Here is a 56,378-nt window from a genome sequence, read left to right as displayed (position 1 = left end):
GCAGGCATTCACCTCGGTTAGGCTTGGTAACCATGACATCCGGTAGCAGTGAGCGGTTCACCTGGCCTGCGGGCTGCCGCGGCTGCCTGCCGGTCCGGCGATGCCGCGCCACGATCCGGGCCCGCCGTCCTGCTGCAACCCGGCAGTTGCGGGGAGGAGAGTAGGCGATGGGCATTCCGCGGCCGACCGGCGAATACACCGGTCAGATGCTGGAGCCGGGCGGTTGGCCCGAGTCCGACGAGGACACGTTCTACGAGCGCGCCCAGCAGTACAACAGCGTCCTGCGCAACGTCACCGATGTGATCGACGCCACCCGGCAGCAGCGGCTCGAGGTGTTCGACGGCGGCGTCTGGTCGGGCGGTGCGGCCAACGCCGCCAATGGCGCGCTCGGTGCGAATATCGACGAAATGGGCACGCTGCAGGACTATCTCGTGACGGTCATTACCTGGCACCGTCATATCGCCAATCTGATCGAGCAAACCAAGTCGGAAATCGGCAACAATGTGGACAGCGCTCAGCGTGAAATCATTGTGCTGGAAAATGACACCGAGTTGGAACCCGAGCAGCGGCAGAACGCGATCAATGCGCTGGTTCGGGCGACTCACCAGGCCAACACCAGCCTGGTCGCCGAGACCGCCGAACAGGTGCTGGCGTCGAAGAACTGGAAGCCGCCGCACAACGCGCTGGAAGAACTGCTGCACCAGGTGACGCCCCCCGCCCCGGAGGTGCCGACGCTGGTCGCGCCGACGCCAGACGTGCCCGTACCGGTGGGGCCGGCCCCGACGCCGTTCGAGCCGACGCCGGCCAACCCCTATGAGCCCATCGGCCCCGGTGTCCCGGTCACCCCGATCACGCCGACGCCGTTCGAGCCGACCCCGGCCAACCCGTATGACCCGGTCGGGCCGGGCGTTCCGGTGACTCCGGTGACCCCCGCCGACCCGGTCACGCCGGTGACTCCGGTGCCGCCGGTGATCCCGGTCAATCCGAACCAGCCGGTCACCCCGGTCACGCCGGTCAAGCCGTATCCGGAGCAGCCGGTCACCCCGGTGACGCCGGTGGCACCCGCCAAACCGGTCCACCCGACTCCGGCGCCCGGCCCGGCGCCGACCCCGGTCAACCCGACCCCGGTCCACCCCGCGCCGAGCCCGTCGCCGACCCCGGTCGGCCCCACGCCGAACCAGCCGTCGCTGCCGGTCGACCCGAGCACGCCTGCCACGCCGACCACGCCCAGCACCGAACCGGCGCACGTGAAGCCCGCCGCCGCGACCGACGTGTCACCCGGACACACCGGCCAGCAGGCCGGACCGTCGCACCGCGGTGACGACGCGTCGCCGGCGATGACTCCCGCCGCGGCCGGCGGCATTCCGGCAGCCACGCGCGGCTCCGCAGCAGCAGCCGGTTCGTCGTCGTCCGCAGGCGCGGGCCAAACCGCCGGTGCGCCAGCCGCATCCGGTGCCGGATCGCGTGCCGCGGGCGGCCGCGCCCCGCTGGGCGGGGCGGGCAAGGCACCGGCCGGTGCGACCACCCGCGCTGCCGCCGCGCGACACGCAGCACCCACACGTCCGGCACCACCGGACCGCAAGGATGACGAGAAGGACCGCAAGGAACCGGCGGTTGACGTGACGGCACTGCCGTCGGTTCCGGTCTCGGCCGCGCGGGCCGCGCGCGACGCGATGGCCGCAGCATCCGGCGCGGGGGGTGCCAAGAAGGATCCGCTGCGACTGGCCCGGCGGGTCGCGGCGGCGCTCAACGCGCGGGACAGCGGCGGCGATGACGACTACGGCTTCTTCTGGGTCACCGCCGTCACCACCGACGGCGAGATCGTGGTGGCCAACAGCTACGGGCTGGCCTACCTCCCCGACGGCGTCCAGCTGCCCGCCAAGGTGCACATGGCCAGCGCCGACCGTAACGTTCCGATCGACGAAAAGGCCCGCACCGCAACGTATCCGGTGCTCGCGGTACAGGGTTGGGCGGCCTACCACGACCTGCAGCTGCGGGCGGTGATCGGAACCGCCGAACAGCTGGCCAACTCGGATGCGGGTGTCGCCAAGATCATCCTGGAGGACGACGACATTCCGGACAGCGGGAAGATGGTCGGCCGGCTCCGCCTCGAGGTGGTCGACCCGGCAGCGGCCGCTCAACTGCAGGAGACCGACGACCTGCACCTGCTGGACCTGCTGCCGCCCCCGCCGGCCGACGCGAACGCGCCCGACGACGAGCGGCACATGCTGTGGTTCGACCTGATGAAGCCGATGACCAGCACGGCGATCGGCCGCGAGGTCGCGCACCTGCGCCGGTTCCACACCTACGCCGCGCACTGTCAGGACATCGCGCTGCACGCCGCCTACCACGCAGCCGACCCGGAAACGCAACGCCCGGCCGTCGTCGACTTCCTGTACTGGCGGTATGTCAGCGGTCTGCTCGACAGCGCGCTGGCGCACGCCCAGGGCGGGCGCTAGTCCGATCCGCCGGCCCGCCGATGCCGGGACGGTCGGGAATTGCTGCAGAGAGGGCCCGGTGAAGGCCGGTAAAATTGTGAACGGTAAGACCCCACTCAGAGAAGGGATGCTGCGATGGCCGAACCGCTGACCGTGGATCCCGCTCGCTTGATCGCCGCCGCAAGCAAGCTCACCGAACTCGTCTTCCCGACGCCCCCGGCGCCGGTGACGGTGCCCGGATCGGATGCGGTGTCGGCAGCGATCAACCAGACCATGCCGGGAATCGAGTCGCTGGTCACCGACGGCCTGCCCGGTGTCACCGCGGCGCTGAAACGCACCGCGACCAGCATGGGTACCGCGGCTGATGTCTACACCAAGGCTGATCAGTCTCTGGGTCAGGCGTTGACGCAGTTCGGAGTCGGGGGCGAAGCGCCGGGTGCCAACGTGATGGGCGCCATGACCGGTCAGTCGGCGGGGCTGGGTGCGGCCATGCTGGGCGGGCCGGTGGCCGCTGCGCAGGAGGTGCTGGGGGGTGCGGCCGCAGGTGCTGCGGCGCAGGTCAGCGCGCAGGCGGCGGCGCTGTCGCCGCAAATCGCCGCAACGGTTCCGCAGCTGGTGCAACTGGCTCCGCTGGCGCAGCAGATGGCGCCGATGGGTCAACAGGTCGGCCAGAGCGTGCAGCAGGCCGCCTCGCAGGCGTCGCAGGGCGGCGGCGGGGCACAGCTTGCCAGTGACACCAAGCCGGATGAGGACAACAAGGACGACCAGGACCAGGCCGACGGTCAGCCGACCGACGGAGCCGCCGCGGGCCAGGCGACGTTGGTCAGCGCTCCGGTGGCCGCCTCCGGCGCATCCGGCCCGAAACCCGCTGAAGGCTCGGTCGTCGCGCCGATCTAGCGATCAGAACCGCAGGTTGCGGACCATGTCGTAGACGCCCGTCACCCACAGCAACAGCGGGATGACCGACGCCACCACCGCCCCGTCGACCAGTTCCGAAATCCGTTTGGCCACCGGCGAAATGCGCCGGACCGGGGCCATCGCGCCGATGATCACCAGCGAGATGAGGGCAACCGCGAGGTAGCCGGTCAGGATCAGCCACGCCCACTGCGGGTACCAGAGCACGAGTTTGACCGTCAGACCCGTCGGGATGCCGACCGACGCCGCGAGCAGGGCCCACGCGCACCAGCGATCCACGTAGAGCCGCGACCGGAACCCGCAGAGGACGGTCAGCAGCGACGCGATCACCAGTGTGTGGATGAAGAAGTGTCCGCGCGTCACCACCGCGACGGCGCCGGTGGCCAGGATCAGCGTGCCCGCCGTGACGTAGCCGATCAGCAGTTGCTTGGCCAGCTTGCTGCGTTCGGTCAGCCGAGCCGCCGACGCCGGCACCGAGGCGATGATCGCCTGCCAGGTGGGGGTCTCGTCGTTGGTGGCCTCGTCGGCCGTGACCGGGTCGAGCAGCTCCTCGTTGTCCACCGTTTCGCCGGGCACCGGGATCGGCGGCAGGGCGATGCGGGCGACGGCGACGGTCAGTTTGGCCGCGGTGGTCACCACGAACAGGCCGAATGCGATGGCGCCGGCCGGGACCCAGCGCTGATAGTCGTAGCCGTAGGCGATCGCCGCGCCGATCACCGCGATCATGGTGATGACGGCGAACGACGCCAGTTCATGTCGCCGGCGCGGCCCGCCGCGCGTCAGCAAGGTCAGGAACAGCACCGCAGTGGCGGCGGCGGCGAGCTGGGGTGCCCCCAGCGAGCTCACCCCGCGCGGCAACGGAACGGCGATGGCCGCAGCGGCCGCGATCAGCGGTACCGCCGCGATCAGCAGGCATTCGGAAAGCTGGGCCTTCTGGTAGAGGCGGTTCGCCACGAACGAGGCGGCCAGCACGGCGATCCCCACCAGGCCGATCGCCAGCGCCCAGTACCAGCTCCGCCCGGTCAGCCACCACGCCCGTAACGCGACCGCGGTGACCGGGACGGCCAGAATCGGGATTGCGACGGCCACGAAACGGTCGAGCGCCGTCCGGTCGAATTCGGGTGTCTCGTCCAACACCGCGATCGCGTCGATGACGTCTTCGACCAGCGGTCGATACCGCTCAGTCCGGCTCGCCGAGACCAGGGTCAGCAGCGACCCGTCGACGACGCCCGCCTCGTCGAGGGACTGATCGAGCTTCAACGGCGGCGAGCCGGGGCGGGCGAACGTCCACACGCCCTGCGCGGAGAAGTCGAACCCGCCCAGAATGTCGGCCGGGGTGTCCTCGAGGAGTTCGGCGAGCACCGCGACGGTCTCGTCGATGTAAGTGGACATCGGTGTCGCCGCCGGCAACACCAGGTCGGTCATCCGTCTGCCGGTCAGCACCGTGACGCGTGTGGTCGCGGGTCGGGCGGGGGCGGTGCCCGCCGCGGTCGAGCCGGCAGCAACAGCAGGTGCGCTCAACGACGTCCCGCCCTTTCAAAATCGTCGGACAATGCCGCGGCCAGCTCGAGCACCCGGCGCCGGTAGACCGGGCCGAGCTGATCGAGTCGTATCTCGGTCCCGGTGGCGATGTGCCTGTCCCATGGCAGCAGCACCACCCGGTCGGGTCGAACCAGCTGTTGAAACTGTCGCACCAATTGCTTCTCCGCGATGTTGGTTTCGCCGACCGCGACATGATTGATCACGACGACGGCGCGACCGAGCAGGTCCTGATAACCGTTGCGGTGCAGCCATTCCAGTGCGCTCTCGGCCTGGCGGGCGCTGTCCAGCGACACGTTGGTGACGATCACGATCGCCGACGCCGTCTCCAGCACACCCCGCGTCACCGGATCGAACAGGCCCGGCCCACAGTCGGCCAGCACCAGGTTGTAGAACTTCGACACCGTATCCACTGCCGCGCGCAGGTCGTCGCCGCTGAGTCCGCGTGCCGCGGTGGTGTACTCGGCGGTCGGCAGGATCTCCAGGTTGTCCGCGTTCACGCTGGTGTGCGCGCGGATGTCGTTGTAGTGCGACAGGTTCTTGTCGGCCACCAGGTCCACGATGGACGACGACGAGGTGCGGCCCGCCCGCTCGGCCAGATTGCCGCAGCCGGGGTCGGCGTCGAGGACCAGGATCCGGTCGCCGCGCACCTGCGCCAGCATGGTGCCCAACGTGACCGTCGTCGTCGTCTTGCCGACGCCGCCCTTGAGACCCAGCATCCCGATCTGATACGACCCGCGCGGCTTGCGCGCAACTCGGGTGCGCAGGTCCAATTCATACTGCTCGTCACGGGACAGGCCGAGATTGATCCGCGTCGACCTGTAGACCAGCCCCCGCCAGCCCCGTTGCGGAATCGGCTTAGCGGCGGCCGGTGACGGCGCTCGGGGCGGCGTTGAAGGTGGAGGTTGCTGCGGGGTAGCGGGTGGGGGCGCGGGTGCCCGCTGCGACGCTGCCGGTGGCGGGTCGGCCGGCGCGGGCGGCGGCTGCGCCGGCAACGGCCCTGATGGCGCTCGCCGCTTGCCGGGGCGGTCACCCGTCTGGCCGGGCTGTCCGGGTGACGCGGCCGGCCGAGCCTCGGGCATCGGAACCCGGAAGTAGGTGGCGCCCGCCGGGTCGGGCTCGCCGGACTCCGGGTCAGGCAGGTACCGGTGTCTGCGACGTGTCGGCGGCTGCTCGGGCGCCGGTGGGCTCGGTGGCTGCGGGGGGCGCTGGTGGGTGCCGAGCCGCACCCGAGGATTCGAACCTGCGTCGGGCCGGTCGGGCGGGACCCGTGCCGGGCCGGGCGGCGGGGGAGGGGGGCCGGCGACGCGAACCGGGGGCGGCGGTGGCTCCGGCTCCGGCTCCGGCTCGGGCTGCGGCGGTTCCGGCGCGCGCGGCGGCCCGCCGATCGGCATGGGCGGGTGAGGTGCCGGCGGCCGCTCGACCGGAGCGGCCTCTTGCGGTGGCGCGGCCGGCGGCGGTTCGGGTGCTGCGATGCGTTCGGGCACCACCGGGGGCGGTTTGGCCGAGTACGTCGGGAGCTCGGGGGGCGGTGGCGGCGGCGGTCCGCCGATCGGCATGGGCGGCAACGGTGACGTGGGCCGTGCGGCCGGTGCGGCCGACGCCGGTGGCGGCGCGGCCGGCATCGCGGGCGGTGGCGGTGGGGGTTCAGGTGGTTCTGGCGGAGGTGCCCCGATCGGCATGCGGGGCGGCGGTGCGCCGGGGGCCGGACCGGTGGGCTGCGACCAGTCGACGGGCGGGGTATTTCCGGCGTCGCCATTGCCGGTTGCTGAACGGCCGGGTGTGGACAACGAATTCGGATCGAAAAATGTTTGCCTGGTCTCGTCCGGGGGGGAATCGGATTCTGGCGCGGGCCGAAAGAGTTTGTCGTAGTCGGCCGGCATCAGAACCTCTCAGAAGTTCGTCACATGAAAGAAGCACGAGAAGGGGCGAGATCCCCCCGAAGGGGTCAGCTCGCCCGATCTCGTGCTTGCAGATTCTACGCGCAGAGCGCCCTTTGTCAGGCGAACATCCCGGTCACGTTGCCCTCGGTGGACTGCATGGCCTGACCGGCCTCGCTGATGGTCCGGGCCAGGTTCTGCAGCGAGTTGTTCAGCTCCTGCGCGGTGCTGTCCCACTTCTGCTGAACGCCCTGGTAGGCCTCCGAACCGCTGCCGCCCCAGGTCGCCGCGAGCTTGGTCAGCGACTGCTTTCCCTCGTCGAGCAGGGAGTGGATGCTGGAAACGTTTCCCTGGATGGTGCTGGCCGCGGCCTCGATGCCCGCGAAATTCCACTGCTGTTCTGTCATGTCGTTTGCTCCGTTTCTGGTGGTATGTGGGGGGATCGGCTCAGAAGCCCATTTGCGAGGACAGCGCCTGCTGCTGCTCTTCGTCGGCCCGGGAGTACTGGACGCCGGCCTGACGGATGTTCGTCGAAATCTCGTCGAGTTCGGCCTTCTGCTTGTTGGCGGCTTCCTGGAAGCGCACGACGGCGGCCTGGGCGGCCTGGCCGGCGGCACCCTGCCACTGACCCTGCAGCGACGCTGCGGTGGATTCGACCTGGTCGATCTGAGTCTTCAGATCACCGGAGATCCGTTCGAAGTTACCTGCCTCTTGCGCGAGGGCAGCGGCATCAGTCTTCATCTCTGCCATGCTGGACTACTTTCTCTCTTTCCAATCCTCGCCGTGGTTGGCAAGTCTTCCGGCCCGGTTGACCGGGAAGTTCCTGGTGGCTGTGGTGCGATCACCATTCGTCGTCGTCATCCCACAGCTGTTCTTCTGGTTCGTCGTGTTCGTCGCTCGCCGCGGCCGGGACCGCCAGCGCGGTCCTGGTGCCGCCGCCGGAGCCGGCACCCTGGCCCATCGCGCCGGCACCCACCGGCGCCGAACCTCCGGTCGCGGTTTCGCCGGCAGCGGCCGCCGGCATCATCGCCGGACCCACGGGCTTGTCGATCAACCCGGTCATCAGCGGCGTGCGGGTCAATGTCCCACCCGCGCCCGGGAGTGCTTCCCCGCGTAGCAATCCCGAGCCAACGCTGGCGCCCGAGCCGCCGGCGAGGGGGTGGTTCGACAGTGGGCTGGCACCGAGCAGACCCATCTGCGCTTCCTCGTCACCCAGACCCGTACCGGTGCCTGAGCTGCTGCCCAGTTGACTGAACATCGAGGTCATCTGCTGAGCGGGCTGGGCGAGTTGTTGCATCGGGCCGCTCAACTCCGCGACCTGGCCGGCCGTCGCGGACAACTGGCCCGGCGTCACGCTGCCGAGTTGGGCGGGCATCCCCAGCAGTGGGTTCGTCGCCATGGCACCTTGGCTCACCCCCGGGTCGAGGATGGCCGTCATCGGCTCGATCTTGTCGAACATGGTGTTGGCGAGCGTTTCGGCCTGGTAGATGTCCATCGCCACCGCCGCCTGGGTCCACATCCGGACGAAGTAGTCGATCTCGTTGAACGCGATCGGGACGGTGTTGATGCCGAAGAAGTTGGTCGCAGTCAGGACCGCGGTGGTGATGTGATTCATCGCGATCTCGGGCAGCGACGGTGTGGTCGCCATCGCCTGGGTGTAGGCCGCGGCCTGTGCTGTGGCCTGCATCCCGCGCGTCTTGGCCTGGGTCGAGGCGGTCTGCAACCAGGTCACCATCGGGAGGGCCGACGCGATCGCCTTGTCGCTGCTGCCGCCCGTCCAGGCCTCGCCGAGTGAGTTCAACCGGGCGGTCAATTCCGCGGCCTGGGCGTCCAGCGCGGCTGCCAGCGTCTCCCACCCGAGGGCCGCTGCCAACATCGGGGCGGGACCGGCGCCGGCCATCAGCCGAGCGGTATTCAACTCCGGTGGCATTGCGTGCCAGAACATGTGGTCAACTCCCCTCTGTTCCCGATTCGGCCAATTGCTGGAAATAATTTTCTATTTTGGTTGGACGGGCCCGCGAATATTTGCGTTCCGGACCCAAACTTCGTCGTCACCGCCGGAATTCCGTAGGCCCGATTTCTCGTTCTCCTCGGAGGCTTTCTTCGTGCGTTGCAATAATCCTAACCGGGGTCGAGGGGTGCTCCGCACACTTATTCTCAGAGCTCGTCGGGCGGTTCGATGTAGGGCGCCTGGATGACCTCCTTTCCGTCGGGCGACACGAGAAACGCCTGGCCAGGAGGCCGCCGCTTGACCTTGAACTCGCTGGACGGGAACTCCTGTTTCTCCCCGGAGAGGAACATGGTGGGCGCACCCGACCCGAACGCGGCGCCGACGAACTTGTCCATCGTGGCCTTGTATGCCTGACTCATCTGGCAGGTGACAATGATGTGCAACCCGATATCGGCCGCCGCCGGCAATAGTGGTGCCAGCGGAGCCATTGGTGGCATGCCGCTTGCGGCACCGACAATCATGTGCCAGTCGTCGACCAGTAATACGACGTCGAATCCGGTCCACCACGAACGCGAACGCAATTGCGCCGTCGTCAAATCGGTCGGCGGCAACCGCCGCTTGAGGTTCACCGCCAACGCCTGAACCGCCTCGTCCAGGCTCGCGCTGTTGCGGTTGATCGCACCGGCCTGCAGCAGGTGACTCTGCGGGACCGCGTCCAACAGGCCGGAGCGGTAGTCGGCCAGCATGAACCGCACCTGGTCGGGACTGTTGCGGGCGCAGATGGCGCGCGCGATCGCGTGGGCGATGGTCGTCTTGCCGGACTTGGCCGCACCGAAGATCAGCAGGTGTGGGTTGGTGTGCATGTGGCTGTAGGCCGGCGTGAGGTCCGCTTCACGCAGCCCGATGGGAATCTCCCAGCGGGTGCGGTAATCCGCAGCCGGCCCGGGCGGGTTCGGATCGAGCTCGTAGAGGTGGATGCGTTCGGGCAGCACCCGGACCGGGGGCGCCTTCTCGGTGGTCTGCGCGGCGATGCGTTCGACCCCGGCGGTGATCGCGTCGACGAGATTCTCCGGACTGTGCACCCCGTCGAAGCGGGGCACCCCGATCATCAGGTGGTGTTTCTCCATGGACACCGCGCGGCCCGGCCGGTTGGCCGGGATCTCCCGGGTGATGCGGTCGATCTGGGTCTCGTTGACGTCGCCGAGCCGGAACTCGATCTTGGTGCCCAGGTAGTCGCGGACACGTGACTTCAGTTCCGTCCACCGTGGCGTGGAGATGATGACGTGCACGCCGAACGCCAGGCCCTGCGCGGCCAGATCCTGCACCGGCGCTTCCAGCTCGTTGAACTCACTGACGAAGCCGGGCCACCCGTCGATGATCAGGAACACGTCGCCGTAGGGATCGGCCGCGACGGGCTGATTCGGGTCGGCGCGTAGCTGCCGGTACATCGCGATCGAGCCGACCCGGTGCTCTTTGAACATCTGCTCGCGTTGCCGCATCACGGCCTGCATCTCGGCGACCACGCGGTGGACCTTGTCGGGTTCGGAGCGGCTCGCTATGCCGCCCACGTGCGGCAGGTTCTCCAGATAGATCAGCCCGCCGCCACCGAGGTCGATGCAGTAGAACTGCACGTCGCGCGGGGAGTGGGTGGCGGCCGCCGACATCACCAACGTCTGGAGCAGGGTGGACTTTCCGGTCTGCGGTGCGCCGCCGATGCCGATGTTGCCGCCGGCACCGGACACGTCGACACCCCAGGTTTCCTGCAGGTGCCGGCGCGGCTCGTCCATGATCCCCAGGGCGAATCGCAACGGTTGTCGCCGGTCCCGGGCGATCAGTTCGTCCAGCGGCGTCGGATCGGTCAACGGCGGCAGCCACATCTTGTACGCCCGGGATTCGCCGGTGCCCAGTTGGTCGAGGATCACTTCGCGCAGGGCCCGCGTCTCGGTGTTCGTCATGACTTCACCACCTCTTCCTCGACAACCGGCGCCGCGGTGAACTGGCGGATCCGCATGGACTGCCTGCCGACCTGCGCGCCGGCACGCCCGCTGTCCCCGTTGGTGTCGGCGGCGGCCGGCGGGATGTACGGACTACCGATGTAGAAGGTGCTGAACTTCACCGGATCCTCCATGCCGACCCGCAGGAACCCGACGCCGCTTTCCTTATTGGTGATGTACTGCGCCTCGGGCGTACCGATCACCGACTTCGATTCGTGAGAACTGGTGGTGCGCAACGCTATTCGATAGGTCAGGTTCGGTTCGAGTTTGTCGATGCGGGCGCCGCCGGTCTGCAGCGACTGGGTGGCCAGCAGCAGGTGCACCCGCAGCGAGCGGCCCACCCGGCAGATGCGGTCGAACAGCGCGACGAAGTCGGGATGGCTCTGCAGCAGTTCGGCGAACTCGTCGACGACCACAAAGAGCGTTGGCAGCGGCGCCAGATCGGCACCCCGCTCGCGGTACTTCTCGTACTCGGCCACCCCGGACAGGGCGCCCGCCGCACCGACCTGGATGCCGGCCTGACGCAGGATGTTCTGCCGCCGGTCCAGCTCGCCGGTCAACACCTCACCCATCCGGCTGACCAGCTCGGCTTCTTCGGCCATGTTGGTGACGACAGCGGCGGTGTGCGGAAGTTTCTCCATACCAAGGAAAGTCGACCCGCCCTTGAAGTCGGTGAGCAGTAGGTTCACCTGATCGGGATGGGTCATCGCGACCAGCGACAGGATCAGCGTGCGCAGAAACTCCGATTTGCCCGAGCCGGTGGTGCCGATCAGCATCCCGTGCGGTCCGGCACCGAATTCGGCGCCCTCTTTGATGTCGAGGTACATCACATTGCCGGTCTTGAGTTCGTGGCCGAAGGGAATCCGCAACCGGTCCCGGTCGGTGTCGGTGTACATCCGCCAGCGGCTCGGAGTCACCTCCTCGACACTCTTGGCGCCCACCAGTTGGTGCCACTCGCTGGCCACCTTCTTCTGGACGCGTTGCGTCCGGTCGAGGATGGTTCCGGTGATCGACCAGCCGGCCAGTTTCCGGGCCACCCGGCTGGCCTCGGCCGGGGACATCCCGTCCGCGGCCGAGACCACCAGCCGAAACTGCTGGCCGGGTAGCCGGTCGTCGGCCTTGCCGTCGTCGTTGACCCGGATGCGGTAGGCCGACCCGCGGTGGTTGCCCAGCGTGATCACCGTGACTCCGGCCCGGCCGTCGGGCGGAAATCCCGCCTTGCCGCCGGTCAGGTCGACGACGACGACGTAGGGACCGGTCGGCAGCGTGTCGGGGGCGTGCGGTCCGCGCGCGGCGAGATCGGCCAGCCCGTCGGGACGGGTGTAGATCATCCGGACCGGGCCCGCCGCGTCGGTCTCGGTCTGATGCGCGACGTGCGGAAGCCATTTCAGCCAGGACCAGTCCGGGTCGTCGGGATCCTCGGTGAGCACCCGGATCTGCAACAGGTCCGGCGGGTGGAACACCGCGAGATGGCAGAGCATCGCGGTCAACAGCCGGTCGGCGCCGGGCCGGTGACCACCGATCGCGATCGTCGGAAATGTGCGGAGCTGCAGCAGCTTCGGGCAGTCGTGGATCAGACCGTGGGTGCGCAGGAACTTCACCACCCACATGTGGCTGACCGGCTCCAGGTACGGCTGGGGCGCCGCCGTGGATGCGGCCAGCTCGCCGCCGACCGCCGGCTTCAGCAACCGGTCCACCGCGGGCTGGTCACCGATCCCGATGCGGGTGGCCGCATAGAAGTCACTGTTGGCCGGCCGCGACCACTGCCGCTGGGACCCGACGATCGACAGCAGATCTTCGGGATGTGGTGCGTGGTAAGAGAAGAACGCCACCTGCGAACTGGCCGAGGAGGTGACCCGGCTGCGCAGCCCGGCCAGATAGCGCAGATACTCCTTGCGGTCGGCGTTGATTTCCGGCACTTTTTTGCCGCCACCGCCGGTGCCGCCGGCCATGCCGCCGACCATCATCATGATCATCATCAACGGCATCATCAGCATGTACGGCGACAACTGCTTGGTCCCGCCGGCCAGCATGATCGCGATCATGCCGACCATGCAGCCGCCCATCACATACGGAAGTGCCTTCTGCACACCCGACGGCGGAATCTCGATGCCGAGATCGTCGGGCGGGGTCAGGCTGATCTCACCGGGGGTCAGCCGCGGCCCGCGGGTGATGGTCGGGGTGAACTTCTTCGTCGTCATGAGGGCGCTCCAGGGGTGCCGCCGGGAACTTTTCGGGGAGTCGGATCAGCCGGCAACGTCTCGTGCTCGAGCATTGCGGCGTCCTTGGACAACACCGGCCCGTCGACCAGCAGCCGAATGATCTCCCACGGCGCGGTTTTCGGTGAGCTCAGACCGAGCGCCTTGGCCGAATCGGCGTTGGGCACCCCGTAACGCACCCCCTCGGGGTCGACGTAATACATCGATTCCCCGTAGCGCGGATCCGGGGACTGCAACCGGACGAACTTGCCGCCGTCGATGAAAATGGTTGCCGCCCCCTGGATCTGCTTGATACCGCTGTTCATCAGCGACGGTGCGATGGGCAGATGCCGCCCGGAGAGGACGGTCTGCTTGGGCGCCTGGTCCCCGGCGGCCCGTTCCCAGGTCCAGCACAGGGTGGGCTCGTCGGGGCGGGCCAGAATCTTGAGCTGCTGGTCGGGCAACGGTGAGGGGTACACCTGCTCGGGGATGCGGACCACGACGCTCGGCACCACCGCGGGAGGAGCGACCAGCCCGTGCGATTGGGTGGCGCGCAGCGCGGTCGCGGTGGTGGCGTTGACCATCGCGATGCCGTTCGGCAGCACCACGTAGTACTGCGGACCTTTTTCGGCGTGGATCTGGAACACCGACCCGATCACCAGTTCATCGGGCAGCCCGACGGTATTGGGTTCGCCCGCCCCGGGTATCGGTGGCAGCTGCCACGTGCCCTGACTGGGCAGTGCGTTGAACATGCCCTCCGAAATCGGCACAGCCTTGGCGGTGACGGGTATGCCCATCGCCGAAGTCAGGGCACGATCGTTGAGATCAATTGAGTGACGGCCCTTTTCGGTGACAATCCATTGCTGACCCTGATAGGTCGCCAGCAGCGCCTCGTTCGCATCGACCGGGTCCACCGTCGGATCGATCTTCAGCGGCATCGCGATCACCGAGGTCTGGATCAGCGGCGTGGCGGTGTCGGCGCGAGAGACCGTGTCGCACAACGTCCACACCGAGTTGTTGTCCCCGGACACCGGCGTTGCGTACGGCGCCCCGGGGATGCCCAGCGTCTGGCCCAGTGGCAATTTGGTGAGTTCGGAGGACTTCACGGTGGCCGGGTTGGCCGGATTGCCCAGCACCAGCCGCGCCGAGGTCAGGTTGTAGACCGGGTGCAACTGCCCCGAGACGATCACATAGAGCTCGTTGGTGGCGCGGTCGGTGAGAAGTGTGGTGCCGCCGAGCTTTCCCTGCGGTTTGAAGTACGCCAGCAGCCCCGCGCCCACCAGGATCACCACCGCGATGACGATGCCGAGCCACACCGAACGGCTGTAGAACTGCAGCGGGTCGTCGAACATGCGGGTGTCGCGTCGCACGATCGCGTGCTCGACGCGGCGGAGCAGGAAGCGCCACCCGCTGACCTGAACCTTGGTGGTCAGGCGAAGCCCCATGTGTCACTCTCTCATGTTGAGGTGGGCATGCACCGCGGCGATTGCCTCGGCCATGTCCGCGTTGTTGATCTCCTGCAGTCGGTCCACATCCAGAGCTTCGATGTCCAGGCCCTGCGCCAGGCGCATGTCCCGGCACTGTTCGGCAGCCTCGACCAGTTGCCGTGCGTAACGGCCGTTTCCGGCGATGTCCAGCGCCGGCCGGCCACGCAAAGTCCGATCGTGCAGCACCTTGGCCGCCGCCAGGAAGGCATCGGCCGCTTCCCCGCTGAGCGTCGAATCATTGGCGGCGGCAATGACCTTCGCAATCTCGAGGAGTTCGTCGGGGCTGTAGGTATCGAACTCGATGCGGGTGGCGAAGCGCGACCGCAGGCCCTCGTTGGTTTCCAGCAGCCGGTCGATGTCGTTGCTGTAGCCGGCGATGATCACCACCAGCCGGTCGCGGTCATTCTCCATTCGCGCCAGCAAGGTGTCCAGCGCCTCCTGCCCGAACGGGTCGGTGCGGCCATCCCGTTCCTGCACAAGGGCGTACGCCTCGTCGATGAACAGCACCCCGCCCAGGGCCTGATCGATGGTCTTGGTGGTCTTGACGGCCGACTGACCCTCGTACTCGGCGACGAAGTCCTTGCGTGAGGTCTCGACCAGCTTGGGTTCGGAGATCACCCCGAGCCCGGCAAGCATGTTCGCGACAACGCGCGCAATCGTCGTCTTGCCGGTGCCAGGCGGACCGGTGAAAATCATGTGCTTGCTGGGCTGGGCCACCTTCATGCCTTTGGCGGCGCGGACCCGCGCCATCAGGGTCGCCGCGCGGTAGCGCTCGATCTGCGTCTTGACCCGGGTCAGCCCGATCTGACGGTCCAACTCGGCCTGGGCGTCGGCAAGCAGCGCCTCGCGGCCGGAGTTGTCGGTCACCACACTGGCCGGGTCCCACGGATCCGATCGGGAGGAGATCTGCTCGGCTGTGGTGGTCTGCAACCGGTAGGACGGATCCTTCAGTGCCGCTGCGACTTTCGGATCCGGATGGGTGGTCTGCAGCCATTCCAGCAGCGCCACCGCGGCGTCCTCGTTGCCTTGGCTGCGCCGCGACAGGGCCAGGAACCACGCGATGGCCCGGGCGCACGCTTCACCGGCCGGTGAGTCGTTGGCTTCGGTCAGCCGGCGTTCAGCCTCGGTGAACAAACCCAGATTCGCCGCCGCCACACCGTGCGCCACCCCGGCGGCACCGGTCAGGAACTTGTCCGGCCACTTGCCGGCGCCCTTCACCTGGTCGATCACGTCCGTCCAGCGTTCGGCCGCGCCGTAGATCACCGCCTTGAGCCACGCGACCAGATGCTCGGACCCGCCCGCCGCCCCGGGGGCCATGGCGTCCAGAGCTTCCAGCGCGTCGGCGTAATTACCTTGCGCTGCTTCAGATGCCGCGAAGCCCATCGTCACCGCAAGTGGTGAGGTGACCGGATAGGTGATGTCGCCGTACAGACCCCCGATCGGGACCCTGGCGTTGAGCGTGCTCATCGAAATCTGCGCGGCCCCGGAAAGCCGGCCGAAATTGCGGCGCGAGTACCAGGCCCGGAACAGCGTCACGCGATCGGTGTCACCGCAGCGGATCCTGCCCACCCACGCGTCGCACGCCGACTCGTCGTCATTGGTGATCTCGGTGAACAGGTCCAGTGACCGTGCCTCCGACAACGGCAGCATGCCGACGGCACTGTCGAACAGACCGGCCAGGCGATCAGTCATTGATCACCGTTGTACCGGGCGGTGTAGTCCACGTCGTAGCGGGAGGCGAACACCTCTGCTTCCCGGGCGGCCGCCTCTTCCGGCGTCGGCAGATTCAGTGTCATGCCGACGAATTCGTGCAGCAGCGCGTTCTGTTGCGCGTCGCCGCCGGTCATCTCGCCCATGTTCTCGACCATGAAGGTGTGTTGGGCGGCCCGCGCCTTCTGCCGGGCCAGGTCGGCGATGACGAAAATTTCTTCGGCAAGCCCCGATTCGGACATGCTCGATGCCCGATCGGTCACGGTGATCTGCTGCACGCGGCCGTCCATCAACGCCGTCACCGACACCGAACCCTGCGGATTGGTGACGGTGAACAACGCCAGCTCGGGTTCCTCCTCCTGCTCGGTCAGCCCGCTCAGTGCATCGAGTTCGGTTCCGGAGCCGTCGGTTTCGGTCGGTGGGGCATAGTCACCGAGCACGTCGAGCGAGGACTCTTCGACGACGGCACCGCCGGAGAAATCCAGCGCCCCGAGGTCGTCGCTGTCGTAGTCGTTACCGGGCAGGTCCACTGTGGCGTCCCTTTCTGGACTGGTATCGGGAAAGTTCGCGGGCGTTACGCGGAGGCTTCGGCATGGTCCAACCAAGATCCGGCGGGCAGCAGCTCGAGCAGGCCGTCCAGCGCGCGTTGCAGATTCTGTTGGGTGCCGGCGAGAAAACTCCCGTACAGCTCGCCGCCCACCCGGCGGGGCAGCGAGACCAGACGCCCGTGCTCGGAGTCCAGAACGCCTGCGGCTGCGGGGGTGGTGGTGGTGGTCCCCCCGGGATGGCGCTGGCTGGCGACGATCTCGACCCAGCTGGTCGGGTTGCTGACGATCTCGCTATAGATGCGCGCCTGCGCCGGCGGAACGCCGTGCCGCGTCAGGTGTGCGGCCGTCGTGCACTCGGCGAGCTCGCTGGCGACCCCGGTCAGCGGCTCGACGGGCGCCGGCTCCGCTGAGCCCAGCACGGTCGTCACCATGCCGGCCAACCCGACCTGCGGCGCCACCAACTGCAACACCAGCATGTCGTCGTCGCGGGCCGCGACCACGTGGGTATCACCCTTGCGGCACACCACAAATCGGACCATCACGCCGGCGGCACCCGCGCCGGCTCTGTCGCGGCGCCACCAACGGCATTCCAGCGTGCGGTCGGCGCGACTGATGGTCTCAACCATCGACGCCACCCCCGGGTGCGGTTGCCCGTTGTGGTCCAGCACCCCCTGCGCGGTGAGGTCGCGCCGCACCTGGTCCCAGACCACGTCCCGCAGCTCCTCTTGGGGGATGTTGGGCCGAATGCCAAGTGCGACCGGGAAATCGACCAGGTGCAACCGATCGGCGATGACCAGCATCCCGTCGATGGTGACCTCCACGCCGACGACATCGTCAACGAGGCCCGCGCGGCCGGAAGCGAGCGGACCGGACATGATCAGCCGAAGATCTTGTCGATGACGCCGGCCAGCCCCTGGTCGGAATTGAGGTAGGCGGTCGCAGCCGAGATCAGGTTGGTGGCCAGCCCGGTGCTGACGCCCTGCACACCCTTACCGGTGTTGCTGCGGCTGGTTTCCAGGTCACGCAACGCGTTGTTGAATTTCGACGTGAACGAACCGTGGGTCATCGAGACGCGTCCGCTGATCCCGGTGACCGAATTGGTGGCGGTGCCGAATTGTCCGGCGATTTCGGTCTGCATGCCGGAGAGCACCTTCAGGAACGAAGGTACGACTTCGAGAACTGACATGGGGCAGAACCTTCCTCTACGTTTAACTTTTTTACTCGCTATGGCATTGGCTTGTTAGGGGTTTGGCCGAGTTGAGGCCGACTGCTTGGACTTACAGGACGGTGCCCGACTGGCTCTGGCCGCCGGTTCCCACATCGACGGGCGCACGCTCGCCGCCGGCAACCCCGGCCGCCGCGCCCGCACCCTGGTCGTCCCGGTCGTCCTGCTGGCCCCCTTGCTGGGCCTGCGAGGAGATCATCTGCGCCTGTTGACTGGCCATGTTGCCCATCTGACCCGGGCCGCCGCCGGCAGCCATGAGTTGCTGGAGCTGGCCCATGGTCGAGCTGATCTGCCCGACGCCCGGCAGTTGGGCGAAGCTGAGCAGGTTTCCGAAGCTCAGCACGGGCAGGCCGGCGAAGCCGCCCAAAAAGTCCGGCAGCGCGGCCAGTTCGGTCCAGGTGGGCAGTTTGCCCAAGTTGCCCACGCCCGGGAAGAGGTCGCCCAGCCCGGGCAGGCCGGGGAACACGTCGGGGATGCTGGGCAGGCCGGGCAGGTTGGGGAAGCCGGGGATGAGGCCGCCGAGGTCGGGGATGACGCCGCCGAAGTCGGGCAGGCCGGGGATGGACGGCCACTGGAATTCGGGCAGCCCCGGGATCGGCAGGTTGAAGTCCGGGACACCGACCTGCGGCGGCCAGGTGAACTCGGGCAGGCCCGGGATGTTGGGCAGGCCGGGGATCGGGAGGTCGGGCAGTTTCGGCGGCCAGATGGTGTCGATGATGCCGCCGATGATGTCGGGAATCAGCCCGGCCAGCTTGGGCAGGTTCGTCAAGATGTCGAGCAGCCGGCCGCCGAGTCCGATCATGTTGAACGCGTTCATGGCGGTCATGATCGTCAGGTAGAGCAGGGCGCCGCCGACAACCGTCATCGCCAGTGCGCAGGCCGGGATCGCCATCGCCACCGAAAGGGCGTCGCCGACGATCCAGAGGTTGTCTTCACACCATTTGCAGGCCTTGTACACGCCGTCGACCATGCTCTTCATCGCGCGTAGCACCTTGCGCGTGCTTTCGACGTGTTCGGCCTGATTCGAGATCAGGTTGCCGGTCAAATCGTCGATTTCACCCATCAGCTTGGCACGCAGTTGTTGCGCGGTGTTCTGGTTCAAATAGGCATCGGCGGCCTGGCCGATCCAGTTGGTGCCCGGAATGGCGAGGCCGATCTTGTCGGCCACGCCTTTGAACAGTGAGGAGCCGGCGTTGAAAACGTCGCCCGGGTCGGGAATGCCGTCGCCCAGCAGAAACAACTGCGTGTAAATGAAGTTGCTGGTGGTCTTGCAAATCGCGCTACCCGACATTTGCGTGGTTCCTTACGTTGGCTGTTGGCGTGCACGGACGATTTTCGTTATGCACTTTCGCATCGTGTGTCGAGCTTAACAGCGCTGCGACCGAGCTCAATGCACGAATTTTCTGGTGGGAGTGGATGTTTCGCGGGCACGGCAGGTACCCGCGCACCACGGAGTACCGGGGCAACAACGACGTTCCCCGTACCATCCCGCTCATTTCAATTGATCTGGCTGATAAGTGCTTCGATCGCAGCGGCGGCGTCCGGCGGCAACACTTCCTCCGCCTCGGCACGAACGATCGTTTCTTCGCTGACTCCGGCTGCGAGGGCCGTTTCATGGGCGGAAAGATTTGCACGCCGGCGCGCGGCATATAACCGCTGCGCGAGCGTGGCGCCGGGAGCCGTGGCACCCAAGGTCATCAATTCGTCGTGATAGCGACGCACGGCGCCCATGGCCTTGATGAGTTCCGGCGTTATCCGACTGATCCGCGTGGCCTGAACGGCGATTCCCTCGAGCTGGCGCAAATCGGCCAGAATGGGCGCTGCGCGCTCGGTGAATTCGGGATCCTCCGGCGCGGGCAATGCGGCGATCGCCAAACTGCAGGTGTCCACGGCGGCGGCCACCGCCTGGGCGATCAGCGATGCCGGGCCGTCGGCCGTCGGCGGGGGTGGTGGCGGCACCGGCGGGGCCGGCGCGGGTTGGGTGGCGACCGCCTCGCCGTCACGGATGCGCTCGATCGTCCCGGCCGGCCACTGCAGCACCTCTTCGAGCTTGGCGCGAGTCCGGTCGCGGGGCCAGCTACGGCCCTTCTCGAAGGCGATCAACGCACCCGCGTTGATGATGCCGTCGGCGGCGAGGCTGCGCTGACTGATGTCGAGCTCGCGCCGACGCGCCGCCGCGGCGGCGCCGGCCCGGGCCAGCCCGGGATCGACTTCGGGGGACTGGTCGACCGGCTCGTGTCCTGCCGGACGGTCCCGAGCGTGCTCTTCAGGCGAATTGGACGGCCTGACGGCTTCGAACGTCAACGCCTTGCCTCCAGTGAGTTGGCCGAACCGGATGTGGGACACGGTGCGCATATTGATCCTGGCGGGTCGCGCGGCGTCGAGCTTGAGCGCGGCCAGCGCAGCTGGACCGACGGTCGACTCGGTGTCAGGCATCTGCGGAGAGTCCTCGCTCGTGGATTCCAGAGCGGCCGGCCGCACGCACCCTCCGCTAGCCAACATCGTAACCGTTGCACCCTTTCATTGCTATACCTTCGCTACGCTCTTCTCAGCGGTCAGATGGTGCGGCGCATCCCGCTATAACCGGTCTACCGCTACGGTTAAGCCTAACGCCAAGCACACATGTCGGTGCGCACTTCTTTGGCGGTGGTCGCCGGGACCAGCCGTTCACGAGCAAACCCACAGCAAATTGGCAGGAAAAAACCCCTGGTGATACCAGGTTTCGTCGAGTAGGCGAGGGCTGCCTCCGCAAAACGTAGCGCCGTCCTCAGCATGGTCATAAACAAACTGTTGCACTGCGACGGTTATTGCTATACCGTTCTGCGGCAGAGGGGCACAACCTGCAACGCTTTATGGAGGAACGTAAAGACATGACCGCAACGACTCTCTCTTCGGTCCCGCAGCTGGGCGTGTGCACCCAAGACCCCGACCGTTGGACCACGACGCCCGACGCCGAGGCCAAGACCCTGTGCCGGGCGTGCCCGCGCCGGTGGCTGTGTGCCAAGGAAGCGGTGGAATTGCCTGGCGCGGAAGGCCTTTGGGCCGGCGTGGTGATCCCGGACTCCGGCCGGGCGCGGACGTTCGCGCTCAACCAACTGCGGTCGCTGGCCGAGCGCAACGGTTTCCCGGTCCGGGAGCGGATCGCCGCCCAGTCGGCGTGATGCGACGAATGCTGGTCAGCGGTCCTGCCGGCCCGGGGGGGTGCTGACGTTCGCCGGATCGGGCTGACGATTCGGGACCGGCTGGTCACGAAAGCGATCCGTCGGCGCGGCCGGGTTCCGCGATCCGAAATAGCCCGTGATCATCGCCGCGACCTGGAGAAACTTCAGGCGCGTCGCCGCCGCCAGCTGTTCGGTGACGTCGATGACGCCACCGGGTCGCAGGTGGGGATCGAAGGGAACCTCGACCACCGGCTGGCCGTGGTCGACGAACTCGCGAGCCAACAATGACCGGGTGCGTTTGTCGGCGTGGCCGTCGGAGTCGTTGAGCACGACCACGCTGCGTTGCAGCAGATCCCGAAGGTCATGGTCGGCCAACCACTCGACCGTCTTGGCCGCAGCGGCGGCGCCGTCCGCCCACGGCGAGGAAACTACGATCAGCGCGTCCAAGTCGCGCAACACTTCCCGCGTGACGGCAGCATCCATGGTGGAGCCGCAGTCGATGACCGAGATCGCGAAGTGGCGGTCCAGCCGTAGCGCAGCCTCGCGGTACACGGCCGGATCCAGCACCCGGCGGGGACCCGCCGCCGGCTCACCGCCCAGCACATAGAGGCCGGCGGCATTGCGGCCCACCCGCGACGTCACGTCGGCGAAGGTCTGCAGGTTCTTGTCGGCGGTAAACTCCCAGAACGAGCCGGTGGTACGCGGATCGATGCGGCTGCTCAGTCGGCCGAACGCGGTGTCGGCGTCGATCGCGACCACGCGGTCCTGCTGGCGTAGCTCGGCCAGGATCGAGCCCACGCTGGCGGCGACAGAGGTCTTCCCGACACCACCCTTGCCCAGGACGCCGACCTTGTGGTTGCCGTGCAGCGCGACTCGGATGGCCGCCTCGAATTGCGCGGCGCTGCGTTGCGCGGCCGATGGGCCGGGGTCAACGAGCCCGAAGGTGGCCACCTGCACCACGCGCCGCCAGCCGCGGTGTGCGGGCTGGGATCGGCGCGCCGGCGCCGCCCCGGTACCCGGCCAGGAGATCGGCGGAGGAACGTCACGGCGCTGCGGCGGCGCTGGGCTTCGGTGCGGGCTCGGCGTCGGATGCGGTGCCGGGGGCGGTCGGTGCTGCACCGGGCCGGGCGGCGCGGCGGGCATGGCTGGCGGGGGCGGGGGCGGGGGCGGCACGGCGCGCGGCGCGGGCTCGGGCACTGCAGCAGGTGGGGTGGCGTCTTCGGCCGGCGGCGGCGGGGCGAATGTCGCTCGTGGGGTCTCGGTCGCTGCCGGCGGGCTGGGGGCGGGGTGCGGCGGACGGGGCGGGACCGGCGGCCGGAAACCCGTGGTCGGCGCCGGACGCGGGGAGGCGGGCGGTGCCTCGGGCGGACGCGCAGGCACCGGCTGGTCGGGCCGCACGCGGTTGCGCAGGAATTCCTGGGGCTCGTTCATGGGCTCCTCGGGGTGCGACGGCGGCGGATCGGCACGCCGGTGCCTGGCCATTTCCGATTCCCGCGTGATGAACCCCACGGTCCGATCGGCCGGCGCCGGACGCTTCACCCCAGTATCGACCACCCGCAGCTCGGGCTGAACCGGGTGACTCCCACACCGGGACGCAACCCGGCCGCTCGTGGGCAACAACCAGATCTGCGCAAACTCGCCTACCCGACGGGTTGACCGCTCCCGCCCGGCGCGAACGCGGCCGATCTCGATTCGGCCGACTTGGCTGCCACGCCTTTTCGGCTACGGTGTTGCCGGTGTGACTGTTGGTCCGGCAGCCGACGACGACGGATCGGCAGCCCAACCCGCGCACTCAGCAAACCGGGACGGGCGACCGGGCCGGCCGCCGGAGCGGTCCACCATCGACACCGGACGTCGCACGGCTGTCAAATGCTGGTAACGGCGAATTTACGGCCCTGCGAGCAGGCAAGTTAGTATGGGTAAGTTGGCATGTCAGGCGGTTTTTGTCCTATCGTTTTAAGACTTGTCGAGACCAGGTACAGGACGACCGTTCAGCGCTGCACGGACGAAGTCCTGACCGGATTATCTCCGCTAGGCGGACAGCCTATCGACCAGAGCGCAGGGGCTTAGCCCGCAACCTCCGGGTGCGGCTCCTCGATCAGGAAAAGTCGATCCGCAAAGCGGCGGTGCAGAAAGTCTGCTGAAGGGTTAGGTGGGTATGACGCCCAGGCGCGTCGGGCTTTACAACCCCGCATACGAACACGATTCGTGCGGGGTCGCCATGGTCGTGGACATGCACGGCCGGCGCAGCCGCGACATCGTGGACAAGGCCATCACCGCGCTGCTCAACCTCGAACACCGCGGTGCCGCCGGCGCCGAACCGCGCAGCGGTGACGGCGCGGGGATCATGATCCAGGTGCCCGATGCGTTCCTGCGGGACATGGTGGACTTCGAACTGCCGGAGGCGGGCAGCTATGCCACCGGCATCGCGTTTTTGCCGCAGTCGGCCAAGGACGCCGCCACCGCCTGCGCGGCGGTCGAGAAGATCGCCGAATCCGAGGGTCTGCAGGTGCTCGGCTGGCGCAACGTGCCCACCGACGACTCGTCGCTGGGCGCGCTGTCACGCGATGCGATGCCCACCTTCCGCCAGGTTTTCATGGCCGGCGCCTCGGGCATGACGCTCGAACGTCGCGCCTACATCGTCCGCAAGCGGGCCGAACACGAACTCGGCACCAAGGGCCCCGGCCAGGACGGACCGGGCCGGGAGACGGTGTATTTCCCGAGCCTGTCCGGCCAGACGCTGGTCTACAAGGGCATGTTGACCACCCCGCAGCTCAAGGCCTTCTATCTCGACCTGCAGGACAACCGGGTGACCAGCGCACTGGGCATCGTGCACTCCCGGTTCTCCACCAACACGTTCCCGTCGTGGCCGTTGGCGCACCCATTCCGGCGGGTGGCGCACAACGGAGAGATCAACACCGTCACCGGCAACGAAAACTGGATGCGGGCCAGAGAGGCGCTGATCAAGACCGACGTCTTCGGTTCGGAAGACGACGTGGAGAAGCTGTTCCCGATCTGCACCCCCGGGGCGTCCGACACCGCGCGCTTCGACGAGGTGGTCGAGCTGTTGCACCTGGGCGGCCGGTCGCTGCCGCACGCCGTGTTGATGATGATTCCCGAGGCCTGGGAACGCAACGAGTCGATGGATCCCGCCCGGCGGGCGTTCTACGAGTACCACGCCTCGTTGATGGAGCCGTGGGACGGCCCGGCGTCGATCACGTTCACCGACGGCACCATCGTCGGCGCCGTGCTGGACCGAAACGGTCTGCGCCCGTCGCGAATCTGGGTCACCGACGACGGCCTGGTCGTGATGGCCTCAGAGGCCGGTGTGCTGGACGTCGACCCGTCCAAGGTGGTCAAGCGGATGCGGCTGCAGCCGGGCCGGATGTTCCTGGTGGACACCACCCAGGGCCGGATCGTGGCCGACGAGGAGATCAAGGCCCAGCTGGCCGCCGAGCACCCTTATCAGGAGTGGTTGGACAAAGGTCTGGTTCCGCTCGACAAGTTGCCGGCCAACAAATACGTGCGCATGCCGCATCACCGTCTCGTCATGCGGCAGCAGGCCTTCGGCTACACCTATGAGGAACTCAACCTGCTGGTGGCGCCGATGGCCCGCACCGGCGCCGAGCCCCTGGGCTCCATGGGTACCGATACGCCGATCGCGGTGCTGTCCAAGCGTCCGAAGATGCTCTACGACTATTTCCACCAACTATTCGCCCAGGTGACCAACCCGCCCCTGGACGCGATCCGGGAAGAGGTCGTCACCAGTCTGCAGGGCACCACCGGCGGAGAGCGCGACCTGCTCACGCCGGACGAGAACTCCTGTCGCCAGATCGCGCTGCCGCAGCCGATCCTGCGCAATTACGAGCTGGCCCGGCTGATCAATCTGAACCCGGAGGACGAAGTCAACGGGCGGCCACATGGCATGCGGTCCACAGTGATTCGCTGTCTGTACCCGGTCGCCGAAGGGGGCGCCGGGTTGGCCGCCGCGCTGGACGAGGTGCGGGCGCAGGCGTCGGCGGCCATCGCCGACGGGGCACGCGTGATCATCTTGTCCGACCGCAACTCCGACGAGGCGATGGCGCCGATTCCGTCGTTGCTCGCGGTGTCGGGCGTGCACCACCACCTGGTGCGGGACCGGACCCGTACGCATGTGGGTCTCGTCGTGGAATCCGGTGACGCCCGCGAGGTGCACCACATGGCGCTGCTGATCGGGTGCGGGGCTGCGGCGATCAACCCGTATCTGGTGTTCGAGTCGATCGAGGACATGATCGACCGCGGCGTCATCGAGGGCATCGAACGCAATAAGGCGCTGAACAACTACGTGAAGGCCGCCGGCAAGGGCGTGCTCAAAGTGATGTCCAAGATGGGCATTTCGACGCTGGCGTCCTACACGGGTGCGCAACTGTTCCAGGCGGTCGGCGTCTCCGAGGATGTGCTCGACGAGTACTTCACCGGTATGGCCTGTCCGACCGGCGGTGTCACGCTGGACGACATCGCCGCCGATGTCGCGACCCGGCACGCGCTGGCCTATCTGGACCGCCCCGACGAGCGTGCGCACCGCGAACTCGAGGTGGGCGGGGAGTACCAGTGGCGCCGCGAGGGCGAGTACCACCTGTTCAACCCGGAGACCGTCTTCAAGCTGCAGCACTCCACTCGCACCGGCCAGTATTCGATCTTCAAGGAGTACACCCGGCTGGTCGACAACCAGAGCGAGCGGATGGCATCGCTGCGCGGGCTGCTCAAATTCCGTGCGGGCGTGCGTCCTTCGATACCGATCGAGGAGGTGGAACCGGCCAGTGAGATCGTCAAGCGCTTCTCGACCGGGGCCATGAGCTATGGCTCGATCTCCGCCGAGGCGCACGAGACGCTGGCCATCGCGATGAACCGGTTGGGTGCCCGGTCCAACAGCGGCGAAGGCGGTGAGGACGTCAAGCGCTTTGACCCCGACGCCAACGGGGATTGGCGACGCAGCGCGATCAAGCAGGTCGCCTCCGGGCGGTTCGGCGTCACCTCGCACTACCTGACCAACTGCACCGACATCCAGATCAAGATGGCTCAGGGCGCCAAACCCGGTGAGGGCGGCCAACTTCCGGGGCACAAGGTGTATCCGTGGGTCGCGTCGGTAAGGCACTCCACACCCGGCGTCGGCTTGATCTCGCCGCCACCGCACCACGACATCTATTCGATCGAGGATCTCGCACAGTTGATCCACGACCTGAAGAACGCCAACCCGTCGGCGCGCGTGCACGTCAAGCTGGTGTCCGAGAACGGCGTCGGCACCGTTGCGGCCGGAGTCTCCAAGGCGCACGCCGATGTGGTGCTGATCTCGGGGCACGACGGCGGTACCGGCGCGACCCCGCTGACGTCGATGAAGCATGCGGGTGCCCCGTGGGAGTTGGGTCTGGCCGAAACTCAGCAGACCCTGCTGCTCAACGGTTTACGTGACCGCATCGTGGTCCAGGTGGACGGCCAGCTCAAGACCGGACGCGACGTGATGATCGCGACGCTCCTCGGCGCCGAGGAGTTCGGCTTCGCCACAGCGCCTTTGGTGGTGGCGGGCTGCATCATGATGCGTGTCTGCCATCTGGACACCTGCCCGGTGGGGGTGGCCACCCAGAACCCGCTGCTGCGGGAGCGGTTCGCCGGGAAGCCGGAATTCGTGGAGAACTTCTTCATGTTCATCGCCGAAGAAGTGCGGGAGTACATGGCTCAGTTGGGTTTCCGCACCATCAACGAGGCCGTCGGTCAGGCCGGGGCGTTGGACACCACCCTGGCGCGCGCGCTGTGGAAGGCGCACCGACTGGACCTGACCCCGGTGCTGCACGAGCCCGAGTCGGCGTTCATGAATCAGGATCTGTATTGCAGTTCGCGCCAGGACCACGGCCTGGACAAGGCGCTGGACCAGCAGTTGATCGTGATGAGCCGCGAGGCGCTGGATTCGCAGAAGCCGGTCCGGTTCTCCACCAACATCAGCAACGTGAACCGCACGGTGGGTACCATGCTCGGCCACGAGGTGACCAAAGCCTATGGCGGCCAAGGGTTACCGGACGGCACCATCGACATCACCTTCGAAGGGTCCGCCGGCAACAGCTTCGGCGCGTTCGTGCCCAGGGGCATCACGTTGCGCATCTACGGTGACGCCAACGACTACGTGGGCAAGGGACTTTCCGGCGGCCGGATCGTGGTGCGGCCGTCGGACAACGCGCCCGAGGGCTATGTGGCCGAGGACAACATCATCGGGGGCAACGTGATTCTGTTCGGTGCCACCAGCGGCGAGGTCTACCTGCGCGGTGTGGTCGGCGAGCGGTTCGCTGTCCGCAACTCCGGTGCGCACGCCGTGGTGGAGGGTGTGGGCGACCACGGCTGCGAATACATGACCGGTGGGCGGGTGGTCATCCTGGGCCGTACCGGCCGCAACTTCGCCGCCGGCATGTCCGGTGGTGTGGCCTATGTCTACGATCCCGACGAGGAATTGCCGAACAACTTGAACATCGAGATGGTGGACCCGGAAACACTGGACGACGAGGACGCCGAGTTCGTGAAGGGCATCATCGAGGCGCACGTCGATGCCACCGATTCCGCTGTGGGCCAACGCATTCTGGCTGACTGGCGGGGCCAGCAGCGCCACTTCGTGAAGGTGATGCCGCGGGACTACAAGAAGGTGCTGTCGGCGATCGCCGAAGCAGAACGCGACGGTGTGGACGTGGACAAGGCGATCATGGCGGCGGCTCATGGCTGACCCGACCGGCTTCCTGAAGTACACGCACCGCGAGCTGCCCAAGCGGCGGCCGGTCCCGTTGCGGTTGAAGGACTGGCACGAGGTGTACGAGGAGTTCGACGTCGACACCTTGCGGCATCAGGCGACTCGCTGCATGGACTGCGGAATTCCGTTCTGTCACCACGGTTGTCCGTTGGGCAACCTGATCCCGGAATGGAACGACCTGGTACGACGGGGCCACTTCCGCGATGCCATCGAGCGCCTGCACGCGACGAACAACTTCCCCGACTTCACCGGTCGGCTGTGCCCGGCGCCATGCGAACCGGCGTGCGTGCTCGGCATCAATCAGGAGCCGGTGACGATCAAGCAGATCGAGCTGGAGATCATCGACCGGGCCTTCGACGAGGGCTGGGTGAAACCGCTGCTGCCGCACTGCGATACCGGCAAAACCGTTGCGGTGGTGGGTTCGGGCCCCGCCGGTTTGGCGGCGGCTCAGCAGCTGACGCGGGCCGGGCATCATGTCACGGTGTTCGAGCGGGAGGACCGGATCGGCGGGTTGCTGCGTTACGGCATCCCCGAGTTCAAGATGGAAAAGCGTGTGCTGGACCGGCGGCTGGAGCAGATGGCGGCCGAGGGCACCGAGTTCAAGGCCGGCGTGAACGTCGGGGAGGACCTCACCGCCGAGCAGTTGCTGGCCGATTTCGATGCGGTCGTGCTGGCCGGGGGCGCCACCGCCTGGCGCGACCTGCCGGTGCCGGGCCGGGACCTGGACGGCATCCACCAGGCGATGGAGTATCTGCCGTGGGGCAATCGGGTCCAGGAGGGGGACGACGTACTAGGCCCCGACGGCGAGCCGCCGATCACCGCCAAGGGCAAGAAGGTGGTGATCATCGGCGGCGGCGACACCGGTGCCGACTGTCTGGGCACCGCCCACCGTCAGGGCGCGGCCAGCATCCACCAGTTCGAGATCATGCCGCGTCCGCCGGAGACCCGCGCCGAGTCGACGCCCTGGCCCACCTATCCGTTGATGTACCGGATCGCCTCAGCCCATGAAGAGGGCGGCGAACGGGTGTTCTCGGTCAACACCGAAGAGTTCATCGGCAAGGACGGGCACGTCACCGCGCTCAAGGTGCACGAGGTGACGATGCAGGACGGCAAGTTCGTCAAGGTCGAGGACTCCGACTTCGTGCTCGAAGCGGACCTGGTGTTGCTGGCGATGGGTTTCGTCGGCCCCGAGCAGCCGGGGTTGCTGACCGACCTCGGGGTCAAGCTCACCGAGCGTGGCAACGTTGCCCGCGGCGACGATTTCGACACTTCGGTGCCGGGTGTGTTCGTGGCCGGCGACATGGGCAGGGGTCAGTCCCTGATCGTCTGGGCGATCGCCGAGGGTCGTGCCGCAGCGGCCGGGGTGGACCGTTTCCTGATGGGATCCACCGCCCTGCCGGCGCCCATCAAGCCGACCGCTGCGCCACTGCGCTAACCACACCAGTCACATCTGAAACATTTGATAAATCGTCGGCGTGCCTTCCGGCGTTTGCCAGAGCCTCAGGTGTCTAATAACTGACTGTGGGCCGCATCACACAGTCCCAATACATAAGGCACATTTCGGGTCGCCTTGAGCCCCTATCGCGTTAACCCGATCGCAGGAGTAGTTATCGTGCACATGAACCCAGTTCCCAGGTCAAAGATGGGTCGAATCGCGTGGTCGCTGTTTCGCCACCCCGTCAAGAGCCGCGAGTTTCCGGCGCGCAGTGAGCGGCTGGTGACTACCGAGGACCTGCTGCGCTTCGCTGTCTAGCCGCCGAGTGTTTGCTCAGCTCAGCAGCCCGGACTCCCGGATAGCTTGGGCGAGCGGCTCGATCACGGCGGGGTCGTGCGGCGGAGCGATGTAGACGATGCCGAGATCCAACCCCTCGGCACCCAGCGCGGCCGCCGTCTCGATCACCTGGTGGTAGTCGCGGTCGGACCCCAATCCCAGGTGCGCCGAGAGCGTGATTTCTGTCGGGTCCCGTCCGATGTCGGCACAGCGCGCATGCAGCACGTCGCGTTTGCGGGCGAACTCCTCGGCGGTGCCGCCGGCGAAGTTCCAGTGCTGCGCATAGCGCGCAGTGATCGGCAGGGTCCGCTTCTCTCCGCTGCCCCCGATGGCGATCGGCGGGTGCGGCCGCTGCGGTCCCTTCGGCTCGTTGCGGGCGTCCCTGAGTTGGTAGAACTTGCCGTCGAAGGTGGTCGTCTCCTGACTGAGCAGGCTGACCAGCACCTGGCAGGCCTCCTCGAACCGGTCGAAACGCTCTTTGAGACCGCCCAGTTCGATCCCGTACGCGCCCGACTCCTCTTCGTTCCAGCCGGCGCCGATACCCAACTCGAGCCGCCCACCGGAGATGACGTCGAGAGTGGCGGCCATGTTGGCCAGCACCGCGGGGTGGCGGTAGTGGATACCGGTGACCAGGGTGCCCAGCCGTAGCCGCGTGGTGGCCTGGGCCAGCGCCGTCAGCGTGGTCCACCCTTCCAGGCACGGACCGGTGGAGTCGGAGAAGATCGGATAGAAGTGGTCGAAGGTCCAGCCGGACTCGAAGACGTCGATGTCGTCGGCGGCCTGCCAGACAGCCAGCATGTCCGACCAGGTGGTGTTCTGCGGTGAGGTCTTGAAGGCGAATCGCATGAGTCCGAAGGTAGTCCGGCAACTAGACTCGTCCGAACGATGACCCTCGGACTCGACACCACACTCACCCTGCTAGCGGCGGGCCTGATCTTCCTGTTGGCACTGGGCCTCGGAGTGTGGAAGTACCAGCAGGTCATGGTGTCCGAAGAGCACCGCGCGCACCCGTACGTCGACATCGCGCACCGCGCGGCGCTGCTGTACAGCTTCGCCACGCTGTTGTTCGCGGTGTTCGTCGAACTCAGCGCGTGGCCGGCCTGGGTGAACCTTGCCGCGACCGGCGTGGCGGTGTTCTTCTTCGTGGCCGCCATAGCCAGCTACATCCTGCACGGCGCGCGACGCGACACGGAGAACCAGTTCGAGCCGCCCGTGCCGGGTACACGATTGGCGATGACCCTGCTGATCGTCGGGGAGATGGGCGGTTTCGCCGTGGTACTCGCCGGCTTTGTGGTGAAGCAACTGCTCTGATGGACCCGGTGGCCGCGCTGCGCGAGATCGCGTACTACAAGGACCGAAGCCGTCAGGATTCCCGACGGGTCATGGCCTACCGCAATGCCGCCGACATTCTGGAGAAGCTCGACGAGGCCACGCTGGAGCGCCACGGCCAGGACAACAGCTGGCAGTCGATCCCGGGAATCGGGCCCAAAACCGCCAAGGTGATCGCGCAGGCCTGGGCCGGCGATGTACCCGAACAACTCGTCGAATTGCGTTCTAGCGCAGAGGATCTCGGCGGTGGCGAGATACGTGCGGCGCTCCGGGGAGATCTGCATCTGCATTCGAACTGGTCGGACGGTTCCGCGCCGATCGAGGAGATGATGGCGGCCGCCGCGGCGCTGGGCCACGAATACTGTGCGCTGACCGATCATTCGCCGCGGCTGACGATCGCCAACGGGCTGTCCCCGGACCGGTTGCGTAAGCAGCTCGATGTGATCGACGAGCTGCGGGACCGGTTCGCGCCGATGCGAATCCTGACCGGCATCGAGGTCGACATCCTTGACGACGGCAGCCTGGACCAGGAGCCCGAATTGCTCGACCGCCTGGACATCGTGGTGGCCAGCGTGCACTCGAAGCTGTCCATGGATGCCGGCGCGATGACCCGGCGCATGGTGCGTGCCGTGTCCGACGGTCACGCCGACGTACTGGGCCACTGCACAGGGCGACTGGTCTCCGGCGGGCGCGGGATCCGGCCGGAATCGAAGTTCGACGCAGAGAAGGTGTTCACTGCCTGTCTCGAGCACGGCACCGCCGTTGAGATCAACTCGCGACCCGAACGGCGGGATCCACCGACGCGGCTGCTCGAGCTGGCCCGGGACATGGGCTGTGTGTTCAGCATCGACACCGACGCGCACGCACCCGGCCAGTTGGACTTCCTCGGCTACGGCGCGCAGCGGGCCTTGGACGCCGGTATCGACGCCGAGCGCATCGTCAACACCTGGCCAGTGGAACGATTACTGGAGTGGACTAGGTCCTGAAGCTGGTCCTCAGCATCGCCAATAGCCGTTCACGTGAGTCCCGTTCTTCTTCGTGTAACCGTTGACCCAGGTGCAACCGACTCCGGGTGCATTCGGCGGATTAGGCAGATTGACATCGGTCGGCGGCAATGGAACCGCGGGTGGCGTGGCGGCGGGTGACGGACTGGCCGATGTCGACGAGGACGGAGTGGACGACGGGGTGCGCGACGCCGCCGGACAATACTGCGACTGTGGATAGTCGACGCAAAGTTGCCGGTCCACATGCGTCCATTGACCCCCGGAGCAGAGCGAATACGTGCCGCCCGATGCCGGCGTGACCGCACCGTCCTGACAGTCGGCGTGGGCAGCCGGGACCGCGAACCACACCGCGACACTGCCGGCGAGAACCACGCCGACCTGAAGAATCGAAGTAATGCGCATGCCTGGCAACTTACCGGCGACGGGTGACATGGCCGGAACGAATACAAACGCCGGCGCCCGGCCGTCAATCCGGGAGGTGCGGCATTTCCAGCCCAGGGTCGCGGCCGACCAGCACCGCGCGGGTGAGTGCGGACCTGCCGTAGCGACGGTGGACTTCGTCCACCGCGGCATCGACTGACACAGAATGGCCGGCGAAGGGCAAGGCCAGCTGTTCGGTGCCGTTGCGGTCGATGCCCGAAACGGCGAAACCGATGAGCGTCAAACCCTTTTCGGCAATCAACGGATCCGCTGCCGTCACGAGTCGCCGCGCTGTGGCCAGGATCGGCTGCGTGGCGGCGGTAGCCCACGGCATGGTCTGGGACCGTGTCACCCGACCGAAGTCGTCGAACCGCAGTCGCAGCACCACCGTGCGTCCGGTGCGTCCGGCGGCGCGCATCCGGCCGGTGATCCGGTCGATCAGATTGACCACCACAGCATCGACCTCGGCGGGTGACATGGTGGCACCGGCGCGGCCCAGCGCGCGTTGGGCGCCGACCGATCGCCGCCGCACCCCGGTGTTCACCCGGCGGCGGTCGATGTTGCGGGACAGCGCGTAGAGCTGGCGGCCCATCGCGTGCCCGACCATGGACCCGAGCATCGATTCGCTGAGCTCGGACACTTGGGCCACCGTGGTGATGCCGTGCGCGCGCAGCTTGTCCGCGGTCACCGCGCCCACACCCCACAGTCGCCGCACCGGCAGCGGATGCAGGAAGGCCAGCTCCTGATCGGGTGCCACCAGGAGCAGCCCGTCCGGTTTGGCTTCCTGACTGGCCACCTTGGCCAGGAATTTGGTGCGCGCGATCCCGACGGTGATGGGCAGACCCACCCGCTCGCGCACATCGGCGCGCAGTCGCGCCGCGATCTGCACCGGGGTCCCACTGACCCGGCCGAGCCCGTGGACGTCGAGGAAGGCCTCGTCCACCGACAACGGCTCCACGATCGGGCTGCAATCGCCGAACACTCGGAACACGTCGTCGCTGGCCTGGGAGTAGGCGCGCATCCGCGGCGGCACCACCACGGCGTGTGGGCACAGCCGCCGGGCTTGCGCCCCGCCCATCGCGGTGCGCACTCCGTAGGCCTTGGCCTCATAGCTGGCGGCCAGCACCACGCCGCCCCCGACGATCACCGGGCGGCCCCGCAGTGCCGGGTCGTCGCGCTGCTCGACGGACGCATAGAACGAATCCAGGTCCGCATGCAGGATGGACGCCTCACACCGCACGAACATATGTTCGCACGGGGCACCGACAGGGTGGTGAGCCCGCGCGCCGGCGGAGCCGGGCTACCGGCGCTCGCCGTAGATACTGCTGACCCAGATGTGGACCAGCGTGTCCAGCACATTCTCTTCCGGCACCGACGGCGCCTCGGCGGCGAACGACGCGAACAATGTCCGCTCGTTCATCAGGTTGAGCGCGGTAGCCAGTTGGTCACTGGGCAGAGTTCGGGGCGCCGCTCCGCGATCGCGTTCGGCCTCGATGCCCAGCGCGGTGAAGGTGATCCACTTCTGCATGAACGTCGACCACAGTTCCCGGATCTCAGGACTGGTGTCGCGGGCGGCCATGCTGGCGCGCGTCACCGCTTTGTGCGCACCGAACGTCTCGAAGAACACGGCGACGCCGGTCCGCCACCGGTTGTCCCCGTCCTCGGCCAACTTGTCGGAGAGTCCCTGCAGCGCGGTATCGGCCTTCTTGACCACGCGGTCCAGCAGTGTCAGCAGGACAGCTTCTTTGGACGGGAAGTAGAAATAGAACGTCGGGCGGGAGATTCCGGCGCCTTTGGCCAGATCGTCGACAGAGATGTCCGCCAGCGACCTGCCCTTCAGCAGTCCCTCGGCGGTGGTCAGGATGGCCAGTTCGCGGTCGTCTCCCGAGGGTCGTGCACCGCGCCGGCCGCGGGGGAGCGCAGTCTTGGTGCCGGAGAAGGTCGCCACGCGGGCAGCTTACACCGCGTTGAGATAGTCGACAGCATGTCGACGCAGCGGATTCCGGCCGGCCGCACACCTGGCGACGGCCTCAACCCGGCAGCGGATGTTCTCCTGCTGCGACGACGACGATGCCGTCGTCGTCGCTGTAGGCCAGGTGACCTGGCGCGAAAGTCACCCCGCCCAACGTCACCTCGACATCGCGCTCACCGGTGCCGTTCTTGCTGCTCTTGCGGGGGTTGGTGCCCAGCGCTTTGATGCCGATGTCGATCCCGCGTAGCGCGGCGGAATCGCGCACTGCGCCGTTGACGATCAGCCCCGCCCAGCCGTTGGATCGGGCCAGCTCCGCGATCAGATCACCCACCAGCGCGGTATGCAGGGAACCGTCGCCGTCGACCACCAGCACCCCGCCCGCGCCCGGCTGCGACAGCACCGACTTCAACAGCGCGTTGTCCTGGAAGCAGCGCACGGTACTGATCGGACCGACGAACTGCGTCCGGCCACCGAACTGGCGGAATTGCAGGTCGCAGCTACGCACATCGGGACCGATGTCGTCCACCAGATCGGCCGTCGGCTGAAAGGACACGGGCGCTGTCAACGGCGGCGCAATTGGCGGACCAACAACAGCGCCAGCAGGCTCAGGGCGAGCGCCACCGCATACGGGACGGGCGACTGCAGCGAAGACGGTGCGGGCTCGTCGGCGGGCAGCGGGTTACGGGCCCGCTCGACAGTCGACTTTGCCTGCGCCGCAACATCTTTCGCAGCGGCCAGCTGTCCGTTGGTTTCGGCGTGCTGCGGCAGGTCCACGGGCGGCGCCGCCGGTGCCTCGACCGGTTCCGGCGCGGGTGCGATCTTCTTGGCGGCCGCCTTCTTGACCGGGGCTTTCTTGGCGGGCGCCTTCTTGGCGGGCGCCTTGGTGGCCTTGGCCGGTGCCTTCTTGGCGGGCGCCTTCTTGGCCGGCTGCTTCTTGGCCGGTGGCGTGGCGGCGGCTTCGCCCTCGGGTCGGTCCTGCGGATCTGCCATGCGGCCGCTCCTTTGCAGCATTTCGTTGCGTACGCGTACGGGGTCGCTCAGGGTCCCATCATGCCAGCCGGGCCGGGACCGGCTACGGCCTGCGCCGCGTCGCCCAGATGGCGGCGACGCCGACGGCCGCGACCGTCCCGGCCGCAAATGGCCAGATCGGCATGTCGGCGTCGGGGTCACGGGCGGACACCCAACTCGGGTCGGTAGCGGTGGCCGTGGTCAGAGCGGGCTGGGCCGCCGCACCGCCGGCCGTCAACATCGCGATGGCCGCCAGCACGGCGCACAGCAGACTCAGCCGCGACAATATCGACACCACCGGTGTCAGCCCAGCCCGAGACGGGCCAGGACGTCGGACTCGATGCCGTCGAGTTGCGAGGAGATGGCAGCGTGCGCAGCGCGGCGCCGCTGCGTCGGCATGTGCTCTGCGGCGGTGACTGCCGACGACAATTCGGCGAGCCGTTCACTGATCGCCGCGACGAACTGTTTGGTCTCCGGGTCTTTCGGCTTCTTAGCCTGCACGCTGCGCAGCGATTGCTCGGCGCCCGCGATGCGCGCCGACAACCGGGCACCGTGGCCGGAGAACTGCCCGATCTGCGCCAGCGGGACCCCGAGCCGGTCGGCACGCCGCTGATCGATCAACCCGCGGGCCGCGACGGCCGCGCGGTAGATCAGCGGCATTAATATCGGGGCCAGTAGGCGAGACACCGTCAACGTGCGGCGAATCCGGGTGGGCGACAACAGCTTGCCTTCGCGCACTGCCTTCAACTCGGTTTCGGCGACCTTCAACGCCGCCCGGTCGCTGTCCTTCTGGGCCTTCAGTTGGGCCTTGAACGCTTTGTCAGCGGACTTCTGGGCCGTCTTGATGCGGCGTCTTTCGTTCTTGGCCGCCAACCTGGCTTCCAGCTTGGCGCGGGCCTTGATGGCGCGGGCTTCGGCGCGACGTGTCGCGCGGCTCTTTCGCTTGCCGAACAGGCCCATTCCCGGCCGCCTCCCGCTATCTCTCGTGGGCTATCGCGTGTGCGCGCGAGCTCTGGGCCAACCCTAATCCGAGCAGGCTGCCGGCGGTCCGCCAGGTCAGCTAGGAGCCGAGGCCTTCGGCGCGGCGGAGCTCCTCGATCCGGTCCAGCACCTTTTGTTGAGCCTCCACCGGCAGGCCGTGCGCGCGAATCGCGATACGGCGAACACCGTCGTCCCGCACCGACGCGTAGAACTGCAACTCCTTATCGAGCTTTTCGTAGTAGTCGTCGTCGGTGAAGTAGGCCGGCTTGATGCGGAAGAAGTTGGCCAGCGCTGTCATGGTCGCGGACGACGGGTTCGTGCGGTTGCCGGAACGTAGCTGCGAGAGGTAGGGAGCCGACATCGTGATGCCCTCCGCCTTGAGCGCGGCGATCACCTCCGCGGAGGTGTGCGGCCCCCTGCCAGGTGGATACACCGTGTCGAACAGGCGGTTCAGGCGGGCAGCGAACGTCGTGCTCATCGATATGACCTCCACCGGGGCAATCGGACCAATCGGTTATCACTAGGTATTTGCTGATCATGGTAGCGACGTTGTCAGCCAACAACCAAGTGCAAACGTGGGCGTATTCGGAACCAGCACTCCGGGCGACCATGCAGGACACCCCCGACGAGCATCCAAACGATTGGGTCAGGTGTCCATGAATTGACCGGATTTCACAGGTTATCCGCAGAATACACGCTCAGAACGGGCGCAGCGCTGCCGTCCGCGCGCGCGCGAAGTACAGCGCGATCAGTCCTGCAGCGACGCGCCCCGCCGATCTCGGGCAACCAGCGGCCGGCGCGAACGTTTCGGCTGATCACTTTGCTGCCCGGTGCCGCGCAGGGGCGTGGGGCGCCCGGTACACACCTGCTGGCAGGGCCGCGGGACGCCGCGGCAAGACCACCGGTGCGGTCCGCGCCCGGGCCTCGACGCACCGGACCCGGGTGGTCGGCGTGCGCGTCTGTTCGGGGAACCGCCGGGACGGGTGCGGTCAGCGCCGCAGAGTTTGCGCCGCGGTCCCGCGACGCCGGGGCCGCGCCGTCAGGCGGCGAGCAGCATGGCCAGGATGGCGGTGTCCGGGTGGCTGATCGGGTCGACCCCGACCCGGCTCACCATCGAGGTGACGGTGCCGTCGGCCTCCGCCTCGACCCATGCCGCCCGGTGTTCCAACCCCAGGTAAGGCAGCCCGGGCAGCAGCACACAGCCGGACGCGGCGCCTTTGCACTCCGGCAACGACGGCATGGTCTCCGAGGGCGGGTGCAACATCAGCAGGGCGGGCGGCTGGTGTTCCGCGAAATAGCCCGGCTGGATGGCCTTGTCGCCGAAAACCGTACCCTCGGCCAGGACCAAGCCGACGGTGCCCGGTTCGGGTTCGTCGGGCAATTCTTCGCGTGCGCCGAAAACGGTTGTGGTGGACAGCAACCCGGGCAATGACGCGACCCGGACCGCGACCATCAGCAGCTGCGCCCATTCCTTGGTGGAATCGGGCCATCGCCCTGAGATCACGAACCCCTTCAGGTCGCCACGAGAATGAAAGGGGGCAACCCCGATAGGTGAACCGGACCCAGCGTCCATCTTGTCCTCCGAACCGCCTCCACCCGAAGTAACCACGTTGGTAGCTCGAAAAATCGCAACAGCACCGCAGCTGAAATGTAGCTCGAATATCCAAGGATGCGCGGGGTTTTGACGCCGTGCAACTCGACACGGCGCGCAACTGCGCAGCCGCAACGACAAGGGCGCCGCGCGTTGCCGCGCGACGCCCTGCCGTGGTGTCAGCCGATCAGGGGAAGATCAGCCCCGAACTCTTCGAGGTGGCAGCGGCGTACCGGTCCTGAACGTCGGCCCAGTTCACGACGTTCCAGAACGCCTTGACGTAGTCCGCTTTGACGTTCTTGTACTGCAGGTAGAACGCGTGCTCCCACATATCGACCTGCAGCAGCGGGATGATGCCGAGCGGCACGTTGGCCTGCTGGTCGTACAACTGGAAGGTCAGCAGCCGGCCACCCAGAGTGTCGTAGCCCAGCACCGCCCAGCCGGATCCCTGCAGACCGTTGGCTGCTGCACTGAACTGGGCGCGGAACTTGTCGAACGATCCGAACTGGTCGTCGATGGCCGCGGCGAGGTCACCGGTCGGCTTGTCACCGCCGTTGGGGGACAGGTTCTTCCACCAGATGGAGTGGTTGACGTGACCGCCCAGGTGGAAGGCGAGGTTCTTCTCGTTCAGGAAGATCGCGGAGTGGTCGTCCTTGGCGCGGGCCTCCTCGAGCTTGGCGACCGCGTCATTGAGACCTTTGACGTATGTGGCGTGGTGCTTGCTGTGGTGGATCTCGTTGATCTGACCCGAGATGTGCGGTTCCAGTGCTGCGTAGTCCCAGTCCAAGTCGGGCAGGGTGTATTCAGCCACGGCATTCCTTCCTCGATGAGCGACTCATCTGACGTGTAGTTCGCGCGATCCCGCCGCGCGGCGGCCTCACCCATTCAACCCTGCTCCAAGACTGCGGATGCCGCAAGGATGCCCGAACGGTTTCTGCGGATCCCGGGCTCAGGACAGCGCGATCAGCGCCAAGATGCTGAGCAGCGCCAGCGCGATCAAACCGGCACGCAGGGCAGCGACGACGTAGGCGTGATTCCACACGGGTGACCCCGAGTACGAACTCGACTGGGTAGAGCCCGGGCCGAACGAATGTGTCGCCATCGAACGCCTTCCAAACTGCATGTTCACCTCGCGTTGCCGGAACCGTCAGTGAGGTGAGTCACAATCATTGTCGCGCTCGCGATCATACGCCACGCGCACAGGTAGCAAAACCTACGCGAATGCGAAGAGGCACGTTTGGACCGTCGCGCATCCGGGTACCAGTACTCGTCGGTGTATTCGCTCTGACCACTTCCGGGCCTGTCTATCGCGCCCGTTGTTATCGCAATGTTATCCACAGTCACGGCCAATGCTGGCCGATAGAAGCGCCCGCTGCCGGTCCGCCCAGCTGGGGATAAACCTGTGGAAACTGTGGATAGCCATTTTTAGCTGTGGCCTGCGTCACTCACCGGGCGGCGACCCCGCAGCCCCCCGGTTACGCTGGTGCGGTGATTCAGGTGTGCTCCCAGTGCGGCACCCGGTGGAACGTGCGCGAACGCCAGCGCATGTGGTGCCCCCGTTGTCGAGGTGCCCTGATGGCGCCGCTGCCGGACGCGGCAGCCGCGGATTCCGGGTGGCGTCCGCCGGTCGCACCGCAGCTGCCCGCCGCTCCCGTCGCGCCGCGCACTCCACCCCGCCTCCCACCCGGTTTCCGCTGGATAGCGGTGCGTCCGGGCGCCGCGCCCCCGATGCGCAGGGGCCGCCGCCCGCTCGGTCCCACCCCGCGCTATACCGCGGTTCCCCGTTGGGGCCTGACCGACCGGGTGCCGCAGCTGGTCCCGGCTACGTCCGAGGCCCCGGCCAAGGCGGGCCCGAAGGCGGACGTGGTGCGCGTGGTCATGTTCGCCACGCAACTGGTGCTCGCCGGCGCGGCGCTGATGTACGCGGTGCGCTACGGGTTGCTGATCTACAACCGCAACGCGCTGCTCAACTCCCTGGTGGCCGGTGCCGCGGACTGGCTGGGCATCGCCGCCAGCGTGGCCGCCCTGGTCGCGCTGTCGGGCTGCTTCGCGGTGCTGGTCCGCTGGCTGATCGCCCGCCGGGCTGCGGCGTTCGCCCACCACGGGTTGACCGAGCACCGCTCGCCGCGCCGGATCTGGGCCGGCTGCCTGCTGCCGTTCGCCAACCTGGTGCTGGCGCCGGTGTACGTCATCGAACTCGCCCTGGTCGAGGATCACTACGACCGGGTGCGCAAGCCGCTCACCTTCTGGTGGCTGGCCTGGGTCGTCAGTTACGCCGTCTCGGTGTTCACCATCGCGACATCGCTCTCCAGCGACGCCCAGGGCATCGCGAACAACAACATCATGGTGGTGGTCGGCTACCTCGTCGCGGCGATCACGGTGGCCGCGGTGGCGCGGGTGTTCGAAGGTTTCGAGCGCAAGCCGGTCGAGCGACCGATCCACCGCTGGCTGATCGTCGAACCCGATCCGCCGCACCAGCCCGCAGCGGTCGAGCCAGAGGGACAGGAACCGGCGGCATAAGCGCATGACGCGGGCGGATGAGGTCCTCGCCGGGCACCCCTTCGTGGTGGCCCACCGCGGTGCATCATTTGTCCGTCCGGAGCACACGCTGGCCGCTTACGATCAGGCCCTCAGAGAGGGCGCCGACGGCGTGGAATGCGACGTGCGGCTGACCCGCGACGGTCACCTGGTCTGCGTGCACGACCGCCGTCTGGACCGCACCTCCTCGGGGGAGGGCCCGGTGAGTACTGCGACGCTGGCCGAAATGCGCGAGCTCGACTACGGCGCCTGGCACGACAGCTGGCGCTCGGACGGCGCGCACGGCGACACCAGCCTGCTGACCCTGGACGCGCTGGTGGGGCTGGTGCTGGACTGGCACCGGCCGGTGAAGATCTTCATCGAGACCAAGCATCCGGTGCGCTACGGCTCGCTGGTGGAGAGCAAGCTGCTGGCGCTGCTGCACCGCTTCGGCATCGCCGCCCCAGCCTCCGCGGACCGGTCCCGGGCGGTGGTGATGTCGTTCTCTGCCGCCGCGGTGTGGCGGATCCGGCGCGCCGCACCGATGTTGCCGACGGTGCTACTGGGCAAGACGGGTCGCTACCTGACGAGCAGCGCGGCCACCGCGGTGGGTGCGACGGCGGTCGGACCGTCGCTGGCGGCGTTGCGCGACTACCCCCAGCTGGTCGACCGGTCGGCCGCGCAAGGCCGCTCGGTGTATTGCTGGACCGTCGACGAGCGTGCCGACGTCGAGTTCTGCCGGGAGGTCGGGGTGGCCTGGATCGCCACCAACCATCCCGGGCGCACCAAGGCGTGGCTGGACACCGCGGCCGACAACGGCGGCTGAACCGCGGTTCGGCCGGACGGATTCACGGCTGCGGGTCCAGCGCGGACGTCGGCACCGGTGCATCGGTGGACAGCGCGTCGAACAGGGCGCGGGCCGCGTCGCGATTCCACACCACCACCGAGCCGGCACCGCTGTCGCTGAACTCGCCGATCGGCACGGTCGTGGCCGTGGTGCGGCCGTGCAGCGCCCAGCCGAGTCGGGCCAGGTCCCAGGCGTGGTCGCCGCGGTCCACCGTCAGGGCGGCGGCTGCGGCGCGCGGCACCGAGTACCAGCGCCAGGGGTTGAGCCACACCGCCGGGCTACCGGCGCGTTGCAGCACCGCGGACATGAACTGCCGTTGATGGACCATTCGATCCAGATCCGCCCGCGGGGTGGCCCGGGACCGCACGTAGCCCAGCGCGCTGCGGCCGTGCAGTTGTTGGCACCCGGCCGGCAGGTCCAGGCCGGCCAGTGGATCGCTGATCGGCTCGGCGGGGCACACAGTCACGCCACCGAGCGCGTCGACCAGTTCGGCGAATCCGCCGAAACCCACTTCCGCGTAGTGGTCGAGGCGCAGGCCGGTGGCCTGTTCGACCGTCTGCGCCAGCAACGCCGCACCGCCCATCGCGAATGCGGCATTGATCTTGTCGCGGCCGTGGCCGGGAATCGGCACATAGGAATCGCGCGGGATGGAGATCAGCGTGGCCGGACTCCCGGACCCGAAGCCGGGGAGGTGGACCAGCATGATCGTGTCGGTGCGGCCGGAGCCCACGTCGCCTCCGGTGGCGAGGTCCTGCTGCTGTTCGGCGGTCAGGTCCTGGCGGCTGTCGGAGCCGACGAGCAACCAGTTGGTGCCGCGGCCGGGAGTCGGCCGCTCCTGGTAGTCGACCAGCACGGTCGCGCGGTGCACTGCGGAGTCGAACCAGAGGGTCAGGCCCAGCACACCGGCAACCACCAGCAGCGACACGATCAGCAGGACCAGCGCCAGCGTCCGGAACCAGCGGCGTCCGGATGTGCGGCGTGGTCGCGGGGGGCTGGGCGCGGCCGGCGGGGGCCGTCGCGGCGCGGCCGGCGGGGGCGGCGTCACCGCGGGCGGCAGGGGTCGGCGGCGCAACACCGGGGCAGCTTCCGGCTGAATCGGTCGCTGCGCTGGTCGATCCCCGTTCACCCGGGACAACTTACGGGGCGGGCACCCGCGGGGGTAGCGAACCGGCGGCGTTATTGGCGCGCGCGCAACCCGTTGACGAACGGACAGCCCATCAGGACGCGGATTGCCTGGCTGAGACCGCTCATGTCGTCCACCGGCTTGTGAAACGGCAACCGGATGTCGCGGTCCCCGTCGGTGCCTTCGACGCGGAACCGTACGCCGTAACGGTCCAGTCCCAGCGGACGGACATGTCCGCGCCGCAATGGCGCCGGTAGCCGCGACACCAGCCGCGCGACGACGTCGTTGTGGGCGGTGGCCAGATGCCACAGCAGCGTGGACTCGATCTCGCAGAACGGGTCGGGGCGTGCCGTCAGCAGATCGGCGACGCTCACGGGCTCGGCGCCGGTCGCGTCGGTGACCACCACCGAATCGATCTCCAGGCGCAGCAGGGTGTAGCTGACATCGTCCGCACTGGGCGGAGCGGATTTCGGCGTCTGGACCTGCAGCAGCGCGGGGTTCGGATTTTCGGTGGCGATCAGGTCCAACAGTTTGGCCACCGCGCCGGGGGGGATCCGGTGCAGCCGGCCACGCACCCAGACCAGCGACCGGACCGGCTCCCGCACCGGCAACGGCGCGTAGTCGGTCAGTTCCAGCAGTGCCTGCGACCCGGACTCCACCTGGCATTCCGGCATGCTGCTGGGAACTGCGACGGCGAACGTGCCGTCGTACAGCAGGTGGTGCATGGGCGTGGACACCGGATCGGCATCCTCGACCGCCAACAGCGCGCCCCCGGCCCGGACGCAGGCGCTGCGAATGCGCTCTGCCGTGGTGGGCGTAGGGTGTGTGACCGGTAGCACAGTTACCTCCGTAGTTTTAGGTAAGCCTAAGGTAACTTAGGGTCGGGTAACTCGCAAGAGTCGGTGACCCACGCCGACGCGCCGTTAGGGTTGTCTCTGTGGCCCGCATCGCTTACCTCGGACCGGAAGGAACTTTCACCGAGGCTGCGCTGCTCCGAATCGCCGACACCGGGTTGATCCCCGGGTCTGACAGGGCAACGAGGCTGCCGGTCGAGAGCACCCCGGCCGCGCTGGACGCGGTGCGCGACGGCACCGCCGACTATGCGTGCGCCCCGATCGAGAACTCGATCGACGGATCCCTGGCGCCCACCCTGGACAGCCTGGCCATTGGATCGCCGCTGCAGATCTTCGCCGAGACCACGCTGGAGGTGGCCTTCTCCATCGTGGTCCGGCCGGGCCTCGACGCGGCCGACGTCCGGACGTTGGCGGCGTTCCCGGTCGCCGCGGCGCAGGTGCGGCGATGGCTCACCGCGCAGCTGCCCGGCGTCGACCAGCGACCCGCGTATTCGAACGCTGACGCCGCCCGGCAGGTGGCCGAAGGCCGGGTCGACGCCGCGGTGACCTCACCGCTGGCTGCCGCGCACTGGTCACTGCCGACCCTGGCGGACGGGGTGGTCGACGAGTCCGGTGCGCGCACCCGGTTCGTGCTGATCGGACCGCCGGGGCCGCCGCCGGCCCGTACCGGGGCCGACCGGACGTCGGTGGTGTTGCGGGTGCAGAACGCGCCGGGCGCCCTGCTGATGGCGCTGACCGAGTTCGGGATTCGCGGCATCGACCTGACCCGCATCGAATCCCGGCCCACCCGTACCGGGCTGGGCACCTACATGTTCTTCGTCGACTGTGTGGGTCACCTCGAAGACGACGCCGTCGCCGAGGCACTCAAGGCGCTGCACCGCCGTTGTGCTGATGTGCGCTATCTGGGTTCCTGGCCGACGGGCCAGCCTGCGGGGGTGCTGCCACCGGTGTCGGACGAGGCGTCGCGCTGGCTCGCGCGATTGCGCGCCGGCCGAGGCGAGGGAGCACCATGAGTGGCCGGCTGGTGTTGGTGCGCCACGGCCAGTCCTTCGGCAATGTCGAGCGCCGGCTGGACACGCTGCCCCCGGGGGCGGCGTTGACCCCGCTGGGCCGCGACCAGGCGCGCGCATTCGCGCGCAGCGGCTGGGCCGCGCGGCGCCCCCCGGCCATCCTGGCGCACTCGGTCGCCGTCCGGGCGTCGGAAACAGCCGCGGTGATCGGTGCTGAACTCGACCTGGCCACGCTCGAGCTGACCGGCATCCACGAGGTACAGGTCGGCGAACTGGAGAATCGCAGCGACGACGAGGCGATCGCCGAATTCAACGCCACCTACCGGCGCTGGCACCGGGGCGAGCTGAACGTGGCGCTGCCCGGCGGCGAGACCGCCCACGACGTGCTGGACCGGTATGTGCCGGTGCTCACCGATCTGCGAATGCGTTATCTGGACGACGACGCCTGGGACGGCGACATCGTGGTGGTCAGCCACGGCGCGGCGATCCGGCTGGCCGCGGCTGTGCTGGCCGGCGTGGACGGCTCGTTCGTGCTGGACAATCCGCTCAACAACGCCGAGTCGGTGGTATTGACTCCGATCACCGACGGGCGGTGGAGCTGTGTTCAGTGGGGTGTGAGCACCCCGCCGTTCTACCCGGAGACGCCGGACACGCCCGTCGGGCAGGCCTGCCAGGCCAGTACCGCGTCAGGCCCCGATCCAATGGGCTGATCTGCCGACATCGTCGGCCTGCGCGCAGGCGCAGCCGACCGCATCGCAGTCGACCACGAAGGCGTGCGTGAACAACTCGGGTATCGCACAGTCGTTCTCGGTGCATTCCGAGCGGGCCAGTGAGTGGACGATCAAGGTGCCGTGGCAGTGGTCCAAGCCTGCCCGGCAGTCGCGGCAGCCAGCGGTCATACGTCGTTCATAACACCGGGTGCCGACAAACGTCGGACACCCCGCCGAATCAACGGCCAGAAAGTCAAGCCCAGCCCAGCTCGTCGAGCCGGTCGTCATCGATCCCGAAGTGGTGGGCGATCTCGTGGATCACCGTGATCGCGACCTGGTCGACCACGTCGTCGTCGGATTCGCAGACGTCCAGCAGCGCGTCGCGGTAGATCGTGATGGTGTCCGGCAGCGCACCGGCGTAGTCCGAATCCCGCTCGGTCAGCGCCACCCCTTCATAGAGGCCGAGCAAGTCGTCGTCGTCGGGATGGCGGTCGGCGACCAGGACGACGACGTTGTCCATCGCCGCCGTCAGCTCGGCGGGAATCAGGTCGAGGGCGTCGGAGACCAGTTCGTCGAATCGCTGCGGGTCCATCCGGACGGCCACGTCGGTCAGCTCGGGGGCGGCTCGGCGGGCGCCGGACCGTCGGGTGCCGGGGCCGGCGGCGGTCCGCCTCCGTCCACCGGCGGGGGAGCCTGGGCCGGCGGAGCCTGGGTGGCCGGTGAGGAGGGGGCCCGGGTGGGCGTCACCACGGGCTGCTGGTTGGGCAGGTGCTGATTGCCCGGCGGGGCGGTGGGTGCCTGCTGTTGTTGCGTGGGTGCCGACGACGGTTGGCTGGGCACCTGCACGGGGATCTGCGGGAGGGTGAGTCGCTCCTGCGGGATGTCGGGTGGCGGCACCGGTTGCTGGCCGTTGATCAGCAGCGGGCCCTTGGCGCTGTTGAGCAGCGTCGCCCAGCCGCCGTTGCCCAGCGTGGCGCCGATGCTGCAGGCGACCTCGCGGCTGCCGGCCGCCCAGCTGGGCAACGACACGGTCGGATAGATCAGGGTCAACGTGGTGGTGCGCAACTTGACCGGCGCCAGGTAGGCGTCGGTCATCCGGGTGCAGGTGTCCTTGATGAACCCGTCCTGGTCGGCCTCGGCGGGAAACGCGTCGGGGAACCTCTCGGCGAGGTTCACGGTGCCGGTGACTTCCATGGCATGCGGCGCCGTGCAGTCGACCGGAACGTCGACCGGTTGGTTAGTGGCCGAGTCGATGCCCACACAGGTGCCAGCGGGCCAGACCTTGGACTGGTCGATGTCGGCGACCTTGCCCTTGAACGCGACCTGCAGGTTGTTCGGGCCGGGCAATTGCAGTCCACACAGCATGCGGCGTTCGCCCGCCTGACGCCAGGCCCGGTCACCCGACCACAGCATGCTCACGGTGAACTTGCTGTTCGGGTCGAACTTGGGGCCCAGGTAGCGGCGCACCGCCGGCTCGCACTGCTCGGTGTTGATCTGCTGGATCCGCGCCGGGGACGGGGGAGCGGCGCTGGGCCCGTATTCCGATCCGGGGAAGGTGCGCAGGTCCACGGCTTCGGCGACCTCGAAACGGTGGTCCTGGGCGCAGCTGACGATGGACGCGGATTCCGGAGTGCCGTCCGGCCAGTTCAGGCAGTCGCCACTGTCGGCCCGGCTGAACGCCCCGTTGCTCTTGGAGCCGGTGCTGGGGGCGGGATCGCTGTTGAGGTAACCGGCGAGGCGTCCCCCGCTGCCCACCGACGGAAGTACGGTCACCAGTCCGGCGATCAGCAGGGCGCCCAGCGCGGTGAGCAGCAGGGCCCGCCGGGTCGCGGTCGCCTGCAAGCCGCGCGGCCAGCGGAAGCCCCTGGACGACTCCGGCGACTCGCTGGCGGGTGCCGCTTCCTCGGAGTCCTCGACGGCCACCGGTTCGTCGGCCGGCGACTCCTCGAGCCCGTCGGCGGGTGGCGGTTGTTTCTTTCGCAGATCGAGCATCGGCTCCATTCTGACAGGACCGCGCTGGGACTGTTACCGATGTTGCAGATGTGAGACCCGGGGCGAACTGCGACGATCTGCTGCGACCGCGGTGTGCCGGCAAAAGTAGTCTTGCGGCCGTGATCGACCTGAAGCTGCTCCGGGAAGACCCTGACGTCGTGCGCCGTTCCCAACTCAGCCGGGGTGAAGACCCCGCGCTGGTGGACGCTCTGGCGAATGCCGACGCGGCCCGCCGGGCGGCGATCTCGACCGCGGACGCGTTGCGCGCCGAACAGAAGCTCGCCAGCAAATCGGTGGGCAAGGCGTCACCGGAGGAACGCCCCGCCTTCTTGCAGCGTGCCAAGGAGATCGCCGAGCAGGTCAAGGCCGCCGAGGCGGACCAGGTCGCGGCCGAGGCGGCGTTCACCGCGGCCCACATGGCCATCTCGAATGTCGTCATCGACGGTGTCCCGGCCGGTGGCGAGGCCGACTTCGCCGTCCTCGACGTCGTCGGCGAAACCCCGGCGTTGGACAGCCCCAGGGATCATCTGGAACTCGGCGAGTCGTTGGGCCTGATCGACATGCAACGCGGCGCCAAGGTCGCCGGGTCCAGGTTCTACTTTTTGACCGGTCGCGGGGCGCTGCTGCAACTGGGTCTGCTGCAACTCGCACTGCGGGTGGCGGTGGAGAACGGCTTCATCCCGATGATCCCGCCAGTGCTGGTTCGTCCGGAGGTGATGAGCGGCACCGGATTCCTGGGTGCCCACGCCGACGAGGTGTACCGGCTCGAAGCCGACGACCTCTACCTGGTGGGGACCTCGGAGGTGCCGCTGGCCGGGTACCACGCCGGCGAGATCCTCGACCTGAGCGCCGGTCCGTTGCGCTATGCGGGGTGGTCGTCGTGTTTCCGTCGGGAGGCAGGCAGCTACGGCAAGGACACCCGCGGCATCATCCGGGTACATCAGTTCGACAAGGTCGAAGGCTTCGTCTATTGCCGGCCCGAGGAGGCCGAGGCCGAGCACCAGCGCCTGCTGGGCTGGCAGCGCGAGATGCTGGCGCACATCGAGGTGCCGTACCGGGTGATCGACGTGGCCGCCGGCGACCTGGGCTCCTCGGCCGCGCGCAAGTTCGACTGCGAGGCGTGGGTACCGACCCAGGGCACCTACCGCGAACTGACGTCGACGTCCAACTGCACCACCTTTCAGGCGCGGCGGTTGGCGACTCGGTACCGGGACGCGAACGGCAAACCCCAGGTGGCCGCCACCCTCAATGGCACGTTGGGCACCACCCGGTGGTTGGTTGCGGTGCTGGAGAACCACCAGCAGCCGGACGGCAGCGTGCGGGTGCCGGCGGCGCTGGTGCCCTACGTCGGGGTCGAGCTGCTGGAGCCTGCCTAAACTGCGCAAACCCCTCAGCTAGCTGCGGATATGTCGTTATGATCCGCGGGGAGGTGAGCGGCATGGGCTGGTTGACTGCGTGGTGGCGGCAGCCGGATCACTACGACCAGCTCGGACTCCTTCTGCAGGTGCGCGGGATGGCTGGCCGTACCCGGGCCGCGATCGCGGCGATCGGATTGGCGCTGGTCGCCGCGATTTTCGTGACCTTCTTCAGCACGACTGGACCGCGCGGGCCAGTTCAGACAACCTGTGCGCTGGTCGCGGCCGCCGCCGCCGCCACGGGGGCGCTGCTCTGGGTGTGGCGATGGCCTACCCGCACCCAGGCGGTGTGTTTCACCTTGGTGGCCAATGCCAGTATCGCGCTGGCCGTGCTGGCCCAGAGCGAGCCCCTCGGCGCCATGCTGGCCTGCACCACCTTCGTCACGATGGCCGGCTACATCGCGCTGTTCCATGCAGCGCCGCTGATGGTCTACAACTTCGTGGTCGCCGCTGCCACCGGGATCGTCGAGGCGTGGCTGATGGTCCCGATCTACGGCGTTGTCTCGGCTGCGGGCGCGTTCTCGTTGGTGATCATGCTCAACCTCGGGGTGCCGTTCGGCATCCAGGCCGTCGCGCATGTGCTCGGCATCGATGCGATGCGGGCCGAGCACGACCAGCTCACCGGGCTGTTGAATCGCCGCGCTTTTCATCGGCGCACCCGGCGACACTTGGAAGGGGGCCGTCCGTTGCCCGGCCAGCTGGTGATCACGGTGATCGATCTGGATCGCTTCAAACAGCTCAACGATCGGTTCGGGCACAGTACCGGCGACGCCGCACTGGTCGCGGTGGCACATGCGTTGCGGGCGCACACCGACGACACCGCCGTCATCGCACGGGTGGGCGGTGAAGAATTTGTCATCGCCGATATCTGGCGGCCGGCCGAAGTGGACCGGCGAGCGCAGCGGTTGTGCGACGCCATCGCCGCGCTGCCCTTCGGCATCACCGCCAGCCTCGGTACGGCTGCGGTCGACACCGCACGGCGGGTACCCGCCGCCCTGGACATTCCGGCCCGGATCAACGAGCTGATCTGTGCGGCCGACGCCGCCATGTATGTCGCGAAACGCCGTGGGGGTAATCAGATCTGTCACCACGGCACCCAATACCGCAGCGACGAACTCAGTGCCTAGACCGCTACTTTTTCCGCGGCGCGCTGGTGGCGGTGCTGGCGCTCGATGGTGGCGAAGTAGAACGCGAAGGCGAACGCGAAGCTGGTGAACAGGCTGCTGACGAAATACAACCACGGCCGCTTGAGGCCGCGCCGGTAACCGTCGATGATCGAAAACAGCGGCAGCAGAATGACATTGGCGATCGTGTAGTCCTGCCCGGCCGAACCCGCGGCGGGGTTGACGAACATCAACTGGATGTACTGGGTCCAGCTGCCGGGACCCCAGAGGGGGTTGTGCACTCCGGTGATCCCGTGCGGGGCGTAACCCTGGACGAAGCGGAAGTTGAAGTACCAGCCCAGCGCGATCGAGGCGATACCGACGACGTAGTACACGATTTCGAGGGGCGAGAAGGACGGCCCGGCGGCCGGTCTGGCGTAGACCGCAGGATTCGATCTGACGATCCACCAGATGACGGCGATACCGAGGACAGCGTGGGCGAGGAGCGACACCATGGGCGCAGTCTCACCCCGCCGTCAAAGTTTTGTCAATATTGACAGAACCAATTCAGGTATCTTGCTCAAATGGTGAGACCCGCGCAGACGGTGCGCAGCGAGCGCACCCGCGAAGCGTTGCGCCAGGCCGCAATGGTGCGTTTCCTGGCCCAGGGCGTGCAGGACACCTCCGCCGAACAGATCGCCGCGGACGCCGGTGTCTCGCTACGCACCTTCTACCGACATTTCAGTTCCAAGCACGACCTGCTGTTCGCCGACTACACCGGCCTGAACTGGTTCCGCTCGGCCCTGGACGCCCGGCCCGTCGACGAACCCGTCATCGACTCCGTGCAGGCAGCCATCTTCGCGTTCCCTTACGACGTGGAAGCGGTGACCAAAATCGCCGCGCTGCGCGGTGGCGAGATCGACCCCGGCCGCATCGTGCGCCACATCCGCGAGGTCCAGGCCGACTTCGCCGACGCCATCCAGGTGCAGCTACAGCGCCGCAGCCGAGCCGCCGACCAGCCGCGTGATTTTCAACTGCGGACCACCGTGACCGCCCGCTGCATCGCCGCCGCGGTGTTCGGCGCGATGGAAGCCTGGATGGTCGGGGACGACCGGTCGCTCGGCGAACTCGCCAGGATGAGCCAACTGGCGCTGGCGACGGTGCGCGCCGGCCTCGACGACACCTGGGCGTCCTGGTTACCGTCTGTTTCGTCATAATTGACAAAACTTTGTCCGCGTGACAGCCTCCGGTGCGGGAGGTCGCCATGTCTGACACGGGTAGTGACTACGACGCGATCGTGATCGGCGCCGGGCATAACGGGCTGACAGCGGCGGTGCTGCTGCAGCGGGCCGGGCTGCGGACGGTCTGCCTGGACGGCAAGCTCTACGCCGGCGGGATGGCCGCCACCGTGGAACTGTTCGACGGGTATCAGTTCGAGATCGCCGGTTCGGTGCAGTTCCCCACCTCGGCGCAGGTGATCAGCGAACTGGGGCTGGATGCCCTCCCGACCGTCGACCTGGAAGTCATGTCGGTCGCGCTGCGTGGCATCGGCGACGATCCGCTGGTCCAGTATTCCGACCCGATGAAGATGTTCGCCCACCTCAACGAGGTGCACGGCGCCGACGCCGTCGCCGGGATGGGGGGACTGCTGATGTGGGCCCAGGCGCCGACGCGGGCGCTGGGCCGGTTCGAGGCGGGCACCCTGCCCAAGACCTTCGACGAGATGTATGCCTGCGCCACAAACGAATTCGAGCGGTCCGCGATCGACGACATGTTGTTCGGTTCGGTGACCGAGGTGCTGGACCGTTACTTCCCGGATCGCGAAAAGCACGGCGCGATCAGGGGTTCGATGACCATGCTGGCGGTCAACACCCTGTATCGCGGCCCGTCCACCCCGGGCAGCGCCGCCGCGCTGGCCTTCGGGCTCGGCATCCCCGAGGGCGACTTCGTGCAGATGAAGAAGCTGCGTGGCGGCATCGGCGCGCTCACCGCGCATCTGACCCACGTGCTGGAGGCGGCCGGCGGTGAAGTGCGGTTGCGGACCAAGGTCACCGAGATCCTCATCGCAGCCGGCCGGGTGACCGGCGTGCGCACCGAGTCCGGCGATACGCTGTCCGCCCCGATCGTCGTCTCGGCCATCGCACCCGACGCCACGGTCAACGACCTGATCGACCCCGCACTGCTGCCCGCCGACATCCGGGACCGGTATGCGCGCATCGACCACCGGGGCAGTTATCTGCAGATGCACTTCGCGCTGGACGAGGCGCCACAGTTCGCGACGCCGTACGAGGCGCTCAACGACCCGAGCCTGCAGGCATCGATCGGCATCTTCTGTACGCCGGAAGAGGTTCAGCAGCAATGGGAGGACTGCCGTCGCGGGATCGTGCCGGCCGATCCCACGCTGGTGCTGCAGATACCGTCGGTGCACGATCCCGACCTGGCGCCGGACGGCAAGCACGCGGCGTCGGCGTTCGCGCTGTGGTTCCCGATCGAGGGCGGCGTCGATTACGGGCAGGCCAAGGTCGAGATGGGGCAGCGAGTGATCGACAAGATCACCCGGCTGGCGCCCAATTTCGAACGCAGCATCATCCGGCACACCACCTTCACGCCCAGGCACATGGGAGTGATGTTCTCCGCACCCGGCGGCGACTACTGTCACGGGCTGCTGCACTCGGATCAGGTGGGGCAGAACCGGCCCGGACCCAGAGGATTCATCGGGCAACCCATTCCGGTCGAGGGGCTGTACCTGGGTAGCGCCGGCTGCCACGGCGGACCGGGCATCACCTTCACCCCCGGCTACAACGCCGGTCGGGCAGCCCTGGCCGATCGCTAGCCGCGAGCGTTCAGCAGTTCCTCGAAGCAGGCCAGGAACTCCTCAGGACGCGCCGGGGTGAAAGCCGGCTTCGAGCCCGGTATGTCCAGCGTGATCAACACCGACTTCAGCGGCCGGTACAGATCCAACGGCAACCAGCGGCGAAAGTCCGGACTGCCCCACACGTTGAAGCGCACCGTGAACAGGCCCAGCGACTCGACCTTGTAGGACCGGATCTGGTCGAGGCTGATCACCTTGGCGGTGCCGGACGGAAAATGGTAGCGGCGCAACGCGATCGCCATTTCGTCCAGTTGCACCACGCCGTCGTCGTAGCACAGGTCCGCCATCGTGCTCATGCCGGAGAACTCCTCAGCTCGTGACCGCGCGTGGTCAGACAACGACCGTCGTCCAGCCGCCACTGCCACCCGTGCAGGTTGCAGGTCAGCGTATTGCCTTCTATCACACCGAATTTGGACAAGTCTGCCTTCAGGTGCGGGCAGCGGCGCTGAAACTCCCAGCCGTCCACGGTGATCGAAGCGGAGTCGTCATGCGACTCGGCGAACCAGCCGTCGGCGTAGGCGATCCGCTCCTCGGTCAGGCACTTGAAGAACGTGTACAGGTATTCGTTGTAGCCGCCGACCCGCCAGGCCCGGAACCGGGTGGACAAAAAGATGGTGTTCACCCAGTCGGGTTCGTTGTCGCGCAGCACGGTGCGTACCAGTTCGGGCGCGATGGCAAAGCCGTAGCGCACCTTCTCGTCGGGAATGCGTTCTCGCACCGCACGTTTCGGGAAATCCAGCACCACGGTCTCGGGGCCGATCACCAGCTCCACCGGATAGCCGATACCGTCGCAGATCTCGTTGCTGGCCAACATGATCGGTTCGAACAGCGCCCGTAGCGGCTCCAGCAGTGGCTCACCCGTCGGCGGCGCCCAGGTGGCCTTCTCGGCGGCCAGCACCGGCGCCATGCGCTCGGCGAAGTCGGCGATGTAGGCCGCCTTGCCGGTGGTGAAGATCGCCTCGACCTGCTCGGTGGGCAGCGGATGAGTCAGCGAATCGAGGGTCGCGCCGGTGAAATCCGCGACCGACCCGGGCATCATCAACAGACCACCGTCGTGCCCGTGGCGGCGCATCTGGTCCAGGAACACCATCTGATCCGGGAAGATGTTGGCCGGATCGTCGCGGTCGTCGTTGAGGTGACGCAGTTCCGGATCCAGGAAGCATGGCGGGCCGGCCGACGGCACCACCCAGGTCGCTCCCACCTGGGCGATGTACTGGCGCGCCCGGTCCATCTGCCGCTGCCGCTTCTGGGTGCCGAACGCCTCCTTAGCGCGCGCCGGCATGTCGTAGACCATCGGGTACCAGATCGCGCCGGAATACTGCAGCAGGTGCACGTCGATGTCGCCGAAGTCAGCGGCCAGCACGTCCAGATCGACCGGGCGTGCGTCGTTCATGTTGAACACGGTGGTGTCGCCGTCGGAGACCACCAGTGCCGAGTCGCCGATCGGACCGTCGGCGGGGGCCCGCAGGGCGATGATCATGATGTCGAGGTCACCCTTGGGCCCGGACAATCGGTGTTGCACGGAGTCGGTGGTCTCGAAGAACCGGCGGAAGCCCAGCTTCTCCAACTCGTTGCGCAGGTCCGGCACCGGGAAGTCGGGCAGCAACACCACCGCGTCCTTGTTGACGTGGGCGGTCAGCAGCTTGGCGTCGAAGTGGTCTTTGTGCAGGTGCGACACGTACAGGTAGTCGCAGTCGCCGAGGGCGTCCCAGTCCAGCCCGCTGTTGTCCGGGAACGGCACCCACGACGCGAAGTACGCCGGGTTGACCCACGGGTCGCACAGAATGCTGCCCGCGCGGGTCTGGATCCGAAAGCCGGCGTGGCCGACGCTTGTGACCTGCACAGATACCTCTCGGGGGGCGGTTTCTTTCGTCACGAGCTTACGTGAATCACCGGGTCGGGTCCTGCCACAGCCGTTAGTGGTAGTGGATGCGCAGCGGGTCGGCGGCACCGCCGTGGCCGGTCAGGAGTGCGCGTCCCAAGTCAGGGCTCGCCACCTCTGTGCCAGCTCGGCGCACTAGGCTGGATTGCTGTGGAACCGGCTTACGGCACTGCCATCACGATTGCCCGCCTGATATTCCGAGTGCAGGGACTGAAGATCACTGTCACCGGGGTGGAGAATCTACCGACCACCGGGGGTGCCGTCGTTGCGATCAACCACACCGGGTACCTGGACTTCACGCTGGCGGGCCTCCCGGCCTATCGGCAGAAGCTCGGCCGCAAGGTGCGGTTCATGGCCAAGCAGGAAGTGTTCGACCACAAGTTCACCGGGCCACTCATGCGTGCCTTCCGCCACATTCCGGTGGACCGGGAAAGCGGGGCCGCCTCCTATGCCGCGGCCGTCGAGAACCTGAAAGCCGGCGAGCTGGTCGGGGTGTATCCCGAGGCGACCATCAGCCGCAGTTTCGAGATCAAGGAGTTCAAGTCCGGAGCGGCCCGCATGGCGGTGGAAGCGGGGGTGCCCATCGTTCCGCACGTCATCTGGGGCGCCCAGCGGATCTGGACCAAAGACCACCCGAAGAAGCTGTTCCGGCCCAAGGTGCCGATCCAGGTCATCGTCGGTGAACCGATCGAACCCACCCTGCCCACCGCCGAATTGACCGCCCTGCTGCATTCCCGGATGCAGCATCTGCTCATGCAGGCCCAGGAGCAGTACGGGCCGCACCCGGCGGGTGAGTTCTGGGTGCCGCATCGGCTCGGCGGTGGCGCCCCTTCGATGGCCGAGGCGGCGCAGCTGGATGCCGAAGAAGCGGCGATGAAGGCGGCGCGCCGGGAAGAGCGAGCTCATCCCACCGGTTCCGCAGAGCACTGACCCGTGGCCGAACCCGTCTACCGCGCCAGCGAATTCGTAGCCAGGACGTTCCTCCGGCTCACCGGAAGCCGCGTCACCTACCTCGGCGACGAGAACGTGCCGGCCCAGGGCGGGTGTGTGGTGGCGATCAACCACACCAGCTACATCGACTGGGCGCTGGCCGCGCTGGCTTTCCGCAGGCCCGGGGGGCGGCGGGTGCGGCCCATGGTCAAGATCGAACTGCAGCAGGTCAAGATTGTCGGCTTCATGATGAAGCACAACAAAGCCATCCCGGTGGACCGCAGCGCCGGGGCCGACGCCTACGCGGCCGCGGTGGAACGGTTGCGCGAGGGTGAGGCGGTTGCCGTCTTCCCGGAGGCCACCATCAGCCGCAGCTTCGAGCTCAAGGACTTCAAGAGCGGCGCCGCCCGGATGGCCATCGAGGCCGACGTGCCGATCGTCCCGATCGTCGTCTGGGGCTCCCAGCGCATCTGGACCAAAGGCCTGCCGAGGCAGATCGGCCGCAAGAAGGTGCCTATCACCGTGGCGATCGGCCCGCAGTTGCAGCCGTTGCCGGACGTCACCGGAACCACCGAACTGTTGCACGAGGCGATGACGTCACTGTTGCACCAGGTGCAGCAGAACTATTCTCATCCAACTGGCGAAAATTGGGTGCCACACCGCCTCGGCGGTACGGCGCCGACCTTGCAGGAGGCTGCGCAGATGGATGCTGACGACGCGGCGCGTGCCGCCGGGCGCAAGTCCCAGCGGCCGCGCTCGGGGTGAAGGGAGAAGTCGATCATGGCTGAGCCAGTCTTCCGGTTTCTTGAGTATCTCGTGCCGTCGGCCATGGCGCTGAACGGCAACAAGATCACCTACTACGGCCTGGAGAACATTCCCGAACGCGGCGGTGCGATCATCGCCCTCAATCACACCAGCTACGTGGACTGGATACCCGCGTCGTTGGCCGCCAAAGAGCGCAAACGTCGGCTGCGGTTCATGATCAAGGCCGAAATGGCCGAAGTGAAGGCAGTCAACTACGTGATCAAGCACATCCACCTGATCCCGGTGGACCGTAGCCAGGGCTCTGAGGCGTACGCGGTGGCGGTGCAGCGGTTGCGAGAAGGCGAACTGGTGGGGGTGCACCCCGAGGCGACCATCAGCCGCAGTTTCGAACTGCGCCAGTTCAAGACCGGCGCGGTGCGGATGGCGATGGAGGCGAACGTGCCGATCATCCCGATGATCGTGTGGGGCGC

General features: G+C 67.6%; 53 protein-coding genes (1 of these 53 only partly in view). 19 read left to right on the top strand and 34 right to left on the bottom strand.

Features of this window, described 5'->3' with window-relative positions; genetic code table 11:
• Positions 1-167: 167 nt before the first annotated feature.
• Both AC5Y6Y_RS18240 and AC5Y6Y_RS18235 read left to right on the top strand, forming a co-directional pair.
• On the top strand, positions 168-2,459 hold the full coding sequence (locus tag AC5Y6Y_RS18240; protein ID WP_473138677.1) for an EspK C-terminal domain-containing protein: 2,292 nt from the start codon (positions 168-170) through the stop codon (positions 2,457-2,459).
• Positions 2,460-2,573: 114 nt separating this feature from the next.
• Complete coding sequence (locus tag AC5Y6Y_RS18235) at positions 2,574-3,335, top strand: hypothetical protein (RefSeq protein ID WP_473138676.1); 762 nt, start codon at positions 2,574-2,576, stop codon at positions 3,333-3,335.
• Positions 3,336-3,338: 3 nt separating this feature from the next.
• Here AC5Y6Y_RS18235 and eccD read toward each other — a convergent pair whose 3' ends face one another.
• The 14 genes from eccD to AC5Y6Y_RS18165 form a co-directional block, all read right to left on the bottom strand.
• Entirely contained in the window at positions 3,339-4,874 is a 1,536-nt protein-coding gene (gene eccD / locus AC5Y6Y_RS18230; protein WP_473138675.1) for a type VII secretion integral membrane protein EccD, read from the bottom strand.
• The gene (locus AC5Y6Y_RS18225) at positions 4,871-6,775 is read right to left on the bottom strand and encodes a MinD/ParA family ATP-binding protein (RefSeq protein WP_473138674.1); all 1,905 of its coding nucleotides are present in this window, start codon (positions 6,773-6,775) and stop codon (positions 4,871-4,873) included. Before AC5Y6Y_RS18225 ends, eccD begins: the two co-directional genes overlap by 4 nt.
• Before the next feature lie 116 nt (positions 6,776-6,891).
• The gene (locus AC5Y6Y_RS18220; protein ID WP_463826244.1) at positions 6,892-7,179 is read right to left on the bottom strand and encodes a WXG100 family type VII secretion target; all 288 of its coding nucleotides are present in this window, start codon (positions 7,177-7,179) and stop codon (positions 6,892-6,894) included.
• A 40-nt stretch (positions 7,180-7,219) separates the two neighbouring features.
• A complete protein-coding gene (gene esxB, locus AC5Y6Y_RS18215) occupies positions 7,220-7,522 on the bottom strand; it encodes a type VII secretion system ESX-1 WXG100 family target CFP-10 (RefSeq protein ID WP_065144405.1) in 303 nt (100 codons plus the stop codon).
• 91 nt (positions 7,523-7,613) lie between these two features.
• The gene (locus AC5Y6Y_RS18210) at positions 7,614-8,717 is read right to left on the bottom strand and encodes a PPE family protein (RefSeq protein WP_463826243.1); all 1,104 of its coding nucleotides are present in this window, start codon (positions 8,715-8,717) and stop codon (positions 7,614-7,616) included.
• A 212-nt stretch (positions 8,718-8,929) separates the two neighbouring features.
• A complete protein-coding gene (gene eccCb, locus AC5Y6Y_RS18205; RefSeq protein ID WP_473138673.1) occupies positions 8,930-10,678 on the bottom strand; it encodes a type VII secretion protein EccCb in 1,749 nt (582 codons plus the stop codon).
• Positions 10,675-12,918 carry a type VII secretion protein EccCa gene (gene eccCa, locus AC5Y6Y_RS18200; protein WP_473138672.1) on the bottom strand — a complete coding sequence of 748 codons (2,244 nt, stop codon included), beginning with the start codon at positions 12,916-12,918 and terminating at the stop codon, positions 10,675-10,677. The genes eccCb and eccCa overlap by 4 nt, the downstream gene beginning before the upstream one ends.
• A complete protein-coding gene (eccB, locus tag AC5Y6Y_RS18195) occupies positions 12,915-14,360 on the bottom strand; it encodes a type VII secretion protein EccB (protein ID WP_473138671.1) in 1,446 nt (481 codons plus the stop codon). The genes eccCa and eccB overlap by 4 nt, the downstream gene beginning before the upstream one ends.
• A gap of 3 nt (positions 14,361-14,363) precedes the next feature.
• Positions 14,364-16,094 (bottom strand): type VII secretion AAA-ATPase EccA, encoded by a 1,731-nt coding sequence (gene eccA, locus AC5Y6Y_RS18190; protein WP_463826239.1) that lies wholly within the window; start codon positions 16,092-16,094, stop codon positions 14,364-14,366.
• Complete coding sequence (locus AC5Y6Y_RS18185) at positions 16,091-16,642, bottom strand: DUF2694 domain-containing protein (protein ID WP_463826238.1); 552 nt, start codon at positions 16,640-16,642, stop codon at positions 16,091-16,093. The genes eccA and AC5Y6Y_RS18185 overlap by 4 nt, the downstream gene beginning before the upstream one ends.
• Positions 16,643-16,686: 44 nt before the next feature.
• The gene (locus AC5Y6Y_RS18180; protein ID WP_463826237.1) at positions 16,687-17,535 is read right to left on the bottom strand and encodes an ESX secretion-associated protein EspG; all 849 of its coding nucleotides are present in this window, start codon (positions 17,533-17,535) and stop codon (positions 16,687-16,689) included.
• Between the two features lie 2 nt (positions 17,536-17,537).
• Positions 17,538-17,846 carry an ESX-1 secretion-associated protein gene (locus AC5Y6Y_RS18175; protein WP_463826236.1) on the bottom strand — a complete coding sequence of 103 codons (309 nt, stop codon included), beginning with the start codon at positions 17,844-17,846 and terminating at the stop codon, positions 17,538-17,540.
• A 91-nt stretch (positions 17,847-17,937) separates the two neighbouring features.
• Complete coding sequence (locus AC5Y6Y_RS18170) at positions 17,938-19,176, bottom strand: EspA/EspE family type VII secretion system effector (RefSeq protein WP_463826235.1); 1,239 nt, start codon at positions 19,174-19,176, stop codon at positions 17,938-17,940.
• 206 nt (positions 19,177-19,382) lie between these two features.
• Complete coding sequence (locus AC5Y6Y_RS18165) at positions 19,383-20,240, bottom strand: ESX-1 type VII secretion system transcriptional regulator EspM (RefSeq protein ID WP_463826427.1); 858 nt, start codon at positions 20,238-20,240, stop codon at positions 19,383-19,385.
• A 515-nt stretch (positions 20,241-20,755) separates the two neighbouring features.
• Between AC5Y6Y_RS18165 and AC5Y6Y_RS18160 the strand changes: the two genes are divergently transcribed.
• On the top strand, positions 20,756-21,046 hold the full coding sequence (locus tag AC5Y6Y_RS18160) for a WhiB family transcriptional regulator (RefSeq protein ID WP_463826234.1): 291 nt from the start codon (positions 20,756-20,758) through the stop codon (positions 21,044-21,046).
• A 15-nt stretch (positions 21,047-21,061) separates the two neighbouring features.
• Here the strand turns inward: AC5Y6Y_RS18160 and AC5Y6Y_RS18155 are convergent, their stop codons facing one another.
• Positions 21,062-22,477, bottom strand: a complete 1,416-nt coding sequence (locus AC5Y6Y_RS18155; protein ID WP_499918388.1) for a MinD/ParA family ATP-binding protein — start codon at positions 22,475-22,477, stop codon at positions 21,062-21,064.
• Between the two features lie 727 nt (positions 22,478-23,204).
• Here AC5Y6Y_RS18155 and gltB point away from each other — a divergent pair.
• Together gltB and AC5Y6Y_RS18145 are read left to right on the top strand one after the other, a co-directional pair.
• Entirely contained in the window at positions 23,205-27,788 is a 4,584-nt protein-coding gene (gene gltB, locus AC5Y6Y_RS18150; protein WP_463826232.1) for a glutamate synthase large subunit, read from the top strand.
• A complete protein-coding gene (locus AC5Y6Y_RS18145; protein WP_463826231.1) occupies positions 27,781-29,247 on the top strand; it encodes a glutamate synthase subunit beta in 1,467 nt (488 codons plus the stop codon). Before gltB ends, AC5Y6Y_RS18145 begins: the two co-directional genes overlap by 8 nt.
• Before the next feature lie 333 nt (positions 29,248-29,580).
• Here AC5Y6Y_RS18145 and AC5Y6Y_RS18140 read toward each other — a convergent pair whose 3' ends face one another.
• Positions 29,581-30,429, bottom strand: coding sequence for an LLM class F420-dependent oxidoreductase (locus tag AC5Y6Y_RS18140; protein WP_473138669.1), 849 nt, complete (start codon positions 30,427-30,429; stop codon positions 29,581-29,583).
• A gap of 39 nt (positions 30,430-30,468) precedes the next feature.
• Here AC5Y6Y_RS18140 and AC5Y6Y_RS18135 point away from each other — a divergent pair, with 39 nt between their 5' ends.
• The 3 genes from AC5Y6Y_RS18135 (at position 30,469) to AC5Y6Y_RS18125 (ending at position 32,136) form a co-directional block, all read left to right on the top strand.
• Positions 30,469-30,894, top strand: coding sequence for a hypothetical protein (locus AC5Y6Y_RS18135; protein ID WP_473138668.1), 426 nt, complete (start codon positions 30,469-30,471; stop codon positions 30,892-30,894).
• A complete protein-coding gene (locus AC5Y6Y_RS18130) occupies positions 30,894-31,898 on the top strand; it encodes a PHP domain-containing protein (RefSeq protein WP_473138667.1) in 1,005 nt (334 codons plus the stop codon). Before AC5Y6Y_RS18135 ends, AC5Y6Y_RS18130 begins: the two co-directional genes overlap by 1 nt.
• Before the next feature lie 109 nt (positions 31,899-32,007).
• Positions 32,008-32,136: a hypothetical protein gene (locus AC5Y6Y_RS18125; RefSeq protein ID WP_463826227.1), complete on the top strand. Its 129-nt coding sequence runs from the start codon at positions 32,008-32,010 to the stop codon at positions 32,134-32,136.
• Positions 32,137-32,382: 246 nt separating this feature from the next.
• Here AC5Y6Y_RS18125 and dinB read toward each other — a convergent pair whose 3' ends face one another.
• From dinB to AC5Y6Y_RS18075, 10 genes are all read right to left on the bottom strand, one after another.
• Positions 32,383-33,582: a DNA polymerase IV gene (gene dinB, locus AC5Y6Y_RS18120; RefSeq protein WP_473138666.1), complete on the bottom strand. Its 1,200-nt coding sequence runs from the start codon at positions 33,580-33,582 to the stop codon at positions 32,383-32,385.
• 54 nt (positions 33,583-33,636) lie between these two features.
• Complete coding sequence (locus AC5Y6Y_RS18115) at positions 33,637-34,284, bottom strand: TetR/AcrR family transcriptional regulator (RefSeq protein ID WP_463826225.1); 648 nt, start codon at positions 34,282-34,284, stop codon at positions 33,637-33,639.
• An 82-nt stretch (positions 34,285-34,366) separates the two neighbouring features.
• Positions 34,367-34,861: a ribonuclease E activity regulator RraA gene (gene rraA / locus AC5Y6Y_RS18110; RefSeq protein WP_463826224.1), complete on the bottom strand. Its 495-nt coding sequence runs from the start codon at positions 34,859-34,861 to the stop codon at positions 34,367-34,369.
• A gap of 8 nt (positions 34,862-34,869) precedes the next feature.
• The gene (locus AC5Y6Y_RS18105; RefSeq protein ID WP_463826223.1) at positions 34,870-35,298 is read right to left on the bottom strand and encodes an Rv3852 family protein; all 429 of its coding nucleotides are present in this window, start codon (positions 35,296-35,298) and stop codon (positions 34,870-34,872) included.
• An 82-nt stretch (positions 35,299-35,380) separates the two neighbouring features.
• Positions 35,381-35,602: a hypothetical protein gene (locus AC5Y6Y_RS18100; protein ID WP_473138665.1), complete on the bottom strand. Its 222-nt coding sequence runs from the start codon at positions 35,600-35,602 to the stop codon at positions 35,381-35,383.
• Positions 35,603-35,619: 17 nt separating this feature from the next.
• A complete protein-coding gene (locus tag AC5Y6Y_RS18095; protein ID WP_463826221.1) occupies positions 35,620-36,276 on the bottom strand; it encodes a DUF6474 family protein in 657 nt (218 codons plus the stop codon).
• Between the two features lie 100 nt (positions 36,277-36,376).
• The gene (locus AC5Y6Y_RS18090) at positions 36,377-36,775 is read right to left on the bottom strand and encodes a transcriptional regulator (protein WP_463826220.1); all 399 of its coding nucleotides are present in this window, start codon (positions 36,773-36,775) and stop codon (positions 36,377-36,379) included.
• 561 nt (positions 36,776-37,336) lie between these two features.
• Complete coding sequence (locus AC5Y6Y_RS18085; RefSeq protein ID WP_463826219.1) at positions 37,337-37,870, bottom strand: peptidase; 534 nt, start codon at positions 37,868-37,870, stop codon at positions 37,337-37,339.
• A 205-nt stretch (positions 37,871-38,075) separates the two neighbouring features.
• A complete protein-coding gene (locus AC5Y6Y_RS18080) occupies positions 38,076-38,699 on the bottom strand; it encodes a superoxide dismutase (protein ID WP_463826218.1) in 624 nt (207 codons plus the stop codon).
• Positions 38,700-38,837: 138 nt separating this feature from the next.
• The gene (locus AC5Y6Y_RS18075; RefSeq protein ID WP_463826217.1) at positions 38,838-38,990 is read right to left on the bottom strand and encodes a hypothetical protein; all 153 of its coding nucleotides are present in this window, start codon (positions 38,988-38,990) and stop codon (positions 38,838-38,840) included.
• A gap of 386 nt (positions 38,991-39,376) precedes the next feature.
• Here AC5Y6Y_RS18075 and AC5Y6Y_RS18070 point away from each other — a divergent pair, with 386 nt between their 5' ends.
• Together AC5Y6Y_RS18070 and AC5Y6Y_RS18065 are read left to right on the top strand one after the other, a co-directional pair.
• Entirely contained in the window at positions 39,377-40,408 is a 1,032-nt protein-coding gene (locus tag AC5Y6Y_RS18070; RefSeq protein ID WP_473138664.1) for a DUF4328 domain-containing protein, read from the top strand.
• Between the two features lie 4 nt (positions 40,409-40,412).
• On the top strand, positions 40,413-41,231 hold the full coding sequence (locus AC5Y6Y_RS18065; protein WP_463826215.1) for a glycerophosphodiester phosphodiesterase: 819 nt from the start codon (positions 40,413-40,415) through the stop codon (positions 41,229-41,231).
• A 22-nt stretch (positions 41,232-41,253) separates the two neighbouring features.
• On the opposite strand, the gene AC5Y6Y_RS18060 is transcribed toward AC5Y6Y_RS18065, so the two are convergent.
• Together AC5Y6Y_RS18060 and AC5Y6Y_RS18055 are read right to left on the bottom strand one after the other, a co-directional pair.
• Positions 41,254-42,378, bottom strand: a complete 1,125-nt coding sequence (locus tag AC5Y6Y_RS18060) for an LCP family protein (RefSeq protein WP_473138663.1) — start codon at positions 42,376-42,378, stop codon at positions 41,254-41,256.
• A gap of 50 nt (positions 42,379-42,428) precedes the next feature.
• Positions 42,429-43,214, bottom strand: coding sequence for a DUF2470 domain-containing protein (locus tag AC5Y6Y_RS18055; protein WP_463826214.1), 786 nt, complete (start codon positions 43,212-43,214; stop codon positions 42,429-42,431).
• Between the two features lie 98 nt (positions 43,215-43,312).
• Here AC5Y6Y_RS18055 and pheA point away from each other — a divergent pair, with 98 nt between their 5' ends.
• Both pheA and AC5Y6Y_RS18045 read left to right on the top strand, forming a co-directional pair.
• The gene (pheA, locus tag AC5Y6Y_RS18050) at positions 43,313-44,242 is read left to right on the top strand and encodes a prephenate dehydratase (RefSeq protein WP_473138662.1); all 930 of its coding nucleotides are present in this window, start codon (positions 43,313-43,315) and stop codon (positions 44,240-44,242) included.
• Positions 44,239-44,949, top strand: a complete 711-nt coding sequence (locus AC5Y6Y_RS18045; RefSeq protein WP_473138661.1) for a histidine phosphatase family protein — start codon at positions 44,239-44,241, stop codon at positions 44,947-44,949. The genes pheA and AC5Y6Y_RS18045 overlap by 4 nt, the downstream gene beginning before the upstream one ends.
• Here the strand turns inward: AC5Y6Y_RS18045 and AC5Y6Y_RS18040 are convergent.
• The 3 genes from AC5Y6Y_RS18040 to AC5Y6Y_RS18030 form a co-directional block, all read right to left on the bottom strand.
• The gene (locus AC5Y6Y_RS18040; RefSeq protein ID WP_473138660.1) at positions 44,926-45,138 is read right to left on the bottom strand and encodes a hypothetical protein; all 213 of its coding nucleotides are present in this window, start codon (positions 45,136-45,138) and stop codon (positions 44,926-44,928) included. The two genes, AC5Y6Y_RS18045 and AC5Y6Y_RS18040, sit on opposite strands and share 24 nt — an antisense overlap.
• Positions 45,139-45,202: 64 nt before the next feature.
• Positions 45,203-45,553, bottom strand: coding sequence for a metallopeptidase family protein (locus AC5Y6Y_RS18035; RefSeq protein ID WP_463826210.1), 351 nt, complete (start codon positions 45,551-45,553; stop codon positions 45,203-45,205).
• Between the two features lie 5 nt (positions 45,554-45,558).
• Positions 45,559-46,950 carry a septum formation family protein gene (locus tag AC5Y6Y_RS18030; RefSeq protein WP_463826209.1) on the bottom strand — a complete coding sequence of 464 codons (1,392 nt, stop codon included), beginning with the start codon at positions 46,948-46,950 and terminating at the stop codon, positions 45,559-45,561.
• 110 nt (positions 46,951-47,060) lie between these two features.
• Here AC5Y6Y_RS18030 and serS point away from each other — a divergent pair, with 110 nt between their 5' ends.
• A complete protein-coding gene (gene serS / locus AC5Y6Y_RS18025; RefSeq protein ID WP_463826208.1) occupies positions 47,061-48,317 on the top strand; it encodes a serine--tRNA ligase in 1,257 nt (418 codons plus the stop codon).
• Positions 48,318-48,379: 62 nt separating this feature from the next.
• The gene (locus AC5Y6Y_RS18020) at positions 48,380-49,483 is read left to right on the top strand and encodes a GGDEF domain-containing protein (RefSeq protein WP_473138659.1); all 1,104 of its coding nucleotides are present in this window, start codon (positions 48,380-48,382) and stop codon (positions 49,481-49,483) included.
• Here AC5Y6Y_RS18020 and AC5Y6Y_RS18015 read toward each other — a convergent pair.
• Positions 49,480-49,974, bottom strand: a complete 495-nt coding sequence (locus tag AC5Y6Y_RS18015) for a DUF2834 domain-containing protein (RefSeq protein ID WP_473138658.1) — start codon at positions 49,972-49,974, stop codon at positions 49,480-49,482. The two genes, AC5Y6Y_RS18020 and AC5Y6Y_RS18015, sit on opposite strands and share 4 nt — an antisense overlap.
• Before the next feature lie 69 nt (positions 49,975-50,043).
• Between AC5Y6Y_RS18015 and AC5Y6Y_RS18010 the strand changes: the two genes are divergently transcribed.
• Together AC5Y6Y_RS18010 and AC5Y6Y_RS18005 are read left to right on the top strand one after the other, a co-directional pair.
• Complete coding sequence (locus AC5Y6Y_RS18010) at positions 50,044-50,676, top strand: TetR/AcrR family transcriptional regulator (RefSeq protein WP_463826205.1); 633 nt, start codon at positions 50,044-50,046, stop codon at positions 50,674-50,676.
• 47 nt (positions 50,677-50,723) lie between these two features.
• Positions 50,724-52,292: a phytoene desaturase family protein gene (locus AC5Y6Y_RS18005; RefSeq protein WP_473138657.1), complete on the top strand. Its 1,569-nt coding sequence runs from the start codon at positions 50,724-50,726 to the stop codon at positions 52,290-52,292.
• Here the strand turns inward: AC5Y6Y_RS18005 and AC5Y6Y_RS18000 are convergent.
• Entirely contained in the window at positions 52,289-52,618 is a 330-nt protein-coding gene (locus tag AC5Y6Y_RS18000; protein ID WP_463826425.1) for a hypothetical protein, read from the bottom strand. The genes AC5Y6Y_RS18005 and AC5Y6Y_RS18000 overlap by 4 nt on opposite strands.
• A gap of 5 nt (positions 52,619-52,623) precedes the next feature.
• On the bottom strand, positions 52,624-54,174 hold the full coding sequence (locus tag AC5Y6Y_RS17995; protein ID WP_473138656.1) for a Rieske 2Fe-2S domain-containing protein: 1,551 nt from the start codon (positions 54,172-54,174) through the stop codon (positions 52,624-52,626).
• A gap of 189 nt (positions 54,175-54,363) precedes the next feature.
• On the opposite strand from AC5Y6Y_RS17995, the gene AC5Y6Y_RS17990 reads away from it, so the two are divergent.
• The 3 genes in view from AC5Y6Y_RS17990 to AC5Y6Y_RS17980 are tightly spaced (at most 15 nt apart) and all read left to right on the top strand, a layout consistent with a single transcriptional unit that may run on beyond the window.
• Positions 54,364-55,143, top strand: coding sequence for a lysophospholipid acyltransferase family protein (locus AC5Y6Y_RS17990; protein ID WP_463826202.1), 780 nt, complete (start codon positions 54,364-54,366; stop codon positions 55,141-55,143).
• Positions 55,144-55,146: 3 nt separating this feature from the next.
• On the top strand, positions 55,147-55,908 hold the full coding sequence (locus AC5Y6Y_RS17985; protein ID WP_473138655.1) for a lysophospholipid acyltransferase family protein: 762 nt from the start codon (positions 55,147-55,149) through the stop codon (positions 55,906-55,908).
• 15 nt (positions 55,909-55,923) lie between these two features.
• A protein-coding gene (locus AC5Y6Y_RS17980) for a lysophospholipid acyltransferase family protein (RefSeq protein WP_463826200.1) crosses the window boundary here: on the top strand, positions 55,924-56,378 show its 5' portion. The gene runs 331 nt beyond the window's last position; the window shows 455 of its 786 coding nt (coding positions 1-455); its start codon is at positions 55,924-55,926; its stop codon lies off the right edge, out of view.

This window comes from Mycobacterium sp. NGS24, from assembly GCF_059813065.1.
Note: the sequence above shows the minus strand (reverse complement) of the source record. Positions and strands in the feature narration are given on the sequence as shown.

Bases quoted from the DNA above. Each gene is read 5' to 3' on its own strand.
- AC5Y6Y_RS18210 (WP_463826243.1), bottom strand. From the start codon at position 8,717: ATGTTCTGGCACGCAATGCCACCGGAGTTGAATACCGCTCGGCTGATG.
- AC5Y6Y_RS18225 (WP_473138674.1), bottom strand. From the start codon at position 6,775: ATGCCGGCCGACTACGACAAACTCTTTCGGCCCGCGCCAGAATCCGAT.
- AC5Y6Y_RS18175 (WP_463826236.1), bottom strand. From the start codon at position 17,846: ATGTCAGTTCTCGAAGTCGTACCTTCGTTCCTGAAGGTGCTCTCCGGC.
- AC5Y6Y_RS18065 (WP_463826215.1), top strand. From the start codon at position 40,413: ATGACGCGGGCGGATGAGGTCCTCGCCGGGCACCCCTTCGTGGTGGCC.
- AC5Y6Y_RS18180 (WP_463826237.1), bottom strand. From the start codon at position 17,535: ATGTCCGGTCCGCTCGCTTCCGGCCGCGCGGGCCTCGTTGACGATGTC.
- AC5Y6Y_RS18010 (WP_463826205.1), top strand. From the start codon at position 50,044: ATGGTGAGACCCGCGCAGACGGTGCGCAGCGAGCGCACCCGCGAAGCG.
- AC5Y6Y_RS18015 (WP_473138658.1), bottom strand. From the start codon at position 49,974: ATGGTGTCGCTCCTCGCCCACGCTGTCCTCGGTATCGCCGTCATCTGG.
- eccA (WP_463826239.1), bottom strand. From the start codon at position 16,094: ATGACTGATCGCCTGGCCGGTCTGTTCGACAGTGCCGTCGGCATGCTG.
- AC5Y6Y_RS18130 (WP_473138667.1), top strand. From the start codon at position 30,894: ATGGACCCGGTGGCCGCGCTGCGCGAGATCGCGTACTACAAGGACCGA.
- gltB (WP_463826232.1), top strand. From the start codon at position 23,205: ATGACGCCCAGGCGCGTCGGGCTTTACAACCCCGCATACGAACACGAT.
- AC5Y6Y_RS18005 (WP_473138657.1), top strand. From the start codon at position 50,724: ATGTCTGACACGGGTAGTGACTACGACGCGATCGTGATCGGCGCCGGG.
- AC5Y6Y_RS18235 (WP_473138676.1), top strand. From the start codon at position 2,574: ATGGCCGAACCGCTGACCGTGGATCCCGCTCGCTTGATCGCCGCCGCA.
- AC5Y6Y_RS18155 (WP_499918388.1), bottom strand. From the start codon at position 22,477: ATGAACGAGCCCCAGGAATTCCTGCGCAACCGCGTGCGGCCCGACCAG.
- esxB (WP_065144405.1), bottom strand. From the start codon at position 7,522: ATGGCAGAGATGAAGACTGATGCCGCTGCCCTCGCGCAAGAGGCAGGT.
- AC5Y6Y_RS18170 (WP_463826235.1), bottom strand. From the start codon at position 19,176: ATGTCGGGTAGCGCGATTTGCAAGACCACCAGCAACTTCATTTACACG.
- AC5Y6Y_RS18135 (WP_473138668.1), top strand. From the start codon at position 30,469: ATGACCCTCGGACTCGACACCACACTCACCCTGCTAGCGGCGGGCCTG.
- AC5Y6Y_RS18030 (WP_463826209.1), bottom strand. From the start codon at position 46,950: ATGGAGCCGATGCTCGATCTGCGAAAGAAACAACCGCCACCCGCCGAC.
- eccCb (WP_473138673.1), bottom strand. From the start codon at position 10,678: ATGACGAACACCGAGACGCGGGCCCTGCGCGAAGTGATCCTCGACCAA.
- dinB (WP_473138666.1), bottom strand. From the start codon at position 33,582: ATGTTCGTGCGGTGTGAGGCGTCCATCCTGCATGCGGACCTGGATTCG.
- AC5Y6Y_RS18075 (WP_463826217.1), bottom strand. From the start codon at position 38,990: ATGGCGACACATTCGTTCGGCCCGGGCTCTACCCAGTCGAGTTCGTAC.
- AC5Y6Y_RS18220 (WP_463826244.1), bottom strand. From the start codon at position 7,179: ATGACAGAACAGCAGTGGAATTTCGCGGGCATCGAGGCCGCGGCCAGC.
- AC5Y6Y_RS18145 (WP_463826231.1), top strand. From the start codon at position 27,781: ATGGCTGACCCGACCGGCTTCCTGAAGTACACGCACCGCGAGCTGCCC.
- AC5Y6Y_RS18105 (WP_463826223.1), bottom strand. From the start codon at position 35,298: ATGGCAGATCCGCAGGACCGACCCGAGGGCGAAGCCGCCGCCACGCCA.
- AC5Y6Y_RS18140 (WP_473138669.1), bottom strand. From the start codon at position 30,429: ATGCGATTCGCCTTCAAGACCTCACCGCAGAACACCACCTGGTCGGAC.
- AC5Y6Y_RS18045 (WP_473138661.1), top strand. From the start codon at position 44,239: ATGAGTGGCCGGCTGGTGTTGGTGCGCCACGGCCAGTCCTTCGGCAAT.
- eccB (WP_473138671.1), bottom strand. From the start codon at position 14,360: ATGGGGCTTCGCCTGACCACCAAGGTTCAGGTCAGCGGGTGGCGCTTC.
- AC5Y6Y_RS18040 (WP_473138660.1), bottom strand. From the start codon at position 45,138: ATGACCGCTGGCTGCCGCGACTGCCGGGCAGGCTTGGACCACTGCCAC.
- AC5Y6Y_RS18095 (WP_463826221.1), bottom strand. From the start codon at position 36,276: ATGGGCCTGTTCGGCAAGCGAAAGAGCCGCGCGACACGTCGCGCCGAA.
- AC5Y6Y_RS18020 (WP_473138659.1), top strand. From the start codon at position 48,380: ATGGGCTGGTTGACTGCGTGGTGGCGGCAGCCGGATCACTACGACCAG.
- eccCa (WP_473138672.1), bottom strand. From the start codon at position 12,918: ATGACGACGAAGAAGTTCACCCCGACCATCACCCGCGGGCCGCGGCTG.
- AC5Y6Y_RS18000 (WP_463826425.1), bottom strand. From the start codon at position 52,618: ATGGCGGACCTGTGCTACGACGACGGCGTGGTGCAACTGGACGAAATG.
- AC5Y6Y_RS18085 (WP_463826219.1), bottom strand. From the start codon at position 37,870: ATGGACGCTGGGTCCGGTTCACCTATCGGGGTTGCCCCCTTTCATTCT.
- AC5Y6Y_RS18165 (WP_463826427.1), bottom strand. From the start codon at position 20,240: ATGCGCACCGTGTCCCACATCCGGTTCGGCCAACTCACTGGAGGCAAG.
- AC5Y6Y_RS18240 (WP_473138677.1), top strand. From the start codon at position 168: ATGGGCATTCCGCGGCCGACCGGCGAATACACCGGTCAGATGCTGGAG.
- AC5Y6Y_RS18160 (WP_463826234.1), top strand. From the start codon at position 20,756: ATGACCGCAACGACTCTCTCTTCGGTCCCGCAGCTGGGCGTGTGCACC.
- AC5Y6Y_RS18090 (WP_463826220.1), bottom strand. From the start codon at position 36,775: ATGAGCACGACGTTCGCTGCCCGCCTGAACCGCCTGTTCGACACGGTG.